We start from the raw sequence: 57,671 nt of genomic DNA, 5'->3' as shown, positions 1-57,671 counted from the left end.
ATCATTTTTTGCAATCCTTGTCGTGTAAGAAGGTATCCTGAAGCTATATTTGAATTAAACTCTCCTTCCTAACTGGAACTCCCCCTTCGAAAACCAGCTAAACCATAGACAGACCATTGGGTTTAATAGGATTCCTTGACTTATTCAATACTTGGGTACAATGAATCTGTGTTACCTTCTGCCACAAGTGATTACGTAGTTAACCAGTTTTTCATTTTCATAGATTATAGATTATACAAAAGAAATATGGTTACTAAAACAGTTGTCATTGAGTGGTGTACACAAATTCGGTAGACACCCACTTTAAAAAGGCAGGTCTGAATCTAGCCATTTTCGCTTCTGATTTGGGCATAAAACCCAATGGCTGCTACAAAGGAGATGGTATGCACGGCAAGCAGGACAGCGTTCCCTGCCCCATCAAACACTGTAATGTTAATAAGAGTGGATAGCTGCATAATAAGGATAATAAACAATAAGAATGTGGAAATTTTCATGCGATCAAGTCCTTTGATTAGTTTTTTATTTTCACAAGTTTAACATAGTTTTTCCTCAATTTTCCTTTTAAATTTTATTTTTACTGAAAATTTTGTCATTTGATTTATATACACACTTCTGTCAGGCTAAGATAGGCAAAGCAAGATCTTGAAAAGAAAGCAAGGTGATTCCATGATTGAAATTAGAACTTCTACACTAACAGATGAAGAATTAAATAGAGGTGTCTTTGCGAAACAGGATATCCCAAAAAATACACTTATTCACCAGGCTCCCGTTATCCCTTATCCAAACCAGGAACATGTGCATATAGAAAAAACGCGGCTGGCTGATTACGCATTTGAGTACGGCGAAAACCATACGGCTTTCGTATTGGGTTATGGGATGATGTTTAACCACTCCTATGAGCCTAACGCGAACTATGTTATTAATTTTGATAACGATACGTTTGACTTTTATGCTTACCGAGACATTAAAGCTGACGAAGAAATTCACATCAATTACAATGGTTCCGTAGATATTCAGGACACGTTATGGTTCGATCAGGACTAACTAACATAAAAGAGGCACCCGGTAGTCCGGGTGCCTCTTTTATTTATGAGGAGTGCCTTAACACCTCAATTTTCATTAAGAAGGAAATCCAAGTATTGTTTTGGTTTCCAAGTATTCTTCGATACCATAGTCGCCCCATTCTCTTCCAATGCCAGATTGCTTGTAACCTCCAAATGGAGCTGAAAAGTCAGCTTCAGTGTCATTGACTTTAATACGTCCTGCCCGAATTCCGGTAGCTGCTTTGCGCAGATTTTCCGGGTTATTGCCTATCACATAACCAGCTAATCCATAAACGGTTTCATTAGCAATTTCAATAGCTTCATCAAGCGAGTCATAGTTAATAACAGTAGTTACAGGTCCAAAAATCTCTTCTTGTGCAATGACCATATCATTTTGAACATCTGTAAACACGGTAGGTCTGGCGTAATATCCTTTCTCAAGCCCTTCCGGCTTTCCGGTGCCACCCGTTAATAAAGATGCTCCTTCATCCATCCCTTTTTCAATATAGGACTGAACGGTGTCCCATTGCTTCTTGGAAATCAATGGACCTATAACATTATCTTCTCTCGGATCACCTATTGAAAATTCAGGTAGAACTTTTAACACCGCTTCTTCGAAAGCTTTCTTCATTTTACTAGGGATAAGAACCCTCGTAGCAGCTGAACAGACCTGACCTGTGTTGGTTGCAATATGATTAACGGCAGCTCTTGCTGCGACGTCTACATCGGCATCTTCCAGCAAGATAAGTGGAGATTTGCCTCCCAGTTCAAGTGCAAAATTCTTTATAGTTTCAGAGGCATTTTCCATAATCTTCTTTCCTACAGCGCCTGATCCAGTAAAGGAAACAAAGTCAATGTCAGGATGGGAGCTGATCCCATTTCCTATTACTTCCCCTGTTCCATTAACTAAGTTAAATACACCTTTTGGTACCCCTGCAGCTTCAAAGATCTCTGTTAAGATAATCGCTGCAAACGGAGTCATTTCCGCCGGCTTCAGAATAACCGGGCTTCCTGCCGCAAAAGCACTGGCAATTTTGGTCGAAGTCTGATTAGTAGGGAAGTTCCAGGGAGTAATTAATCCACTTACTCCTACAGTTTCTTTAACAACAGTATGACCACCGCGGTCTTCCATGAAAGAAAAATTCTTTAATGATTCTGCAGCTTGTGAAAAATGATTGTAACCCATCATATAGTGAACTTTTTCTGAAATTTTTAGAGGTGAACCTAATTCATCCGTTATGGTTTCAACAATATCATCTTTACGTTTTTCATATTCTTCAGCAATTCGCTCCAGCATCTCTACCCGTTCCTCTTTGGAAGTTTGAGAAAATGAAGGAAGTGCTTGTCTTGCTGCAGCTACCGCTTTATCCAGATCTTCCTTTGTACCCATACTAATGGTTCCAATTGCTTCTTCTGTAGCTGGATTTATAACATCGTAAGTTTCAGAACCCGTAGATTCCACCCATTCACCGTTAATGAAATGTTTCAATTGATTACGCATCTATCATTTCTCCTTCTTCATCATTCAATTTATGTTCGACAGTCATACTAAATTCTTTCGTATAGCGTAATGTATCCTTTATTCACCTAAATAAAACATGATGAAGGGGCAAATACCTTCCATTAGTTATAATACGTAATCATATAGAATTTCATATGTAAAGCAACCGGAACAGAAATGAAGAACACCACCACAGAAATATATAAAGCAGCTTGTTATTTAAATATATCTTTATCCTGTTCTTAAATTTCTACATAGAGCTTTGGCATGATATTAAATTTGAATAAACAAACCATAAAATATTGCTTTACTCTAACCAACAAGACCCTGTTTCTATCCTAATATATAAATTGGAGAGTTCAGATGTTTTGAAAAATACACTGCAGGATACATACTTGGTGTGTACAAACAATCCAAATTAAGGAAAGGAAGAAGAAATATGGATTAAAGTTTCAAAACTTGATAAAAGGCTCGGAAGTTCATGAATGAATCATTATCAATTAAACGGAGAATAAGTAATTTCATATCGTAAGCTCTTCGTAAATTCGAGGGTACAATATCCTCCACATTGCTATTTTCCATGGAGTCTCCGTTGGTAACCGGCTTCTGAAGCGGTGTTTCATCAGCGCTGGAAGGCATATAGCTAAAAAATCTGCGTAATGCTTCAATTGCTTCTTCTTCATCCTCAGCAATGTGATCGATCTGACCTGTATAAGCGGCATGCATCTCAGGCCCACCGAGCTCTTCAGGAGACAGCTCTTCTCCATTTGCTATCTCCAGCATACGCGGACCAGCGACAGCCATGCTGGTTCCTCTAACTTGTGTAACAAAATCTGACTTAACAGCCATCCATGTTGGACCTCCGTAACTTTCACCGAGAATAGCTGTCATAATCGGGCTTTCACGACCATGGTCTAAGAGACTGGAAGGAAATAGCTTATCACTGATTCCATCAGACCCCATCCCATCCGGCATTCTTAAGCCCCCGCCCTCACATAAATTAAAGAGAGGAAGCCTCCTCTTTTTTGCATAGGAGTGAAAAAACTCACTTTTTCGAAGATGAACTTCTCCCTCGGTTCCAGATAGTACAGAGACATCCATCGCCTGCACAACTGCCTCTCTTCCATCGACTCGAATAACCCCTCCAATCAGACCATCAGCAGGGGTACGTTCCTCCATTCCAGGAACCGGAGAATGAGCCAGAGCCCCTAATTCTAAAAATGATCCTTGATCTGCAAGCAGATCAATTCTTTCCCTGGCACTATAGGAACCTTGTTTTGCTCTTGTCGTTTCTGAGCTTTCCTTTTTTCTCTCTAAGAGTTTCCGTATTACTTTCCATTGCTGCCTCCTCTTTATCAAATACTGACCAGTAGGTATGTAGAGTTCAAAAAAATAAACCAAGACTACTGACTCAAGTATATATATACTTTTCTGAAAATTCAATATAGTTAAAAGCTGTTTTTATAAAGTTATCTCCCTTCTCTTATACCCTGATCGCCAATTGAGGATAAAATAATATCTCTAGACTTATACCAATTTAAGCCTTAAGAAGATTACACAATTGGGAGCTTAACTGTAAGAGCTACCAGGAGATTTATAAGAGCCAAATAAAAAAGCGCAGAGCTGAATCTGCGCTTTTTAATGACTATGAGCTTTGAACAGCGTCCTCTTCCCTTGTTTTACTGTGGTTCTCTTTTTCCCGGCTCGGATTCTTTATAAAAAAGGAAATAATAAGACCAATGATAGCTGAAATGCCAGCAACTATAAATGAAACATTAACACCATGAACAAGTCCCGCTACACCTTCGTTTGGTCGAGCTGCGGTTGACATTACTGTCACTAAGAGTGCGGTTCCTACTGCACCGGAAACCTGGCGCATTGTATTATTCATTGCGGTACCATGAGCGATTAAGCGTGAAGGGAGCTGATTTAGACCAGCCGTTGTCACAGGCATCATTACCATAGCGACTCCTAACATGCGGACTGCGTTAACCACTGTCAAATACATGAGTGAGGTTTGCGGAGATAAATTTGCAAACATGAAGGTCGTTACTGTTAGTATGAAAAGTCCACTAATAGCAAGCCATCTAGCGCCAAATTTATCGAAAAGCCTCCCGGTAACTGGATTCATAAAACCCATAATTAAGGCTCCTGGCAGCAGAACCAGCCCTGACTCTAATGCACTATAGCCCAACATATCCTGCATTAGGATTGGCAAGACCGTAGCCGCTCCAATCATAGCGATAAATACTACCATCCCAAGTGCTGTCGTGAGCGTAAAGATATTGAATTTAAATACTCTGAATTCAAGTATAGGCTGTTTCAACTTGAATTGTCGAAGTATAAAAGTCGTTAATGCAATGGAACCAACTATCATGGATATGAGGACCTGCTGACTCCCCCATCCATTTGTGCCTGCCACACTAAACCCATATAACAGTCCTCCAAACCCTAAAGAAGAAAGAATAATGGATGATATATCCAGTTTTGGGTAGGACTGTCTAGTTACATTCTTTAATATAAAGTAAGCAAGAATAAAATCAATAATAACAATAGGCAAGATTACAAAGAACAAGCTTCTCCACGGGAATTGCTGGACGAGCCACCCGGATAAAGTAGGTCCAATTGCTGGAGCAAACGAGATCACAAGTCCGAACATCCCCATAGCCGAACCTCGCTTTTCAACTGGAAAAATGAGAAACAAAATGGTTTGCATAAGCGGGATAATAATTCCAGCTCCGGAGGCCTGGATAACCCGGCCCAGCATTAGTATAGAGAAATTGGGAGCTGCTGCACATACAAGTGTTCCAGCCGCAAAAAGACCCATGGCCGTAAGGAATAACTTTCTAGTGGTAAATCGTTCAATTAGAAAAGCCGTGATTGGAATCATAACTCCATTCACAAGCATAAAAATGGATGTCAGCCATTGAGCTGTACTGGCTTCCAGGTTCAAATCCCTCATTATATGAGGTAAAGCCGTTCCCAGTAACGTCTGATTCAATATTGCAGCAAAGGCTCCGGATAGAAGGACAATAATTAATGGGACTTTATTTATATTCTCCGGGCCGTTATCTTGTTGATTAGACATAAATTTTCCTTCTTTCTAATTATTCAGGTTACGAATTTTTAACGAGTCCTTTTTTTAATAAACGGAGTTCGGCTACATATTTATCTAACGCTTCCGTCTCCGTAAATTCATTGGATACACAGTGAACTAAATTATGAAAGGTCACAGCAATAAGTATCTGCATGAGATGATAGAATTCTTCTTCATTAGAAACATCAAGATTTTCCATATCTACGAGCTGATAAATCTCATGAAAACGCTGCTCAATATTCTGCTTCGTTAAATTCTTTGTAAATGCATGTTCAATTTTGTAATTCATGTTCATTAGCACATTTCTGATAAAGTTACTTTTGCCATTTTCATTGGAGAATCGGAAAACCGTCATATATACCTCTGTCATAGCTTGAAATAGATCTCCGTTAAACACCTTCACATTCTCAATAAAATTTTCATGACGCTCTTCTGCATGCTCATTTAATAAATAAAAAAAAGCATCTTCTTTATCATGAAAGTACTGATAAAAACTCCCTCGTGGGATTTCCGCCTTCTTTAAAATGTTAGCGATAGAAGCCTCATATAAAGACACACGTGAAAACTCGTCTCTAGCAGCTTCAACCAGCTTATTTTTCTTATCATCCTTCAAGTTAAAAAAAGTTTGTTTAGGCATTTATATAACTCCTTATTCTATAGAAATGACACCATGTCACATTCAGCACAAAAGCTACTATAAGTGACATGATGTCATATGTCAAGAACAGGACTGTAAGTAGAAGGCTGACTATTGTGTTCAATAAAATTACGAGTAAAAAATGCTAAATGTGCAGATATTAAACATGCTTCAAACTACTTGAGAAAAGGAGGTTACGACATGAAAAAGAAATTGATGTTATTAGCGTTGTCTATCGTTATGTCTACTGGACTTCTGACTGCTTGTGCAATGGACGACGATAATCAGATGAACAACCAGCCTGAGGACGTAAATTACGATCCGATGCGTTATGGAGACAATGAAAATCGTATGAATTACGATCGCATGGATGACCGTATGGATAACGGTCGTATGGACGAGAATCGTATGGACGAGAATCGTATGAACGAGAATCGCGGACCAGACATGGGAGCAGATCCCCGTGATGTAAGGGAGCCAGCCTGGTGAACGGGACACTCCTTTTAATATGGATGAAGAAGAACCAGACGTAGATGAAGAGCCATCTGAAGAAAGACGCGACCAATAAGCTCTGGATCTCATGCATAACATATTGCGAACTCAAAATTTCTCCCTGGATATGAGAAAAGTTCCCACACATAAGTCAAGCCTGCCCTACTCATAATAGGAAAGGCTTGAAAAGCCAAGTGAGGAGAGATATTTGATGAGAAGAAATGTACAATGGTGGCCGCTGCTTGGTTCAATTGGCATTGGCTTTGCTGCATATAGCATGATGAATGGACGTGGATCTAGAGATAGAAAAGGTATGTCAGATTTCACAAACATGGATAATGAGAACTAAACATTATTCTCTTATAAAAAAACAGTCAGCAAATACGCTGACTGTTTTTTGGATTTATCATTCACCTGAAGAGTGCAGGGGATCATAAATACGTAAAGGATTAGTGAATTTTATCCCAAAATTCTCCTGATTAACAACTGCCGGATCTAATATAGCATCACCTTCAGGTTTTATCCCTTTTTCAACCCATTTCACTAAATCAGCAAAAGCTTCTGTCTCCTCTGCTGGAGTAAACTCGCAGTGACCTACCGCTCGTACAGCCCTGCTGACAAGTAAATCTGAGTCACCATTTGCTGCTACTTTTTTGGCATACATCTGCTCCATAGAGAAAGGTACAAATAGATCACCTAAAGTGTGAAGCGTGATTACAGGTTGATGAAGTTCTCCTGATATGCTTGGTATTTTTGATAGTCCATTTATATTTTGAGCTTGAGGATCAGCAGTAATATTAGGAATCTTTTCAGCTAACTCAATCTCCTCCACTGAGAGCTCAGGGTTTGAATCAAGTTGATAAATGGAATCTGTATTATCAATAATATTGCCTGGTGTTCCGTAGGAGAAGTCTGAACGATATAGGGTGTATAAGAAATTCTTCCAGCTTGAAAACGCGAGATTGAACAAGGGACGATCTCCACCTGAAAAATACATTGTAAGATCTCGAAGCATTTCTCCCTCAGCAGTCAGTAAACCTGTATTTAGTCCCAGGGTTTGTTTTATTTTAGGAACGACATGGGTTTGGTAATTATCTACCGCTGGAAATTGGGGTTCAATTCCTGCAAGAACTTGAGAAGCAAGGTTAAAGTCTGAGAAAAAGTCAAATAATTCGTTGTCTCCCATCACTCCGCACATAGGCATAGCTCCATCATACGTATTATGGTATTGCTCAATAAGCACACCTGTAATGTGACCCCCCATAGAATGCCCTACTACGTAGGTCTGCTCTGGTTTTGCAATTTTTCCATTGAAGAATTTCCCAAGAGCATGGGTATCCATTACTCCCTGTTTCACATCATAGCCATTTGTGCTATAGCTGGATGCCCCCCATGCATACCCTTTTTCCAGAAGATACTTTCTTAAATTTTCTGGATTGTCGACAGTTAACTCTTTAACATCAGCATTCCTATAACCATGAGCGTAAAGAACAAGCTCTCCATTCCACCTTTCCGGGACTTCTATTCTGTAACCAGCTCCCTTATGTACACCCCAGTACCTATTTGTTTCTAACCCATTAAGTTCATCAAATGGCAGCTTATCCTTATTTACAAAGTAATTCGTTTTCTTATCAGCAGCCGCCGTGCTCTGTGCAGAAAACCCAAATATAACTATGAAACAAACCAACACGCATGTGATCGTGCGTAAACCCATATTAAGTTTCCTCCCTTTATTGGTTAATTACATAATAAATGTCAGAATTTTCTAACATGAACTCATCTTACCTTATAAATTTTTAAATTTCCATTTTTATTTAAGGACTTCCTTAAAAATAAACAGCTGGTTTGTTTCAGAATCCATCACAAAAAACTCGAAGGGTAGAAATCCTTCGAGTTGTACAGAAATAATAGTTTACAATCCGAAGGTTGTCATGCCTCCGTCTACGAAAATGTTCTGTCCCGTTGTGTAACTTGAACCTCTTGCAGCAAAGTAAAGAACCGATGTCTTCAGTTCCTCTAACTGACCAAGGCGCTTCATAGGAGCCCTGTTTTCAATCATAGATCTGAATTCATCATTCTCCAATTTGTCACGGTTAAAATCTGTTTTGAAGAACCAGGGACTAATAGCATTCACGGTAATGTTACTCCCGGCTAATTCACCAGCCAACTGTTTGGTCAGGTGGATCACGCCTGCTTTACTGGTTCCGTAGACAGAGCTGAAATACAAACTCACATCCCCCGCAACAGATGCCGTATTGATAATCCGGCCATACTCTTGTTTTTTCATATATGGAACGACAGCCTGACTCATAAAGAATACAGATTTCAAATTAGTGTCCATTACTCGATTCCAATCATCTTCATTAAGTGTATCTACAGTTCCCTTAGAGGTCGTGCCGGCATTATTTACTAAGATATCAATATGGCCGTATTCTTTATATATTTGCTCGGTTATAATTTTAATTGCTTCATTATCAGTCACATCGCAGACCATAGAATTAACACTTCCTCCAGTTAGGTCTTTAATTTCCTGTGCTGTTTTTTCTAATTTCTTGCCTGTTCTTCCAAGCAGCACAACATCGGAACCGCTCTCAGCCAGCGTCTCAGCCATTACCCGGCCAATGCCGCTTCCTCCACCTGTTACCACTGCTACTTTTCCTTGATTGGAAAATAAATTAATATAAATCACTCCTCTATGGTGAATTAGTTTATTGTTTCTAAAGGTGTTTCCCCAAGGAGGGTGATGAGTAAACTGTTGGCGCTGCAGTTTATTTATGGTCATAATTTGATTGATACACGTACCATTCCAAAGCCTTTCGTTCAACTTCGCTCACAAGGTCTGACTTACCTTCTATATAAGCATCCATATCGAAAGGAAACTGGATGGCTAAGCGCTGTTTTACATTTCCATACTCTTTCCTCGCTTCTGGATGGGACCGCAGATAATCTCGAAAAGCCAGGTGACGCTTAACATTTTCATCTCCCTGTTCAAATACATGAACGTGATGAGTGCGTTGGTCCCCTCCTTTTTGGAAGAATCTTCGACCTGGGATACCGTATTCTCCCCTCGCCTCGTAATTTATCATTCGCATTTGTTGATTATATTGGTCAACTTGTTCTATATCTTTAACGATCGGCATCACATCTATGACCGGCTTGGCTTTTTGGCCTGGCACAGAAGTGCTGCCGATGTGATAAATTTCTATTACTTCAGATTGAAAGATACTCCATAATTTTTTCTTTTCTTTTTCAAATTTTAGAGGCCACCTTTCATCATATAAGAAAACTTCCACCCTTCTCATTCGCCCATTCCTCCATTGATAGCCATTTTCAACAAACCTACTCATCGTCTGTCTTTCATTATAAAGCATATACTTTTTTCCGTTTCCAGAATACTTCTCCCTAGGATAAATCTCTTGCGTCTTGTCAGCTTTAAGATTTGAACACTTTGAGGTAATTGCAACGTGGAGACATTTATGAAGACACGCCGTACCAGCCATATTTTAATTATTATTTTTTAGCTAAAATCAAACAGGTATCACCTGGGCTCTGCTACGATTTATTAGATTAATGTAAACGTTAACAATTACGACACAAATTACCTTTTCAAAAGCTGTAAAGTGGTGATATAATGTAAGTGTAAGGAAGATAAGAAATAAAACTTAAACAACTTAGGTGGCTCAACCATCGCGAGTTCGTTTCCAAACGAACATCGACTTAGACTGACAGTATAGGGAACACATTTCCTGTGTAAAGGATGAGATCAGCCCTCACTAAGGTCGAGTCACAAACTGCTCAATTTTAGTGGACACCAACCACTACGTTTCACTTGTCAGACCATGACCTTTCAAAACAGTTAGGAGACTTTTTGAAAAGGTAGTCGACTTGTTGAAACAACCTGTTACGATTCGCCTTCTGTTTTAAAGAAGGATCCATTTTCCAAATTGGACTTAACCAAGAGGAATTAGGAAACGAATTCATCTTAGAATCATTCTTCTGAGTATGAGCAAGATAATTAATATGTAGGATCTGGGATGATTCTTACATGGTTGGGTCACCTAAGTTGTTTATTACTTAAGCCTGCTATCCATTATTGGATAACAGGCTTTTTTATTTAATGGTCTGCTAAACTTGAGGGTTAAATTCTGAGAACGTTCTTAATTTAAATTTAGGGACGTTTTCTGAAAGACTCCGTTTCGAAATATTATGCGGAAAAAGGATTCAGGGAAAGACTCGCTTTCGGCGGGCGTTTGCTGAGTCTCCTAGAGCTTAAGCTCTCTCGGCTCTCATCTAAACAACTTTCCCCAGATGAGCCTCCCTCGTTCCTTTCACTCGTTGCAATACAAGGTTCTTTGAAACGGTGGTAATTGGGTATGGAAATGGCGAGACTTGATATTATAAAATCAAGGTTTTCCTGTACCATAAGAAACTTATAAGAAGGTAGATGAGCTCTAATTAAACTTTGAAATTTCTAATGTGATCTGTCATAGTTTCAATTGTCATGAATTTCGATTATATTAAAGAATTATAGGGTAAATTCTATACAGTGAAGTGAAATATGTCTTGAAAGGGTTGATGAAGAAAATGCTATACATATGGGACATCGAGGAAATAATTAAAAATACATTAGAGCAGCATCGCTTAGATATAAACTATGAATCTAACAATAGTCTCTCCGCACCTATGAGTTACAATGTTTCTACAAATACGATCCGCTTTCATTACCTGGAAGTAAATGGTTATATGAGTAAGGTTAAAATAAAAGAAAGTGAAGAAAACCTTGTGAAAATTATGCTATACCATGAAATCGGCTACTACCTTACTTTCAAAAAACATAAACACGATTTGAGGACACTCATGTATGGGGGCGACGAAGAAATTGCAGAGCTAAAATCCATCATAGAAACAAACGCATGGGATTACGGAAGAACTCTCGTCCCTGAAGAACTTGTAGAGTCTTATGATAAAGTGCGTGAATTGGACAAAATGCTTATTAAGGGTCTTTAGTTAGAAGCATACTAATAATAAAAAAAGGTTTTCACAACTATACTTAACTTGTGAAAACCTTTTTTTTATGGAATTCTACATACCATTCATCATCCCGCTTTTTGGAAAAGCTTCTTTTATTGTCTTCTAAATTTAACTGTTCTTTCATTTAATGTACAGAAGGAGGACAAGCCATGTTTTTACTATTGGTCAGGCAAATCATTCTAGGCTTATCAATTGCGGCGCCTATTGGGCCTATAAACCTGGAAATAATCAGAAGAGGGATTTACCAGGGATTCTGGCCCTCCATACTTGTAGGAGCGGGAGGGATGACAGCTGACCTCACACTTATGTTTCTTATGTATCAAGGGTTATCAAAATACTTAATCATAAACTCGGTGCAGGTCATTCTGTTAGTTTTTGGAGCTCTTGTCTTAACTTATACAGGTTTTCAGAGCCTCTTTACAAAAAAAGAATCTGTTACTATTTCCCCTAACCGAGACACAGATTTCGCCCAAGGATGCATTCGACCTTACCTGACCGGTTTATCCCTGGCAGCTTTCAATCCACTAAATATTCTATTTTGGCTGGGAATTTATGGATCCGCTTTAAGTGAAACATTTCAAAAAGACAATCTACTAAAAGCATTCTATATAAGCAGTGCCATTTTTATCGGAATAGCACTGTGGAACTTAAATTTAGCGCTTACCGTTCATTTTAGTAAAGGGATTCTGAAACCACGTATATTGAGAATGATTTCAGTAGGTTCGAGTCTATTCTTACTTGGGTTAGGAATTTATTTTGCATGTAAAGCGGTCATGTCTATCCTTCTTTTTATGACTTAATATAATTCCATGTCCACTTTTCCATTGAAAAGTGGCCTACTCTCGAGCATTTACCTTTTGATTAGATGATTGTTTTCTTTGAAGCAGTGAGGATGCCCAGAACAATACGATAATAGCAATAAGATCAAATACCCTTATTTCTCCATATTCAAGAATTGCATAAATGAACGAAATGATATAAAAAACTCCAAATAAGGCTGGAATATAAGATAATAATTTTTTCATAAAACTTCTCCTTTTAAATTTTCATTCTGAGGTCTTTGTGCTAGTCAGGAGTTGTGTTTTTATTTACAAAACCTTAATTTACAGACTTTTATTTACAAATAACTTCAGACCCAGAGGGGTCAGGAACAATAAGCAAAATAAAAGAAGACACAGCGCATGTACCGCTTTATTGCCTCTTTCTTTCTCTTTAAAAAATCCTTGGGCAGCCAAAATTATGCCTGCAAGCAAAACTGGAATAATTAAAAAGATGATCCCATAGGAAAGCCACGTTATGGAATAGAAAAAGACTGCAGCAACAGTTACAAAGAAATATGTTATGAAACATAAAATGAAAGAAGCTTTAGCAAGTGAAGACACCCCCATACCTCCTATCGTTTCGAAAGCTTAAAATAAAGCAGAGCAGAAATATAATAAACTACTGTCAGAATGAGAACCAGGATAACAGCTTCCAAAATTTTTTCAGTTTTATATTTATTTGCGTAACCTAGAAAATAAAGGACCCACGAAACAATCGGAATTACACCAAGCCAATACATAAACTTTCGATCTTCCATCAAACCGACTCCTACTAATTAATATTTTCTGTTTCTCTTTTCCTCTACGAATAAGTATTTAAACCGTTTCAATGTGTCTTTATTTTTATAAATTATTTGAGCGATGCTACATTTCTGAAGATCATGCTTATATACAGTCCTCTCCTAAAGAATAGACTTCCCCAGCAAGCACAAACTATAAAAAAGGAGGGTTTGCTGCCTAATGAACAAACAGCGTGCACAAGAAATAGCTTCATCCCCTGTAATGGCTCACGTTACGTTTAATAATCAGCCGATTTACATTCAACATGTAGATGAATCAAATGCAACAGCGCGAATTTACCCGATTGACCAGCCGGAAAATGAGTTAGAAGTTTCGCTCAACGAGTTGCGTGAGATGCATTAGACGAATGAAAGCACCCTTCTCACTAATGAAGGGTGCTTTATAGTATTTTACAGGGGGCCGTACTATTCCCATCGATGAGATGAACAGGGAGGGAAATTCTGCGATTTTCCACCGGCCAAGCGTTATTTTGAATCTGCGCAAATAGCAAGTTCACTGCAGTTACTCCCTTATCGCTTACATCTTGCTTAACTGTCGTAAGCTTTGGAATCATGTAGTTAGTAAAGTAAACTCCATCAAATCCAGTTATGGAGAGATCCCTCGGAATGTCGTACCCTTTTTCATCCAGCCGCTTATATAAGCCGAGAGCGGTAATATCTGAAAAACTTATGACAGCCGTGACTTCTGGGAATTTCCCGATTATATCATCTGCTGCGTGATATCCACCCTCAGCTGAAGTATCCGTTTCAATAAGGAGTGATTCATCATAACAGTTAAAAGCTGATAATTCTTTTTTGCAGCCTTGCCACCTGAAATAATTGACCGAATTACGGGTCAGTTTACCTGAAAGAAGGGCTATCTTTCTGTGACCTAAATCAAGAAGATGTTTAGCAGCAGAGGCAGCTCCTTTTTCGTCCTCATTACGCACCTGGTACAAATTCACATCCTCGAAATAACTGTCTATATAAACTGCGGGAATATTGGCTTCCTCAGCCACTTTCACAAATGAAGAATCCTCTTCCGCTCCAACAATAATTACCCCGTCCAGATCCCTTTGAGTAATAAAGGCGGATAACTCTTCAGCCGAATCGATCCCCTTTAAAGCGATGGCAAATTCATAATCACTCGCTTCTGCCTCAACTCCTGAGATCAATTCCCAATAAAAAGGGTTATCCTTGAGCCTTCGTTCGGGCTGTGTTACTGAAACAACCACACCGAACAAATAGGATTTCTTTGTACGCAAATTTTTCGCAGCTATATTACCTTGATACCGGTATTGCTGAATGACCGAGCGAACTCGTTCAGCCGTTTTTTCGGATACTCTTCCTTTACCGTTTATAACGTTAGATACCGTAGCTATCGACACATTAGCTTTTTCTGCAATATACTTTATCGTAACTTGTTTTGGCAGCACGTTTGGAACCCTCCGCATGGAACTAATCGAATATACTGTATTACATAGTAGCATATCTTTTAATAGTTGCGTATAGGTTTTCCAGTGCGCCTTATATAAAAATCCCCCTCCATAAGTTACAGAGGGGGAGATAATTAGTTCTTAACTTTAACTACAACGGTCGTGAGAGGATCCAGCGTAATGCCGTCTTTATCCAATGTAAACCCAGATGGATCTTTAACTTTTTTTGTACCTGCTTCGTCTCTATCCACTACAACCTTTTCTTTTCTAAGATCTTCTTCAAGTGAAAGCGTACGTTTCTCACTATCCGCATTAATGAATACATAATAGGTACCTGTATTATCTGTAGACACATTTTTATAGCCGATCAGAAGGTCAGAGGATTCGATTTCAGGTGCGTCGATTAAGCTTACATTTTCATTTACCAGCTCTTCCGTGCCTAAACGGAAAGCATTGGTGGACTTTCTAAGCTCAATCAAACCTTTCGTATACTCCATTGTTTCTTTATGGATTCCTTCTTCTTGTACTTTATCCCAGTCAAACATGTTAATAGCGTCAGAAGAATCATAGGAATCATGGATAAAGTAAGGATTGTCAAACGGTTCACCATTTTCATCTACCATATAAGTGAACTTTTCCTCTGGAACACCTTCTCCCTTCCATTGCTTCGTTCTTCCGTATTCTTGACCAGCATGAAGGAAAGAGATGCCTTGACTTGTTAAAATCATAGAATTACCAATTCGAATCCTTTTTTGAATTTCCTCCTCATGTTCTGCAGGATCTTTTTTAATGGATTGGGCAATAACATCATGCAGCGGTAAATTATCATGTGCAGCAATATATTGAACGATATCTCCTGGATCATCTTCCGAGACATTTCCAGGCTGGGCTTTAATATTGTTAAAAATCGTAGTTATATCTCTGGCGCCGCCGGTTATGAACCTTGGTTCTCCTTCACTGCCGAATCCAGATTTCAACTCATTTCGAATTTCATCTGAGAAAACCGCGGCTCCGTTTGTCTCATCCATCCAGTCCTGGTCTGCCGGTGTAACTTCATTCTCCGGACTTCCATCTCCTACAAACGTACGCCACCCTTCCCCAAGCATGAGGATATTTGGATTGAGCTGTTTGGCTTCATCATAAGCCTTTTGGACACTTTCTGCATCGAGATCGCCCATTAAGTCGAAGCGGAATCCATCGATCTTGAATTCGTCCACCCAGTATTTTATGGAATCGACCATAAGTTTTCTGGACATCGCGTGTGTCGTACCTACTTTTCCACCGCCGTAACCGATCTTAGCGTTTCCTTCTTCATCCATGAAATGATAATAATCAGGAACCAGATCCTCCAGAATGCTTACCTTGGCCGTATGGTTATAAACCACGTCCAGCACGACCCCCATTTTATGTTTATGAATTTCTTTTACCAATTGTTTAAATTCTGCAATACGGGCTTCAGGGTCTTTAGGACGTTCAGAATACATCCCCGTCAGTGAGAAGTAGCTGTGGGGATCATAGCCCCAGTTATAGTTATTGTCTTTTGAGGAATACTCGCGCTCCCGTTCATCAGCTTCAAATTCATCGCCAAAATAATATTTCATTACAGGAAGAAGCTGAACGTGCGTTACGCCTAATTCTTTCAAGTAATCTAACTTTTCCCCAAAAGCTTCAAACGTACCAAATTGGCTATCCAGTTCAGATGCCAGATCCGGGTCGGAAGTAATGTCTCTTACGTGCGCTTCCCAGATAACAGCATCTTCTCGTTTTTCAAAGTCTTTAATTTTAGCGTAATGAAGTTTCGGACCAATGGATGAAGGATCTACAATAGCCGCTTTACCCACTGTGTCTTCATCATCATCTCTTGAGGCAGCCATGGATTTGGCATAAGGGTCAAGAGCCGTCTTGGTTTCACAGAATGCTTTCACTTCGTACTGGTAATAATATCCAGTCAGATCTTGAATGCCTGTATGCTTTTCATTAAGGGTTACTTCGAATACCCCTTTTTCACCTTTATTCATAGGTATTGATTCTTTAACAACCTCGTTCTGGTCCCTTTTATTGTAAAGTGTCACAGATACTTCTTCAGCTACAGGAGACCACACTTTAAGTTGAGCAGATCCATCTTTATAGAGAGTTGCTCCAAGATCGTTGCCCTCATAGGAAAATTCCTTATCAATCAACTTCCACGATGCCTTCGCTTCAGTATCCTGACCTTTGAATTCAACCGTGTACGCTTTTGTTACTTCCAACACTTCTTTTGTAGTTAACTGAGCCGTTTGACCATCCACATTAACTTCTTCAATCGTTAATGTTGCGCCATTGTGCTTGATTGAAAAGTCTCCCCTGGTCCATTCGGCCGGTACTTTGCTTAACTCAACTTGAATTTGATGCTCTTCTACAATTTCTGCGTAAGTTAGATCCGTAGTAACCTCCGGTTGTTCTGAATATACATCAGCATCGCCTTCGACAAGCCAGAATTCTTTTTCACCAGAGCTTGGAAAACTTCTGTCTCCAGGCGTGTCCTTATTGTCGCCCTTATGTACGATGAAGTTGAGTCCATTCTCGATATTTTCTACAGGGATATCAGCATAAACTCCCCATTCAGAATTTTCATCAAAGAGCACGGGGTTACCCCAATCTACGGTATAGTTGATTGCAGGGTTCTGATCGTCTTGGTTCCACAAGTGAAGACCCCAGCCTTCATACTCCTCATCCATACGTTTATAGTGAATTCTTATATGATTTTCAGGTACAAGTGCTTCGCTCTTATCTTCTCCACCAGCTAAAGATGGCGTAGGAAAAAAACTCATAAATAAAAACATAATTAAACAAAACCCTCCAACAATGAAACTTTGCAATTTACTCAAATTTACCCCTCCTTGAATTTTGAAAACCTCTAAATTATGATCTACTTACTGGTTAAACGTTTAATCATAAGGATAAAAAAATAAAATAAAACGCTTTCATTAAAAACGTAACATATTTTTAAGGATTTTAAAGTGTCTAAGGTAATATTTTGAAAAAGCGGAATATTTACCTAATCAAATTTTCTCAATTTAGTTAGAGGTATAATAATCTTGCGCTCTTTTAGACATAACTGTAAAATATGATAATTCAATGAATTTTTTTCCGATTAGGATGCATGTAAAAGCCTTCTGATGTTAATTTAATTGTGCAATTACATGCCAAGGTATTATAGGAGGCATCTTAAATGAATGAAGAAGATCTAAAAACTAAAATTGAAGAAACAAGAAAGTCTATGTATGAAGCTTACACTCAAGGAGAGGATTATAACAAAGTTCTGAAGATCTCTCAGCAGCTTGATGGTTTACTAAATAGAATGGTAAAGCTCAAGAATAATTGTAAGTTTGTGTTAATTCTGCTCCCTATCCTTATCTAAACTAACCTAGCTGTAAAATATCCTGCATCTTGCAAATATACAGTTAAAAACCTTAAATGATTTTATAACCAGCTTAGTTGCAAATGTAACCGGTGCATCTCAGATGGAATCCGTCGCTTATTCGCTTAATTTAGACGCGAGTATTTCAGCTTCCCTGCACGTTATTCAACAATCACTTTAAATATTTCTATGCTGATATCGTTATTGATTAAAAAAGAAATAAATCACCCATAATCTACGCAAGTAAAAAAATGGAGGATCAGATCTTCCATTTTTTTATTAAAGAATTATTAAGGATCTGTTTTATTTCCTTTTCTCCGAGATACTCGTTCGCAGATTCCATACGTTCGTGTTTATCAACAGAATCCCCATCATAGCGTTCATCTTCAAAAGGCTTCTCGGACTTCAAGCCCTCTTCACCATCCACTCCACCTTTTGAATGGGGAACGTAAGGATTATTAGATTTAGCCTCTCGTTTTACCATATCCATCACCTCTTTAAGTAGTTTGAGGCTTCAGGTTGTTTTTATCCTGTGAAGTAACATTTTGCGTACTTTTTTCTGAATGTGAAAAGCAGAATGGAGGGAAAATTCCCCCTCCATTCTGCTAAACTAACCAGTTTATACTATTCCTCTGTTTCTTGTTCACCTTCGCTCTTTCTCTCTGGCTTGTCTTCTTCCATCGTTGCTGAAGCTTCCTCAAATTGCTTTGATGCTTCAGAAGAGAAGTTTGTTACATTGCCTCTTGAAACATAGCTCTCAAGCATAGCTTTTAAGTCCATTCCTGTGGTCTCCTTTAAAGACTCCTGGATACCCAGCATAGTTGAGGTTACACTATTTGCCACTTTCGCTGAGCCGCCGTTGGAATTAGAGCCACCCATGTCGATTACTTTCATGTCTTGAATTTGGGAGAGTGGAGCTGATACTTTCTCAGCATATTCAGGTAATACGTTAATCAGCATTTCTACAATAGCTGCTTCTCCATAGTGTTCCATAGCTTTAGCCATACGCTCTTTAGACTCTGCTTGTGCAATTCCCCGCTGACGAATAACTTCCGCTTCGGATTCCCCTTTAATTCTCTCTGTATCTGCTTCTGCTTCTGCTCGTTTTGTAACTTCATAAGCTTCCGCGTCTGCAATGGAACGGCGTCGTTTATTTTCTTCCTCTTCCAGCTCCACGGCTCGCTGTTTCTCTATGTATTGAACCTTCAGTTCTTCTTCTTTAATCTGCTGAGCAAGCTTTTGATGTTCAAGCTCACCCGCTTGATTTGCGTTTTCTTTCGCACGGTTGGTATCTTTCTGGAATTCTGCTTCCTTAATGTCCTTTTCTTTAGTGGATTCGGCTACAGCCGTAAGTCTACGGTTTTCTTCGTCTTGAGCTTCCTGATCATTTTTCGCCTGATAAATGCGAGTTTCTTTAGTTGCATCCGATTCAGCCATGTTCGCTTTCTTCTGAACTTCAGCAATATGCGGTCGACCGAGAGCATCAATATATCCATTTTCCTGGTCAACGTCTTCCACATCGTTTAAGGCGAATGAAGTGATTTCAAAGCCCATTCCTTTTAAATCAGCTTCAGCTATTTTTTTAACTTGCGTATTCACTTCTTTAAAGTCGTTATAGATCTTTTCAATAGGAAGAGAAGCTATAATAGAGCGCAGATGGCCATTTAACACATCTTTCAATTCTGATTCACGCTCATTTTGTTTCTTTCCTAAGAATTTTTCAGCGAAGTTAGCCATAATTTCCAGTTCACTGCCTATGCTGATTACAGCCGTACTAGCTACTCTCACCGGAATTCCTTCTTTGGTATAAGCTTTTTCTGAATTCACTTGCAGCTGAAAAGAAGTTAAGTCAATCGGTGTTGCCGTTTGAAACATTCTCAAGCGATATCCACCGCCGCGAATGATTTTAACAGATCGTCCATTCTCATCTTCGAACACATTTTTTTCCTGCTGCGGATCTCCCAGTTTTGGTCCTGTCACAATTAAGGCTTCGTTCGAGCTTGCCGTTTTGTAACGCAGGCGAAAAATGATAAAGGCGGTAATTCCCCCTATTAGTACGACGATTCCTAAGACGATTAGGATGATTGCGAGCAAAGTATTTTCCAGCAAATTTACAACCCCTTTTTCTTTTTTTACTTATTTCCACTATTAAAAATAAGCTCACCATTTCGTAACGAATTCATACCTGCTAAAGTTTCACAATTTAATATATTTATTTAAAATTTTATTTCACAAGAAACGAACGGCTCGTTTGCATCTTACCTTTGGGGCAGTCAACATTATATGACCATTCCTGTAAAATCATATGTCCCGCTTAGGTTTCAAACTTGTGGGAAACTAAACCAGCCCCTGCAGAGGGAAGTTTTCCTACAGCTCTGCGGAAAGCATTTTTGATTTTAATCAATAAGTCTCCTCATCCCTTTCTATCATGATCGTCCATATTAAAATATGCATAACAAAAAGATAGCGCTCAATATAACTCATTCTGGTTACAAATAGTATTTTTCACTTGCTATCACTTTCAGCCATTTCAATTCGGATTTGGATTTTTCGATCGACTTATATTCTCACGTCTGATTAAGTATGATTCAAGATGAATAACTATTTTCCAGAGATTGGTCTTAAATTCGCTAAAAAATAACTTATATTAATATAAGTTTTAATGATATAATTCCCTTATTATGGGTAAGAATTTCCATTACCTAATCCTGAGGAGAATTAGATGCAGAGAGAATTTAAATATATCGGCGAAAAGATCGTCGCTCACAAACATCAATTAGCAATGACATACAGCAGTCATATACCTACTATTTCCCACTCAAACCTAGAGGAGCACGGGATGGATGAAAAGAATTATATGAGTCTGCGAGAAGAACTTGTCGAATTTTCCGGGGAGATATTATTTAAGGAAAAAGATATGGTCTACGAAAAAGTACAAAACTGGGCCTCAAAGGTCTCCTCTCTTACAATTGAATATGGGATCTCCTTAACTGACTCTCTGCGTATTATCTCTGCCTTTCAGCCAATTATATGGGATTTTTTCCAGGAGGAACTAGAACTGGAGAAGATATCTCCAAATACCGTAATTGAGACTACCAAAAAAATAGATCGGCTGGTGGACTTAGTCATTAGGGTATTTGGTGAAGTACACGAAAACCATAACCGTCAGCTGGCTGCTACTGCCTATAGTGCTATGGAAGAATTATCAGTGCCCGTAGTACCTATTGCCAGAGGCCTAGTAGTTATCCCTCTTGTTGGAGAGATCGATACGAATAGAGCGGAACTTATTAAAGAAGTTACATTAACTGAAACCAGTGGAACTGAAATTGAGCAGGTCATTTTTGACATATCAGGGGTTCCCATTTTAGATACCATGGTAAGCAATGAACTCTTTACTATTATTCAATCGTTAAAACTATTAGACATAGAGACTAGTATAACAGGGATCCGCCCTTCCATTGCACAAACTATAACTTCTTTAGGAATCGACTTCAGCGACATCCATACGTGTGCCACCCTCCAGCAAGCTCTTGCAAGATTTGGATTGAAACGAGTAAACACCCCTTAGAGCGCATGCCTTTGTGCCAATGGGGTGTTTACATTTAGGTTTTATATATTTGAAGCATTTCTTCAGAAAAATCGATAAAAGGATTGCGATTTCCCTGGATTGAATAAATAGCTTGATTTCTATGATGCTCATAAACGTCTGGAGGTTCACTCTGGTGCCAGTGGAGCAATAGCTCTTTATCTATCCTGTTTCTGTATTCTGGTTCAATTGCTTCTGGATATCTTAATAAGAAATATAACATGGACCTTGCAACCGTGCCCTTTGCATTCTCTGGTTCAAAGCATTCATTTTCGGCTTTCCCGCATTGATTTTCAATCCGGTTTACCGCTGCCCCCCTCATTGGATAGTCTGCAAAATCGTAATAAGGATAGTTGCTTCTAATTGAATTACAAAGAGGTTCACATGTAAACAGATGGTGAAGGTCACCTCGCATGGGTTCTTTTTCGTTGAACCAGGATTGGGGAACAGCATGTTCGCAGTTATATTTCAATCGACTTGAGGATTTGATCATGCTCTCATCACCTGTATAGTCCGCTTTCATTTTCAAATAAGTTTCGAAATCTTCCTGAATAACATCTTCTGGTTCTCTTGCTTCACCTGAGTAAATGCTCCTCAGCTTTCCATCGGGTCTTAAATCGACCCAGGGATACACATATTCACTGGGATCATAGCGAACTTTTTTCATATGAGTTGTTTGGACTAGTTCAACTAACGCTTGTAGATGTGCTTCTTGGAAATTGATATTCTTATAGTAGAATTGTATGGATTGCTTAGCTTTTTCTTGATCATAGTATATTTTATGATCTTTTAAGATATCTTCGACGGTCGTTTTCGTTTGTGACAGACGCTCTTCCAATTGTTTTAAATCTTCACGGTCAATTGGCCGTTGCTCTTCAATTTCCGGATCCATTGAAATTCCTCCTATACCCTGTTAGCGCTCTCTCTACCTTTTTAAGCAGTGGGTGTGTATTGCTAATCTGCTTATCACCTTTTAAAAGAACCTCTCCCCCATCTTTCTGGAGTTTCTTCTGCAGTTGTAACTCATCCGTAGTTTACATAATATAATTACAATTGATAAAAAAGAAGAAAAGTTTATGCTTTTTTCTATGAACTAGGAGTTAATCATCTCCTCCATCTCCCCCAGATCCCTGCCCATCATAATATCTCGCAGTTTTTTCGTATGCTTTGTCGTATAATCTTTCCTTTTTCGTTCTTCTCTGTTTATTCAGCTCATCCCCATAAAATCGATTACTGTTATCACGAAGCATACCATACAGTAAAGGCAAAGCGAGTATAGAAATAAATATTATTAAAAACCAAAACCCGCTGATCATTTTAAAAATCTCCTCCTTTTTTCTTAAACTCTTTTGAACTATTTTCTCATAATTTAACAATTGGATAAATTATTTAATCTCAAGGCAAATTCTCATATTATATGAAACTATAGTTTACTTACCCGCAAATCAATAGCAAGATAATCAGACAAATTAAAAAAGAAGTCCCTATGGACCTCTTTTTTATGAGCGTTTACTTGTGAATAAAAGGTAAATAAAATAAGGAGCTCCGATCGTAGCAGTGAACACACCGGCCGGCACTTCCAAGGGTAAGAATACGGTTCGACCGATTAAGTCTGCCCCCATAACAAGAATAGCACCAATTAAAGCAGATATGGGAATTAACGCACCGTAGAAGGAACCTACCAGCCGTCTGGAAATATGTGGTGCCATTAAGCCTACAAAGCCAATCCCTCCAGCAAATGCTACAGCAATCCCTGTGAGTGCGGTAGCTAAAATGAGGAAGATAAGCCGGTCTCTATTCAAGTTGGCCCCAATACCCGCAGCCGTTTCATCTCCAAGTTCATGGGCGTTGATTCTTCGAGCCACCACCAGTGAAAGAAACAATAAGACAATAACCACGGGTACAATAACCTTTACCTCTGCCCAATTAGAACCATACACACTTCCAGTAAGCCAAATGTTTGCCTGGGAAGCACGAAAGATCGGACCTACGATCATAAGAGTAGTAATAATGGCCTGTGTAAGAGCTGATATGCCGACACCAATAATGATTAATCTCATTGGAGAGATTCCGTTCTTATAAGCCAGAATGTAAAGCATAATTCCAACAATAGCAGCACCTGCAAATGAAGCAAGGGGCATCCAGCTTATACTGACAGTTAAAGCATTATCATCGTTACTAAAAACCGCGAGAAAAGCAACAACTCCAACACCTGCACCGCCTGTAAGACCGATGAAGTCTGGAGAAGCAAGTGGATTTCGAATCATCCCCTGTAAAATCGCTCCGCTTACAGCCAGTGCCATTCCTACAAATAAAGCATTCAAAATCCGTGGCATTCGGAAGGAATTCACAATCATCTGATTTGAACCTTCTCCCTGACCAACAAAAACCTTTAATACATCAACAGGGTGAACAAAAAGTTCTCCCAGTGAAGCTGAAAATAGAAAAACGATTAATAAAACAACTGTTAAAACACCTAAGATCGTTAACGTTTTGGAGTCATATCGGTTTCTTGTGTTACGAATGGTCGTTTCTTTACTCATGAACTTTCTCCCCCTTTACGAGCTATATAGAAGAAGAAAGGTGTGCCTATTACCGCCGTCATGACTCCTACCGGTACTTCTTCCGGCATAATAATATAACGAGCACTAATATCAGCTAGTAAAAGTAACACAGCACCAAGAATACCCGAATAGGGCACGACCCAGCGATGGTCCTGACCAACTATCCATCTTGCGAAGTGCGGAACTACAATTCCTACAAAACCGATAGGACCTGCAACTGCTACGGCCCCGCCAGCCAAAAGTATAATAATGATGCCTGTTACAGCTTTGATCCAAACCGTTCGCTGACCTAAGCCATGGGCTACATCTTCTCCCATAAGAAGGATATTAATATGCCGGGCAATAAATAAAGCACCCAGCCAAGCAGCAGCTAAATAAGGAAGTACTGGAATCAAGTGTTCCAGATCTCTACCCTGGACAGATCCAGCGAGCCAGAATAAGACTTCATCAAGTGCTTTTTCATTTAACACCAGCATTCCTTGAGTGAATGAAGAAAAAAGTGCTGCAATGGCAGCTCCGGCAAGTGTCAGCCGCATAGGTGTTAGTCCCTCTCTACCTATAGAGCCAATGGCATAAACGGTAATTGCCGCGAGCGCAGCTCCAGCAAACGAAATCCACGTTAACCCTCCTAAAGGAACAGCAGGTAAATAAGCAATAGCAAGAACCACTAAAAAAGAGGCCCCAGCATTAACCCCGAATATTCCTGGCGAAGCTAGAGCATTTCTCGTTAAAGCCTGCATTAACACTCCGGCCATGGCCAAAGAAGCTCCTACGCAGGCGGCTATAATAGCTCTCGGAAATCTTACGTCTGTAATTATAATGTGTGTATTGGATTGATCAAAATGAAAAAAAGCCTCGTAAACATCAGAGAAATTCACATCGGTGTATCCTAAAATCACGCTGGCTAAGGTAGACAGGAGGAGTATAAGCACCCCTATTAATATCCCTATCCCCTTCCAGAGAGTTGAATGCAGAACCATAAAACCTTATCCTTTCAAACTTAAACTTCCCAAATCCTAGTAATAAGTCTATTTGTAGAACTAATAAGTGTCAACGAATTTGAGAATCATTTTCAATTTAACTACAAAAATATGACAGAATCTATTGACTTCTCCCTCATTTTTATATAATCTCTTAATGTGAATGATAATCATATTCAATTAGGGAGTTGCTAACATGTTAAAAAAGTACATAGCGCCATTAACTTTATTGATGGTCCTTTCTTTGGTTTTAGCTGCCTGCGGAAATTCTTCATCTGAAGAAGATACATCGCAAGACAGTGAAGATAACTCAAGTGGTTCTGAATCTGGAAATTTCGAGCCATACACAATTGAACATGCGATGGGAGAAACAACTGTAGAAGAAAAGCCTGAGCGTGTCGTCATCCTTACAAATGAGGGTACAGAAGCACTTCTAGCCATGGGGGTTAAACCAGTAGGTGCGGTTAAATCCTGGACAGGCGATCCATGGTACAACCACATCAGTGACCAAATGGAAGGTGTAGAAGTTGTGGGAGACGAATCCAATGTAAATATCGAAAAAATTCTTGAACTAGAACCTGACTTGATCATCGGTAACAAAATGCGTCAGGAAGATATTTATGAAAAGTTAAACCAGATTGCTCCTACCATCTTCTCTGAAACACTACGTGGTGAGTGGCAAAGTAATTTCATGACATATGCTGAAGCTTTAAATATGAAAGATAAAGGTCAAGAACTGATCGACGAATATGATCAACGGCTAACAGACTTTGCTGATCAAGCTGGAGATAAGCTTAATCAAAAAGTTTCGGTAATCCGGTTCATGCCTGACCACGTACGAATCTATCATAAAGATTCCTTCTCTGGCGTCATTCTGGAGCAAATCGGTTTCGAACGACCTGAATCCCAGGATGTGAATGATTTTATGGAAAAAGCGACTAAAGAAAGAATTCCAGCCATGGATGGAGACGTCCTCTTCTACTTCACCTATGAAACTGGAGATGGAGCAGCAAGCAATCTGCAAGAAGAATGGTTAAATGATCCGCTCTTCCAAAATCTTGATGTTGTGAAATCCGGAGACGTTCATGAAGTAAGTGATGCAATCTGGAACACTGCTGGCGGATATATTGCAGCTAATGAAATGGTCGATGATTTGGAGAAATACTTTTTAGAAAATGGTGAGTAAGTTTAAAAGGAATGTCCGGAAGCTCCGGACATTCCTTTTTTTTGGCTCTGTTAAATTTTGTTGTTAATTATATTTCCCTAAATTATTGGGGCGTATTGCGGAAGACTCAAATTCGAGATACCTTGGGGCCGTTACGTTAGTTTGTGGAGGGCTGGTGGGGAAATAACTCGCTTTCCTATGGGGGAACGGTGAGCTTCCTCGCTCGTTTCACTCCCTGGCGGGATCTCACCTAGTTCCTTCTCCCATGGGAGTCTAGTCATTTCCCCACCAACCCAGTCAAGGGAGAATAACGACCCTTCGAGAAGAGAGAATGCTTCCTTCTTAACTGGACTGAAATGCTTTATAACAGGATTTCTACATCTTTACAGATGAAAATTGTCACATAATCCGATTATTATTTCTCATCAAGCAAACAGTATGTCATGTGGTTTCGAGACTCAGATTTGGCCAAGTTCGGAGGGGACGATGAAGACTCCTAGGTTAGAAGCGGAAGCACCTGGGTCAGCGGCGTATGGACTGGACTGAGCTGGCGGAGATAAAGGAAACACGAAGAGCGTAGCAGCGATTCGATGTTGACTTATCGTACAGAAGCGAGGGAAGTCTCACTAGACGCTAGGTGCTGGAGCTGGATAGATCTCCTTATCGTTTATGTCCAGATTTTCGAGTAAGACTAAAAAAAGTGTAAGAATGGGATGAATATGATCGGTGAGATCCCGCAGGGCTGTTAAGCCCGTGGAAGCTCACCACAGAAGAGGAGTTTCGACTAAGAACGCCACGTCCTGTGGCAACGTCGAACGACCCTGCGTAGTGCAGGGCCGGAAAGCGAAATCGTCCGCCGAAGGACTCTCCTCATAACCAATATCTCAAAATCAAGTCTTAAACAAACGGGAGCTCATCTATTAAATCAACATGGTGACTTAACAGATCCCCTCTTTATTTTAGTGGCCTGTTAATTAAAAAAACACAACCCCTCCTATCCTCTGGTTTGTGATGTTCAAGATAACATTGTAAAATCCAAGATAGGATAAAAGTTCAGTAGAAAGTAGGTTTGTTTATGAGTCGATTCGTTAGTTTATTGATCGTGTCCTTAATAATCGCAGGATGTACGAATCAAGATACAGCTCAAAATTCCAACCAGGAGAATAACGCTTCATTTGTAAACATAACTGAAAAGGAATTAGATGATGTGGTATTTACGTACATGGGCGAGGACTACCAGGCCAAATACTACATTGAATGCCTGAGTCAGACTGAGTGTGAAGATTTTCAGCAACAAGAAATTAAAGTAACTGACAGTCTTGATCAGTTAAAAGAAACAATCAAACCAGGGGTGATCAACGCGAAATTAGGAGATAATGTGCAAATTGAGTTTCCAGAAAATCTTTCTAAACCTGACTTTCTCTCTTATCAAAAAATTCAAGGCGGTACTGCTATTGATGAACAAGTAACCAATCAGTCCATAAAAATAAAAGGTGAAAAGGGTAAGAATATGACTTACATCATCAATGCCTCCTGGGGAAGTTCAACCGTAACTACAGCTTCGGTCAAATTTGTTTTTCTTGTACCTCCAGAAGCCTAGTAAAAGCGGAAATTCCAGACCTTCTGGAATTTCCGCTTCTTCTTTATTTAGAACTATGCACTCCAAAGTTTTTCATGCACCTCTGCCTGCACACCGGCATGGAAACGAGCTCTAACGAGACTCCCCACTACATAAGCAATCAGGGAAAGAAACACAGGAAGAGCGACCGTATGCATTCCAAATGCATTTGGCATTAATGTGTGAAAGAGTATATAACTCCCTGCTCCTGTAATTATAGAAGCCATTGCTCCACTCGCGTTTCCTTTTTTCCAATAGAGCCCCATAATTACCGGCCAAATAAAAGCAGCTTCCAAACCACCAAATGAAAAGAGATTCAACCATATTAACAGCTCTGGCGGATTGACAGCCATAGCGAAAACAAGAATACCAATCACGGCTGTAACACCTACACTAAAGCGTTTAATGGTGTGTTCATCTGCCCCCGGCCTCACGTAATTTAAATAAACGTCTTTAACAACCGCAGAACTAACCAGCAGCAGCAGGGAATCAACCGTAGACATGATAGCTGCCATAGGTGCAGCCAGCACGATTCCTGCAAGCCAATTCGGCAGAACTTCCATTGCAATCCTGGGCATGACTGTATCACCAATTTCTATTCCAGGAAGCACCGAGCGAGCAAATACGCCTGTAAGGTGCATACCCAGCATGATGAAACCTACTACAATGGTACCTATGATTAAAGCTTTATGCATCCCTCTGGAATTTTTGTAAGACATCGCTCTTACAGCTACCTGCGGGAGACCGACCACCCCTACACCGACAAGTATCCAGAAAGAAGATACGTAAAGTGGAGTAAGAGATTGGTCGGACCCAAATGGAGAAATAAGAGCAGGGTTCTCTGCAGCTAAATCAGATATGATGTTATCTATGCCGCCACCCGCAATAATCGTTCCTATTAAAATGACCAACGTACCCAGGAACATGATAACACCCTGAATCGTATCCGTAATCGCAACGGCACGAAAACCGCCAATAATGACATAAACCAATACCGATACGGCAAATATAAACAAAGCAGCTGTATAAGATAGACCCGTGAGTGATTCGATCAGTCTGGCTCCTCCAACCCATTGGGCAGCCATAGCAGAGAATAAGAAGATTATGATGCTTACGGCTGATAGAATGACCACCCATTTACTTTGATATCTTTCTTTTAAGAAATCAATCAAAGTAACCGCTCTAATTTTCCTCGCCATAATTGCAAACTTCTTCCCAAGTACAGAGAGAACAAAGTAACCAGTTGCAAGTTGGGACATCGAGAGAAGAACCCACCCAAGCCCCATCGTATAAGCAACACCAGGACCTCCCACAAAGCTACTTGCACTTCCATATGTAGCGGTCATTGTCATCGCAAGGATAAATCCCCCCAGTTGTCTACTGCCAAGGAAATATTCCTGGAGAAAGTTTGAGGTGGACTTGAGATGCTTTGAGGCATAGAAGCCTACAAAGAATATGACTATTAAAAAAAATATAAGTGGAATAATTACCTCCCCGTTCATTCCTCCTCCTCCTCTTCAAACGACACTTCCTTAAATAGATACTTAACAGCGAGCACCACTAATAGAATTACTAGAATAGTAGAAGCAATGCAGCTGTAGAAAAACCATGCCGGCATTCCCCAAATGTAACTATATTCTTCTACAGGTTTTGAACCAAGGCCGTAGGCAAACCCAAACCAAAGAGCAAAATTTATTATGACCAGGACCACTCCAATAAGTGCTTCTCTATTAGCCACACGATACCTTGGGTCCTCCCCAAATTGTTTGTCTTTTTTCATAAATGTACTCCTTATTTAGTAGTTTTCAGTAGAATTTATTACTTTTACCATAACACCTTTTTAAATGTTGATCACTTTAATGAAGTTAAGACCTAGTTGCTTCATTTTATAGGAGTGGGCCGGGTGGATTCAAGAACAGAAACTCATAATTTAAGTAACAATATACCTTCGTATAAAAAAGTACACGTTACGATGATCGACTGATTTCAGTGGGATCACAAAAAGAGCATCAAAGCAACAATTTTGACAATTCTCCCTATGTTTTTTAATCTAAGCTTATGGCAATTAGTAGGTATAGCAACTATTCCTTTGGAGGTGTACCAAAGTGAGGCTTAAACCATGAAGTTATCTTTTGAAGATTATATTAGCATTAAAATTCACCGTACGGATTTAAAACTGACGAGTTACATTAAATCAATGCTTGAACCTTACAACCTGGCCCCTGAGCAGAATTTAATTATGATGCTACTCTGGGAGGAAGATGGATTAAATCAGAAGCAACTCGCCATGAAGTTAAATAAAGACAAAACTAACATCGCTCGTATGGCTTCCAACCTGGAAAAAAAGGGGTTTGTCACTAGGAGCTATTCATGTGAAGACCGCCGTTCACTGGAGCTTTACCTTACAGAAACCGGCAGCGAATTACGCGAAGAGGTACTACCGGTAACCGAAGAATTTAATAAAATTGCCACTGGAAATCTGACGGGTGAAGAGAAAGAGCAATTAGCTCAGCTGCTTAACAAGATAGAGAGGAATTTTAATGAAGATCACCCCTGATTGCTTATAGTTGGAATGAAAAATTTAACAGCAATAGCATTTCAATGAGGAAGGATGATAGAATTGGATAATAAACACTTTAAAAGAGATGTGAAAGATTCCTGGTACGTGAAATATAATGAAATGGACTTTCCGGCTATTCAAAAAGGCTGGGTTCTCCCTGTAGATCGCTGGGCAGAATTTGATCCATTCATCCTTATGGCGGAAGATTGGTTCAAGAAAGGAACCTTTCCTGACCATCCGCACCGAGGTTTTCAAACGGTCACCTATGTGGTGGATGGCCGCCTGGAGCATATCGACAATGGTGGCGGACGTGATATTCTAGAGCCAGGTGATGTTCAATATATGAATGCAGGCTGGGCTGCTCGTCATGCTGAGGACGGAGTGGAAGACGATATTGCCCATACCCTTCAGCTTTGGTTAAACCTTCCAAAAGATAAAAGAGATACGGATACCATCTACCAGAATGTGTACTCTGAAAATGCCCCTGTTGTTCCGTTTAATGGGGGTTCCTTAAAGGTCTTCTCCGGAAACATTGCAGGAGTTGAAGGTCCATTAAAGTCTATTGTGCCTTTTACATTAAGTGAGATTAATCTGGCTGAAGGTGCTGAATTTTCCCATTATATACCTGAAAACCATAACGCTTTCTTATATGTACTAGCTGGTAGTATAACTGTGGGTACAAGCAGCACTCAATTAAATAAGCATGGTGTTGCAACACTTACCTATAAAGATGATGGAAACGAGCACCAGTCAAGTGAGTTGAAAATCAAATCGAACAAACGTCAAACCAAAGTTCTTATCTACTCTGGTGAACCAATCAAAGAGACTATTGTTCCTTATGGTCCGTTTGTTATGAATACGATGGGCGAGATCAAGCAGGCTTATCTTGATTTCAATCAAGGAAAGTTCGGTCCCCCTGCTGAATAAGGCTATGGTAAACTTTGCTGTAGTTTATTTATATCTAGCTTATTAAACTAAAGGGCCGGATACTTGAAGATCGATTTCGAGATAAATGGGCTCCGTTACGAAATGAGGAGGTGGCTGGTGGGGAAATAACTCGTCTTGTTCTCGAGACATAAGCCTAGCATCAACGGACGGAAAGACCACCGCCCTTTTGATGCTAGGCTTATGCTGGTCGTGTCTTTCGGGGCGATTCCACATTTGAACACTTTCCTATGGGGGAACGGTGAGCTTCCTCGCTCGTTTCACTCCCTGCGGGATCTCACCTAGCTCCTTCTCCCGTTCTTACACTCATGATCGATGGAGTCATAAGCAAATGCCTAAACGGCGTGGAGTGCTATCCAGCTCCAGCACCTAGCGGCTAGTGAGACTTCCCTCACTTCTGTACGATAAGGCAACATCGAATCGCTTTGCTCTTCGTGTTTTCTTTATCTCCGCCAGCTCAGTCCAGTCCATACGCCGCTGACCAAGGTGCTTCCGCTTTCAACCTGGGAGTCTCGCCATTTCCCCACCAACCCAGCCACGGGAGAATAACGGACCCTTCCAAAAGAGATTGCTCTCCTTCTAAATAGGACCTAAATGATTCTATGACAAGCTTTTCCACATCGTGCTAGCATGAAAATAAATGCTTTATCCTATGCTTTTTTCCCCAAGCAAACGGTGTGTTAAGTGGTTTCGAGTTGCTGTTTCGGCTAGGTCCGGAGGGGACGATGGAGACTCCTGTGGGATAACCATGATCGGTGAGACCCCGGAAGTCGAAGACTGAGGAGGCTCAGCACAGAAAAGGAGGTTCGACTAAGAACGCCACGTCCTGTGGCAACGTCGAACGACCCTGCGTCGTGCAGGGCCGGAAAGCGAAATCGTCCCCCGGAGGACCTTTCGCTCAACAAATATCTCGAAGTCAAGTCTTCCACAAACGAGAGCTTTACTTTAAGATCATCACTTTTAACAAAGCAAATGATTAAATGAAAGGAGGTTTATTATGGCTTTTGTAATAACCAGCCCTTGCGAATCAGAAAAAGCAGGTGAATGTGTTACCGTTTGCCCTGTAGATTGCATTGCAGAAGGTCCAGATCAATTCTATATTAACCCGGACATCTGTATTGACTGCGGAGCATGTGTGGCTGCCTGCCCTGTGGACGCTATTGTCGAAGAGTATGAAATGACTCCTGATGAGGAGCCTTATCTTGATAAAGCAGAAAAATTCTTTGGTAATATATAGAAGAAAAGCGCCAGATCCTCACTCGGGTCTGGCGCTTTTGATATATAGAGAACGATATGGTTTAGTACAGTTTTTGAAGCGCTTCTTTATCGAAAGGCAGAAGATCATTTTCTTTGCCTTCACGCACTTTCCTTACCCATTCAGGGTCCATTAGTAAAGACCGGCCAATGGCTACCAGGTCAAACTCTTCCTGATCAACTTTTTCCACGAGACCATCAAGACTGGTAGTGTTAGCACCAGAAAAACTCGTAAACTCTCCATCAAGCCCCACGGAGCCGACAGAAATAACAGGCTTATCGGTTAATTTCTTCGTCCATCCTGCTAGGTTTAAATCAGAACCTTCAAATTCCGCTTCCCAGAATCTGCGGGTGGAACAGTGGAAGATATCCACGCCGGCTTCCACAAGAGGATTTAGAAAACGCTCTAATTCCTCCGGTGTTTCCGCAAGTTTAGCTTTGAAATCATTCATTTTCCATTGAGAAAAACGGAAAATGATTGGAAAATCAGGACCGACTTCCCTTCTGCATGCTTTAACCACTTCTACAGCAAACTGAGTTCGGCCTACAAGGTCACCGCCATAACGATCCGTGCGGCGATTAGTATTCGCCCAGAAGAATTGATCAATTAAATAGCCATGGGCTCCATGAATTTCTATCCCGTCAAAGCCAAGGCGTTTAGCATCTGCTGCACCTTGAGCGTAAGCTTCTACTAATTCAAGGATTTCCTGCTCTGTCAGAGGTTCAGTTATTGGTTCACCATCAAGACTCAAGCCCGAGGGTCCTACCGGCATAGCTTCCTCGTTAGGAAGGTCTCCTTTACCTCTTGTCATCCCCACATGCCATAGCTGGGGTGCAATTTTTCCGCCTGCCTCATGGACCTGTTTTACAACATTGCTCCAGCCTTTCAGTGCTTCTTCTCCGTGAAAAAGAGGGATACTGGCTCCTGAAACAGATGCAGGGTGATCAATGCCAGTTCCTTCTGTGACAATCAGCCCCACACCATTTTCAGCACGACGGCGGTAGTAAGCAGCTACGTTTTCATCCGGAATGTTTCCTGGTGAATACCCCCTCGTCATCGGCGCCATAACCGTACGATTTTCTAATTTTAGATTTTTGCTATTGAACGTCTGAAATAGTGGTTCTGTTGATTTATTGGTAGTTGTCATTTCTAAGCCCTCCTCTTTCATTCTTGCAAGGAGTATTATTGCAAATACATGCAGGGAAAGAAAGAAATCTGTTTATACCTGTCCCGTCCTGCTTAAACTTGACTCAATGAAGACATAAAATATGCTGAACCCTTAAAGGTTCAGCATTACTATTATTGCACGGGATGTATCCGTTTCATATTAGTAGACACTCGTGATCGTAGAGATAGGAATAACGAATATCAATAAATAGAAAATATTCGGCTGATAGCGGAAAGCTAAATGTTCGAATCATATCCTTAGTTTCAATATCCGAATAAATTTCTGAGAGAATGCCTTTATTCCATGTTTGCATTTGCATTACGTTTTCTAAGAAATATGGTCGGAATGCCCAGTTGGATCCGCGCTTATCAGGATCGATCTGCCACATATTTTCGTGCTTATTGAAGTTTGAGGAAACCTGTTGGCCGTCACTGTTGCATATAAACATACGAAAGCTTTCCTCATTAAATTCAGAGGTCGCGAACTGGATAAATGCGTCAACTTTCTTTTGCCCTTCCCATTTAGGTAGCAACTCTTTTATTTTCTTTTCCCACAATAGGATATACTTGAGCCTTTGCTCGACGAGCGATTTTTCACGTTTAATATAATGCGTTATTTTACTGCTCACGTTTAACGAAAGGGTCTCTGTATCAATTAGTGTAAATTCAGGTCTGGCGAGATAGTGGCCTTGATAGTATCTCCCTCCATGTTTCCACGCGAAATAAAGCTGGGATTCATCTTCAATGTTTTCAAAAAGTAAAGCAGCTCCTATCCGTCTTCCAAGCATGGATAAAGAGTACATAATATCCTGAAATCCATCGGAATTATGCTGTCTAATTATAGCTGTATTAATCTTTAGTATATGTGGTTCCAGCTGGCGGATGCGATCAATATTTGAGCTTCTGGCACCTACATTGTCAACTGCAATCTGGATGCCATATGTTTTATAATAAAGCAGTAAATTGCTTAATACTTCAAATTCCTCATCAAAGTCATGTTCTGTAACTTCAAGTACTACTCGATCCATGGAAAACCCTTGACTTTGAAACTTAAGCAGCGTCTCTAATAGGTCCTCTCCATTATTCACCATTAATTGTTTCCCGTTACGGTTAATAAATAATAACCCGTCTTGATTAGATTCAATCATCTGAGAAAGGGCTAAATTTAACAAGTGCTGGTCAACTTCTACTTTAAATTCTTCAGGCACATCGTCATCGTGGAAAAAAGAGCCTAAACTTATCCATTCGTGTCCGTTAAAACACCTTCCCAACACTTCATAGCCGATCACATCATGTCTTATCGCACTGATTACGGGGTGGTACACAGGCTTAATTTGATCCAGATTCCCTACTATATCTAATGGATCCATAGTTCCCCCTCCTGCATGCCGTTCTCTATTTCTTGGTAATTCGATGTATTCTGTCTCTCTTTTCATGATAAAACCCCATCTGAATAAATATTAAATCCGTTTATATAATTTCGCTTCTCTTGTTATTTTCTACTTTTACGAAGGAAATTCCTGCTTAGCACTGATTTAACAGCTCTTCTTCTTAATATTATTATAGGAAACTATCGTTTTTGCAATAGTGTGAAACACTTAAAAAACCTACTCAAGACTTTGACAGAGGAAAATATATGCTGTAAATTAATCTATAGACGAACAATTATTTAATATGAATTATAAATATTCGTTTTCAGGAGTGAAAATTATGGAAAATGCGTTTGATTATGAAGATATTCAACTTGTCCCAGCTAAATGTGTAGTAAGCAGCCGGTCAGATTGCGATCCAACCGTTATGCTGGGTGGTCGACAATTTAAGTTACCGGTAGTACCAGCTAATATGCAGACTATTATTGACGAGAAAATCGCTCTGAGCCTGGCTGAAAATGGGTATTTTTATATTATGCATCGTTTTGAGCCCGAGGCCAGATATACATTTATCAAAGACATGATGGAACGAGAATTATTCACTTCCATTAGTGTCGGGGTAAAATCTGAGGAGTATGAATTTATTGAGCAGCTGGCAGCTGAAAAACTGATACCAGATTATATAACCATTGATATTGCGCACGGGCACTCAAATGCTGTTATAGAAATGATCCAGCATATTAAACATCATCTCCCCGAGAGCTTTGTAATTGCCGGAAACGTGGGAACACCGGAAGCGGTAAGAGAACTTGAACATGCAGGGGCAGACGCAACTAAAGTTGGGATCGGACCTGGAAAGGTATGTATTACTAAAATAAAAACCGGATTTGGTACAGGCGGTTGGCAGCTGGCAGCCCTGCGCTGGTGTGCCAAAGCGGCCAGTAAACCAATTATTGCGGATGGAGGAATTCGGACCCATGGTGATATAGCAAAATCCATTCGTTTTGGTGCAACCATGGTAATGATAGGTTCATTATTTGCGGGCCATGAAGAATCTCCTGGAGAAACATTTGAAAAAGATGGTAAACGCTTTAAGGAATACTTTGGCTCTGCTTCTGAATATCAAAAAGGCGAGAAGAAAAATGTTGAAGGTAAGAAGATGTATGTAGAGCATAAAGGCAGCCTGAGGGACACTCTGGAGGAAATGGAACAGGATCTTCAATCTTCCATCTCCTATGCAGGTGGAAACAAACTGGAGTCATTAAGAACTGTAGATTATGTGATCGTTAAAAACTCCATTTTTAATGGCGATCGTGCTTATTAAAGATGCTAAAAAAGGAATGAGCTGCTACGGGCTCATTCCTTTTTTCATGTGGCTGTATATACTTCGTGTGAGGGAAGCTCCAATAAGGACAACTTTCCTCCGTAAACCGCTCCAGTATCAATATCTACTTGGTCCTCATAGTAGGCAATGTGCCTCACAGGAGTATGACCGTGAATAACGGTTTTACCAAGGCCGATTCTAGCCGTTTGACGGGTCCAGAGCATCGTTTGCTCTTCTTGTTCCTGAAGAGGAATATGGGGCATTAAGCCAGCATGTACAAAAATATATTCTTCAGTTTCATAATAAAGCCTCAGGTTATTCTCCATCCATGCCTGATGCACCCGAAGTTCCTCCATGTCCCCATTGTAAGACTTAAAGGTTGTGGAAGCTCCGTTCAAATCCCATAGCTTTTTTGCTTCTTTTTCATATTTAGAACGAATGAATAAATCATCGTGATTCCCTTTAATGGCAATAGCTCCATCATTCTCAACAAGATCAATGACCTTTGCAACTACATCCCTTGAGCAAGGACCTCTGTCTACGTAATCGCCAAGCAAAATTAACTGATCCTCTTGAGGATTATAAGAAGCTTCCTGCAAGACATCCTCAAATTTTTCAATATCTCCATGTATATCAGAAACTACAAGATAACGCATGGATGAATTCCTCCTTTAGACCTGCCGCTAAATTGCAGTCACTATTCAGAATCTAATTGAACAGTTACAGGTTTTACTAATTGTATATTTCTTTTTTTCGAACTTATAAAACCTTTCTATGACAATTGTAACCTATTTGTAATAGAACCCACTAAAAAGCAGACCTTTCCGATTATGGAAGGATCTGCTTTTTTAGCTCTATTAAACCTCCAAGTTGGTTCTGTACTTCAGCACCCGATTTCGTAAGGCCGGTTTCGTTTATTCCGTGTGAAAAAATAGGTCAGTCGTTCCCTGAACCCCCCTTTTCCCAAGGAATTTGAGGCATAATCCGTTACGGCATCTTGTAAACCTTTTAGGAAATTAACAAAAACGTTTAACAAAGTCTTGCTATAAACAAATTAATTTTTTATGTGGGAAGCATAGTCCAGAATTTCCTGACAAATTTCATTCCAGTCATAATAGTAATGGTGTACTTCTCTTGGATCCACAAACATTCTTTCTACCGACTCATATTCCCCTCTGAACACATATAGGTTTTCGATTTCCATCCGGTAAAAAACCTGATAACCTACTTTTGGATAAAGACTATAATCATTCCATTTGGGAGTATTACAATGATCCACAACGATATGACCTAAGTGCTTACATTCCCCAGAGACATACCCCTCTTCCATCACTTCACGCTTAAAACACTCCAGAGGGGTTTCCTCAGGCTCCAAATGCCCTCCCGGAAAGTCCCAGCCTCTATAGTTGAGATTCACTAACAGTAATTGATCTCCTTTAAAACAGAGACCATGGACGCTTGTGATTAAATTCCTGGCAGGAAGCTGCTTGGCATATCTCCAGGTCAAATTCACTCTCGATGCTCCCCAATTAACATGAATGGTTGTCAATAGACCTCCTCCTCGTTAAGGTTTAACTGCTCTGTTTATCTAGTTTAATATAATTATAGATTAAAGTTATTTAAAAAGTCTGACTAAATTTGGCGCCTCTTCATATTAATCCTAAAAAATATTTCTACGAAGACAGGAATGCACGTAGAATAACTTCGAATTTTAACAAGGATAGGTGTTCAAGTCCCTCTTTGGCAGGAAGCACCGCTGGGTATTAATATATAAAAAAAAGCCACACAAAAACCCCATTAGAGGTTTTACCATCTCCATGGGGTTTTAGCTGATAGAGAATGAGGACCGTTGATGAATAGCTCGCTTTGCCACCCTCAACCGCTTCCTCGATAAGTTTTGTAACTAGTCTTAAGGATAAGAGGCCATTCAACGCAAAATTTTACGGAGGCTAAATTGTAAAAGTGTTAGGAATCATAAGACTTTGTACCCTCTGATACGCCTTAACTATAACCATTAGTGAAGTGATCCATTTAATCTGCTCTTAATAACTTAGCATTTATCGCTACTACAACGGTGCTAAAACTCATTAAGATAGCTCCCACAGCTGGGCTTAGAACAATTCCAATTGGGGCAAGAACACCTGCCGCAAGTGGAATGGCGAAAATATTATAGCCCGCAGCCCACCATAGATTCTGCACCATTTTTTTATAAGTGTTTGCTGAAAGCTTGAGAATGGATAAGATATCCTTTGGATTACTTTTAACCAGCACAATGTCCGCTGTTTCCACAGCTACATCTGTACCACTTCCTATAGCAATTCCTACATCGGCAGTAGCTAAAGCAGGCGCGTCATTGATTCCATCTCCTGTCATGGCGACCTTTCTTCCTTCAGACTGAATTTTTTTCACTTGATCGGATTTATGATCCGGCATGACTTCCGCATACACTTCGTCTATGCCGATCTGCTTAGCCACCCAGTCTGCTACTTTTTGGTTATCGCCTGTAAGCATAACGGAGCGAATGTTATTTTTCTTTAATTCAGCTACGGTTTCTTTTGCAGACTCACGCACCATATCGGCAAGGGCAATCATCCCTGCATAGTTTTGATCAATTAGAACAAATACTACGGTCTTACCTTCTTCCGATAGTTCATTAAATGTATTCGTATCGTAAGAATACCCCTCGTCCTGGACGTAGCCTGGACTGACCACTTTTACAAGTTTATTGTCAACTTTTCCTTGAAGGCCTTTTCCAGTCATGGACTCAAAATCTTCAACTTTACTTAAAGAAACACTTTCTTCTTTAGCTTTATCTAAAATACCACGAGCTAGAGGGTGTTCGGAATTTTGTTCAACACTTGCCGCCCAAAACAGCAATTGATTCATTTCATAGTTTTCCTGAGGCACAATATCCGTAACTCCGAACTCTCCTTTAGTCAGTGTCCCTGTTTTATCAAAGATTACGGCATCTATATTCCTCGCATTTTCAAATTGAGTACGATTTCTAATCAGCAGTCCTTGTTTGGCTGACAAGGAGGTGGAAACTGCTACAACTAGAGGAGCAGCAAGTCCCAGAGCATGAGGGCAAGTTATTACCATTACGGTAACCATTCGCTCGACAGCTGTATCAAAGGCAAATCCTAGAGCCATCCATATAATAAACGTCGTGATCCCTGATACAAGTGCCAAATAAAACAACCATTTAGCAGCCCTATTTGCGAAATCCTGCGCCCTGGACTTAGAGTTTTGAGCTTCTTGAACTAGTGTAATAACCTGGGATAAATAAGTGTCATCTCCAGTTTTCTGGACTTGAATGGTCAAGCTGCCTTCCTTATTTATGGAGCCTCCTATAACTTCATGATCCTTCTCTTTTTCTACAGGCACAGATTCGCCGGTCAGCATTGATTCGTCTATCGCTGATTTACCCTCAGTAATTATACCGTCTACCGGTATTTTCTCTCCCGGTTTAACAAGTACCAGATCCCGAGCACCAAGTTCACTGAGAGGCACATCTTCCGTTTTACCGTCTGAGTTGAGTCGATGAGCTTCGTTTGGCATAAGTTTCACTAACTCTTGAAGCGCATTTGAGGCGCCCATTACGGATTTCATTTCAATCCAATGGCCTAGCAGCATGATATCGATCAAAGTGGCCAGTTCCCAGAAAAAGTTCCGGCCTGACCAACCAAAGATAACAAGTGAGCTGTACCCATACGCAACGACAATAGCTAAACCTATAAGAGTCATCATTCCTGGATTTTTATTTTTAAGTTCGTCAATGGAGCCTGTAAGAAATGGCCAGCCACCATAAAAGAAGACGAAAGTAGCTAATCCAAACAATACATATTGATCATAAGGAAATGAAAACTCCAATCCAATAAAATCTTGAATCATGGGTGACAAAATAAGAATAGGTATAGTAAATAATAAGGATATATAAAACCTGCGTTTAAAATCCTCAATCATACTTCCATGATCGTGACCTTCGTGGTCATCATGGTTTCCATGTTCTTGATGCTCTTTTTCCTCGGAACCCTCTGAATGATTATGATGATGATCCATAGCTTATTCCTCCTCTAATAAAATCGCTTTAATTATACTGTTACCGCGTATAGGTATTTATAAACTTAATATAAATGACAGTTGTAAAAAAATAATCACAAGCTCTTTTTAATAAAGAGCTTGTGATTATTAGCATGTACCATTTTAATTAAGCAATGCTTTTACAAGCATCGGCACACTTGAAGCACGCCTCTGCGCACTTCTGGCAATGATCATGTTCATGTTTCTTGCATTCGTTTCCACATGCTTCACACATTTGGGCGCATACACTCGCTAGCTCTTTAGCAAAAGGAGTATTTCTTACTAACGCTTGCTCAAGGAACCCGCACATATCTGCACATTCACGATCAAGACGGATACAGTCCACCATATGAGCTACATTATCTTCTTTTAAACAAGCATCATAGCAGTGATTACATGCTTCCATACATTCGTGCAACGATTCAATTACGGACTGGTACTGTTCATGAGACATAAAATATACATCCTCCTTTAGAATTGATTACATAAATTCAATTACCCTATACCCGTATCCCGTTAAACTGTTTTTTTACATTAAAAATCCATATTTGTAAAAAACACATAAAAAAACCCGCCCGCAGGCGAGTTTAAGAATACTTTTTACTATTATAATTTTACTCTTTTTAAGCGAAGAGCGTTACTCACGACACTGACCGAACTGAAAGCCATTGCCGCACCGGCTACCCAGGGGGCGAGTAATCCGATAGCAGCAACCGGAATGCCAGCTGAGTTATAAGCTAGCGCCCAGAACATATTTTGTTTAATATTCGCCATGGTTTTCCGGCTCAGCTTAATCGCTTTGCTCAAGTTTTCAAGATCGCCGCCAATTAGAGTGAGATCAGCTGTTTCGATGGCTACATCTGAACCTGTACCGATGGCTATCCCAATATCCGCCGTAGCAAGAGAGGGAGCATCATTGATTCCATCTCCGACCATAGCCACTTTTTCTCCTTTTTCCTGAAGTTCTTTTACCTTCTCAGCTTTTTCTTCAGGAAGAACTTCGGGATATACTCCGTCTATTTCTACTTGGGAAGCTATGGCTTTAGCTGTTCTCTCGTTATCGCCAGTTACTATATAGATGCTCAGCCCCAAATCTTTAAGGTCCTGAATGGCTTGCTTCGAGGTTTCTTTAATGGTGTCTGCTACAGCCACATAACCTGCAAGCTTTCCTTCTACAGCAATAAGCATCGCCGTTTTTCCTTCAGTCTCATGTTGTGAAAGAATATCTTCAAGCTCTGTGTAATCAATTGTTTCCCGTTTCATTAATTTTCTTGTACCGACGTAGACCTCTTTTCCATCCACTATAGCTTTGATTCCATACCCCGGGATGGCTTCAAATTCATCTGCCTCGTGGGGATTCACGCCGTTCTCTTCCGCGAAGTTTACAATAGCTTCGGCGAGTGGATGTTCAGATACTTTTTCGGCTGCTGCTAGATAACCAAGGACATTTTTTCGATTGTTCCCAACCGTATCGAAGTTCGTGACTTCTGGCTTGCCTTTTGTAACCGTACCTGTTTTATCAAGCAGAATCGTCGTCAGTCCCTGCGTGCCTTCCAAGTATTCTCCTCCTTTAAAGAGGATTCCCTGCTCAGCTCCTTTCCCGGTACCTACCATGATCGATGTAGGCGTAGCTAGACCGAGCGCACACGGGCATGCAATTACCAGAACAGCAATGGCAGCTTCAAGTGCAGGAGGAAGCTCCCCAGGAGAAACGAATACGAACCAAGCAACAAATGTAAGCACCGCAATACCCACTACGATCGGGACAAAAATGCCGGAAATAACATCCGCTGTCCTTTGAATAGGGGCTTTAGAACCCTGTGCTTCTTCTACTATTTTCACAATGCCTGCCAGGGCTGTATCTTTACCTACTTTTTCAGCCTTCATTTGGATCGTGCCATTTTTATTAATGGTGGAACCAATAACTGCTTCATTTTTATACTTCTCTACAGGCAAAGATTCACCAGTAATCATCGATTCATCAACAGAGGTTGTACCTTTCACTATTGTACCGTCTACCGGTATTTTTTCACCTGGTTTAACAATCAGGACATCTCCCACTTGTAGTTGCTCCACAGGAACTTTCTCTTCCCTTCCATTTCGCAACACAGTAGCTTCCTTGGCTTGCAGATTCAGTAGTTTGGTCAGCGCCTGCGTAGTCCTTCCTTTAGCGAGAGACTCAAACAATTTACCCACCAGAATCAATGTGATCAGAACGGCACTGGTTTCAAAATATAATTCAGGCATAACATCTGGATTCAACTGCCATCTGATGCCTTCCACCACACTATAAAAATAAGCAGCCGACGTACCTAAAGCTACCAGTACATCCATATTAGCACTTTTATTTTTCAAAGCTCGATAAGCTCCGACGTAGAAAGGGGCTCCGATATAAAATTGTACAGGTGTAGCTAAAACAAACTGAAACCATGGATTCATCAGCAGCTCTGGCACAGGAATGCCTAAGTCCCATGGCAAATGACCGATCATCGTATAAAGAAGCAGTAAAGACAGGATGATAGACAAGAAGAGCTGTCGTTTTTTCTTTTTGATTTCTTCCTCTTTATAATCTTTCTGCTCTTCACGATCCTTTTTAATTACGGCTTCGTACCCTAGATCTTTGACTTTTTCTATAATTTGATCAGTAGAAATTAAACCTGGTTGATATTCAATCACTCCGGCTTCCGTTGTTAAATTCACGGAAGCTTCTTCAATTCCGTTCATACGGCTTAGTCCTTTTTGAATACGGGTGGAACATGCCGCACAGGTCATTCCGTGGATATCAAGCTCTACTTTTTCTGACTGCACCCCATAGCCAAGCTTTTCAATTCTTTCTTTAATATCTTGAGGCTCTGCCTGATCATCGTCATAAGTGATGGTGGCATTCTCCATCGTTAAGTTTACACTTGCCTCTACTCCATCCATTTTATTGAGTACTTTCTCAATACGAGCAGAACAAGCAGAACAAGTCATTCCCGTGATACCTAAATTCATTTCTCTCCGTTCACTCAAACTAATATCCTCCTTATTTGGAGAACTGCTGGACAACCTTCATCAATTCGTCAATGGCTTCTTCGCCTTCCCCTTTTCTAATAGCACTAGCTACACAATGATGCGTATGACGCTCCATTAATGAATAGCCTACTCGGTTTAAAGCTTTGTTAATAGCTGAGATTTGAATAAGGGTGTCCACACAGTACCGATCTTCTTCCACCATTTTTTGTACACCGCGAACTTGACCTTCTATTCGTTTTAAACGATTAATGACGGCTTGTTTTTCTTCATTGGTCCTTGGTTTAACCGGCTTTTTCCCACTATTTTCTGGTAAGGTATTGTCTTCCATTATTTCTCGCTCCTTCATAATCAATATACCCCTTATAGGTATTTTAAGTCAATAAATTAACTTCATGTATAAGAGGATGGTTTCTTGTGATTTATTTCTCAAATAGTAAATTCAAATTAGTTCCTTATATTTGTTAAAGGAATTGTAGTTTCCCTATTCCCATGATAGTCGTTACGGTAAGTTTCGACAAATATTGAAGGTTTTATTTTTCATCTTTTTCCTTTATTCCATGAAAAAAAGACCACCCAGTAAAAACTGAATGGTCGATAAGTTTATATTATTGTTGTTGATCCATTTTTTCCCATTCTTTCTTAGAGTCGGTTTCAAGTTCCTCCCAGGTCATTTTGTCACTTAAATATTTTTGAACATTACCCCCGAGATAATCTCCCCATGTGCCCGGGTATCCAAGAAATACCCAGCCTGTCGTTTTTTCTTCTGATGCATACTGATAGATCTCTTTGGAAATTGGATCAGCGATTTTTGAAGTATCGAATTCTTTATAAGCAGGGATAAATTTAAAGTCTTGCAGAACAGATTCTTTGCCTGTTTCAGAAGTGTACATCCAGTCAATAAAATCCTTGGATGCCTGAATAATTTCATCGTTACTGTTTTTATTTACAGCCCAGTAGTTAGGGATTCCTACAGGCAATTTACCTTCTTGTCCTTCTACCGGAATAGGGATAATACCCATATTATTTTCAGCGAATTCTGGAGCGAGTTGGTGAACAGAAGGGTAAATCCAGTTCCCTTGCTGAATCATGGCTACTTCCTCAAGCGCAAAGTATTTCTCTACTTGCTGAGAATAATCTAGATTCAATGTTGGTTGAATTGAGTAATCCACCTGTAAGTCGATCATTCTTTTAAATTCTTTTCCTTTTGTAAACCCTACAGATTCCGCCTCATAAGTTTCTATTACAGATTGATTAAACTCAGGCGCTAAGTAAACATTTGATAAGTGGTTGCCCGGGACCCATTTTTCCTTTCCCGGAAAGGCGAACACTTCCTGTATGCCCAGTTGATCTTTTTGACTATCGAGTGTTTTCACTTCCTTTTCTAAATCTTCGTAGGATTTGATTGCTTTTGCATCTATACCCGCTTCTTTAAATACTTTCTTATTGTAAATGAAACCATAACCTTCCTGATTAAATGGAAGACCATGAACTTCTCCGTTCTTGGTGACTGGTTCCAGTGAACCCTTAAGAGCAAGTTCGCTTGCTTTTGTATCCGATAAATCGGCTAAATACTGTTCATAATTATCCGCTTCGGTCGGTCCAGCAATACTGAATATTTCTGGTTCTTCCCCAGATGCAAATTGCGTTTTAAGCGCACTGGCATAATCAGATCCTCCACCTACACTGTTAATCTTAATATTAATATTTGGATGCTCTTCTTCGTATTCTGCAGCTAAGCTTTCAAACTGGTCATTAAATTCTACTTTTCCTTGAAAAATTTCAATGGTCATCTTATCCTCTGAATTATCCGAGCTACCACTTGACGAGAACGAACACCCCGCAAGCAACGTACCTGACAATACAATTGGAGCTAGTAACTTAAAAGCTTTCATACTCTTCATCCTTTCTTCATATGATATCGGTTTCACATAAACTTAAAAAAATTTCTTCATTCTTTGCCGCTTCGCTTACTAGTAATTTAATCGTGCGCTTTAAACGATAGACTCTGTTTAAGTTTATCATTGATTTTACCTAAAAGGCTAACTACCCAATAGGGCCGGTTACTGTAAGAGTCAGTTTCGAGATATCTTGGGTCCGTTACGAGTTGTGGAGGTGGCTGGTGGGGAAATAACTCGCTTTCCTATGGGGGAACGGTAAGCTTCCTCGCTCGTTTCACTCCCTGCGGGATCTCACCTAGTTCCTTCTCCCATGGGAGTCTCATCATTTCCCCACCAATCCAGCCAGGAAGAATAACGGACCATGCCAGAAGAGAGGATCCTCTCCTTCATAACTGGTCATAAATGCTTCTTTCACATGCAATTTTCACATTGTGCATAAAAATTGCCTCATTACCCCATGCTCTTTTTTCTCATCAAGCAGAAGATGTCTTAGTTCGTTTCGAGTTGCTGATATGGCAAGGTCCGGAGGGGAACGGGGAGACTCTTGTGGGATAAACATGATCGGTGAGACCCCGGAAAGCGAGTCGTTCCCCGCAGGACCTAATTCTCTCACTAGATATCTCGAAACTGAGTCTTAAAGAAACGGGAGCTTTCCCTTAAAACCAATAAAGAAGTTTAAAAGAGCCAAAAGATAAACGTGATATCGATTTCATATGATTCAAAAAATATTAATTCTTGAAGAAATGCTAATCAAGAATTAATTTTTATTATAAGGCATTATGAAATCGTTTTCAATAAAATTTTAAAATATTCATAAAATTAAGTAGATTCCCTTTCTATTAGTTGAATGGGTAGTTGGATTTCTTCTGACATACTTTCTTTAGTATTCATCATCTGAATTAGTAGTTCTACAGATTTGACCCCCATTTCATCAATAGGCTGTCTAATCGTAGTCAACTTAGGTTCTACAATTTCGGCGATAGGCTGATCATCAAAACCAATTACGGCTAAATCATCGGGGATTTTTAACCCATTTTCTTTTGCTTCGATAATTATTCCTGCCGCTACTTCATCACTGCCCGAGAAAATTGCTGTAGGTTTATCTTTCATGGATAGTATTTCCTTCACTACTCTTTTCCCATCTTCAATGGAATGCCTCTGAATAAAAATCCAGCTGGGGTTAGGGTTCAAGTGGTGTTTATCCATAGCCTTCTGATAGCCGGTATTACGATCAAGGTCACGACCGTACCCGGCAAACAGTCCACCTGTACAATAAGCAATTTTTTGATGTCCTTTGTTTATCAAATGCTCGGTCCCCATGAATGCGCCCTTCCTCTGGTCCAATCTCACTTTAGATACAGAAGAATGATTTACGTATTCATTGCAAAGGAGAATGGGGCCATATTGCATGTAAGGTTCTATTGTCTCCCAGTCATTTTCAATTGATGTCATTATGATCCCGTCAACCTGTCTGGTTTTTAACAAGTTAAGAAAATATAATTCCTTGTCTTTAAGATCATTACTTTGAAATATAATCACTTGATAATTGTTTTTAAAGGCTTCTTGCTCAATAGAGTTTACTAAATAGGAAAAGAATGGGTTCACAATACGGGGAACAATTACGCCTAAGGTATTCGTTGCCTGGCCTCTTAATCTTCTCGCGGAGGGGTTTGGATAGTACCCGAGTTCTTTCATGGCTTTTAATACTTTTTCACGTTTTTCACTCGATATATAAGGATGATTATTAATTACACGTGAAACCGTTGATTTGGAAAGACCCGTAATCCTTGCTACATCTGAAATAGTCGGCATTCCATTACTCCCCTCTGTCGGTTTAATTATGAAATCAGTTTCATAATTATTTTACCCTTTGTGAAGTGAAAAATTCAATATAAATTTGTAATGTTAATTCTTATTACAATTCTTCTTATCTATATAAAAGGCCGGGCACTTAGCCCGGCCTTCCAATTTATTTAACAATTAATACGGGAATGTCCGATTCTTTTGCTACTTTTTCACTAACACTCCCGATGACGAATTTCTTGATGCCGCTATGACCGCGACTCCCGATTACAATTAAATCCGCTTCCTGGCTTGAAGCAAAATTACATAGTTGACTGACTGGGTCGCCTTCCAGCCATTCATATTGGATGGGAACCTGTTCTTTTTCAAGTTTTCTTTTAACTTCAAGAAAAATGGGGTGGTTTCCAGCGTAGGCTCTTGGTTCACTTTGTATGACTTCTTTCTCGCTGATCCGCTCCTCAGAGCCCCCTACGTAGGCGCCTCCTTCTTCAAGTGTCATATCATTACGCATCGTCATGTTAAAACCTGTATTATTTTTGTATTTATCCTTTTCCTTTTCTACAAATACTACTGATATCTGAAATTGCTGGGTTCTACTTAATTCTACGGCATGATTCAGAGCTTTATCGCTTCCTTCAGAACCGTCAAATGCAACGACTACTTTTTTGTACATTAGGTTTCATCCTTTCCATTATTGAATAAAGGAATATCCAGCATCACCCATATCCTGATAGGCTTATTTATTATATACCCGCTATTGGCTGTAATAATTTTATTATTAGATAACAATTGTTTAACAGTTTATGTAAAACTGATGCTGCTAATAATAGTACTCCCCCTCATAACAATGTGCTAATAAGATGGAATAGACTATTACACGTAATTAATTCATAGATTTTACTCATTAACTAGAAATTGAGCAAAAATTATAACATTGAGCGGAAGGTTGTAAGATGTACCTGCATCTATTATGATAGAAATAGCGAACTTTTTTAAAGAGGAGCGTATTTATGAAACCATCGATTTATGGTTTAACGTTTGATCAACTAACTGACTGGGTCACAGAGCATGGTGAGAAAAAATTCCGTTCTAAACAAATTTGGAACTGGCTTTATCAAAAGCGCATAACGGATTTTTCTCAAATGAAGAATGTGAACCAATCTTGTATTGATCTTCTTCAGGAACATTTTACAATTGAAACGTTAACCGAGGAAATAAAACAAGAATCACAAGACGGAACAGTCAAGTTTCTATTCAAATTACATGATGGAAATATCATTGAAACTGTTCTAATGAGGTTTAACTACGGATTGTCGGTATGCGTTACAACCCAGGTTGGGTGCAACATCGGCTGTTCCTTCTGCGCGAGTGGCGTACTGAAAAAAAACCGTGACTTATCAGGCGGAGAGATTGTCGAGCAAATTATGCAGGTGCAGCAGCACCTTGATAAACAAGCAAAAGATGAACGTGTCAGCCACATTGTTGTAATGGGAATAGGCGAACCATTCGATAATTATGATAACTTGATCGACTTCCTTAAGGTTGTCAACGATCAAAAAGGTCTATCCATCGGTGCTCGACACATCACTGTTTCCACGAGTGGAATCGCACCGAAGATGTATGAATTTGCCGACGAAGGCATTCAGATCAACTTAGCGCTTTCCATTCATGCGCCGAACAACAAATTACGGACAGAAATTATGAAAATTAACCGTGCTTATCCGCTGGAAAAGCTCATGCCGGCCATTGACTATTATCTCGAAAAAACGAACCGACGTATAACCTTTGAGTATATTTTGCTTAAGGACGTCAATGATCATAAGAAAGAAGCTGAAGAACTCGCTGATCTTCTGCAAAATAAAAAGCATCTCTCTTATGTAAACTTGATTCCTTACAACCCTGTAGCGGATAACCCTTATGAACGAAGTGAGAAAGAATCCATCCTCACTTTCTATCAAACATTGATGGACCGCGGAATCAAATGTGGAGTCCGTACCGAGCATGGTACAGATATTGATGCAGCATGCGGTCAGCTTAGAAGTAAACAAATTGAAAAAGAAAAAGCTCGCAAACAGAAAAAATTGCAAACCAATTAAAAGCATGAGGCTCCGGCCTCATGCTTTTTTCAGTACGGAACTCTGACGTATGTTCACACTTGGTTGCAAATCGTCTAAACGTCAATATGTCCCCAAAGAGTTCAGAATACCCCTGCCCAGCTGTTTAAAACCTTTCCTCTTAGCTCCCTCACTCTCCCTTCCATCTAAAAGAACTTTCGCTTTCCATAATTACATTGGGATGTTTCCTTAATTCACCTGCTAATGCAAAAAGTGCTTCGTCTTTCTGTTTAGCTTCGATCATGCAGTCAATTTGTCCGGTTGATCCGTTAGTGTTTTTGACAAAATCGAGAAACAGTTTCAAATCTACAAAATCCGCGTGACTTTTATACTCTTCATGGCTTTTTGGACTGGAAATATGCATTTTAACGGATAATGGTGAACGGGACCAGGTATTTAAAATACGTTCCCAGTGGTCTTCCCACCGCTCTTTGTCTTGATTGGCAAGGTGATGATGGATATCAAAAACGAGAGGAATATTTAACTTCTCACAAACATATAAGCAATCTTCGAGTGTGTAGGAAGTATCATCATTTTCAATCATAATCATCTTCTGAATACCCTTTGGGACGAGAGCCCAATTATCTATGAAGCGTTCCAGCGATTTAACTTTATCCTGGTACCGGCCCCCCAGGTGAATCACACATCGATGAGCTGGGTCGATGCCCATATGGTGTAGCAGGAAATAGTGATACTTTAATACCTTCATAGATGTTTTGAAAATTTCTTTATCGATTGAATTAATGACCACGAAATGATCGGGATGAAAATCAAGCCTCATTCCATATGTTTCAGCAAAATCACCTAGTTCTTTCAAATCCTCTTTAATGGCTGCCAGGTAATCCCACTTTTCTAATGCTTCGTGAGTGGCAAGCGGTACCAGGCGCGAGCTTAACCTGAAGAAGTCGATATCATGAGCTTTATTATGCTTTAAGAGTCTTATACAATTCTGTATATTGGATTGAGCAATCCGTTCAAGTTTTCTAACAGCCGCTTCCTGATCTCGAACCGCTGAAAAACGTTTATACGTCATGGTTTGAGAGGGGGAAGCATTTTGAAGGTTTACGCTCATGGCCACATAGCCCAGTCTGAATAATGTCATCTGTCACTACCCCGTTCATTTTTAACTTAGTTTCTGCGAATTGGGCAATGGTTATGTAAGGTTGTCTTGAATGAGTACAGAAGTATCTTTATGGACAAGTAAAATACAACCACAAGTTAAGATCTTAAATATTTCTATGCCGAGAATTTAGTTGTATTTCTGTACTTTCAGGCTAATCCATTAAAATAGGTATTATAATAAGTACAGCCACAACGATAAACCGATAAATATTATTATAAATATTGAAGTAAAAATTCCCTTCTCTTTCTTGCTAAATCCCATTTTCTTTTCTAGATCGTTTATATAAATATTCATTAACAAAAACCCAAAAAAGGTGAATGCAAACCCTGCTGAATCGTTAATTACAGACATAACCCTCATAGCACCTAAGGCCACAAGAATCATTCCCAGATGCCCAAGTGCCATAAAAAAATATTGATTTTTCTTTTCAAACTTCATACGTTCTCCCCCTTTGCTTACCAATTGACCCCTCCTTTACTATTGATTTTTCATATTCTTATTCTTTTCTTCCAGTAACTCAATGATTCTTTCATTTTGTTGAATCATTTGCTCGTTTTGTTTTCTGAACTTATGAAAATCGAATAAAAATATTAACAAAATAGCCAAAACCAGAAATCCCATATTCCCTTCCCCCTTTTTTTAGTAACGTGAATATCTTGCAAAAACAACGGGATTTTTTTATGCCATCGGGAACTTATAAAATAATAAACTGCAAAATTATCAAACCTTAATTAACCTTTTTCCTACTGATATGTAACATTTTCGTCACCATTTCATCCCTATATTTAATGAAGTGTATGCTTTATTTAGATATACTAGATATGACTCATGTTTTGAGGTGGTGAATAATATTGGAATTAAATAAAGATTTTAATTATGTCCCATGGGTGATTGGTCTTTCTATCGCGATCAACCTCATTGTGTTAGCTTTATTGTTTGTTCCTGAAATAGAAAGCGGGACAGGCTTTAATATTAAACTGCTTCCCCTTTTGAATGCGATATTAAATTCGTTTACGTTTGTCTTTTTACTGGCTGCACTGTTTATGATCGTTCGTAAAAATGTAAAGTGGCATAAGCGTTTTATATTTGCAGCATTTACAACTACAGCTCTGTTTCTGGTTTCTTACCTAACGTACCACTCTATGTCTTCCTCCACATCCTATGGTGGTGAAGGGGTTTTACAGTACATTTACTACTTCATCCTTATTTCTCACATTTTACTGGCAATTGTCATCGTTCCGCTGGCCTTGATCACGCTGTTCCGAGGTCTCGCTATGAAAGTAGACAAGCACCGTAAAATTGCACGATGGACGATGCCAATTTGGCTGTATGTGAGTTTAACAGGAGTTATTGTATATTTGATGATTTCTCCATATTACTAATCATAACGAAAAAGCCCGCTTATGGAATTCCATTTTCATAAGCGGGCTTTTTACGCACTTCAAACGAATTTAAGGCGTGAAATAAAAAAAACTTCCCCTCGCGAGGAAAAGCTTTAAATGATATCTATATACTCGCTGCTTGTGCTTCTCTTGGGCGTTTTAATCGTCAAAATGCCGTTATTGAATTGTGCGTTTGTTTCTTTTTCAGAAATGGTGAAAGGCAGAGTAACCGTCCTTTCCATCATCTGCCGGGTCTGCTGTTTCTGATACTGATGATTATGGTCGGTTATAAATTCGGTCATTTCTGTATGTTTAACGGCAATGCGTATGTGGTTCCCTATAACCTCTACTTCAATCTGGCTGCGGTCAGCTTCAGGAAGCTGCGCTTGAATAATAACCTCACCATTGATTTCCTGCATGGCAACCGGAAAGGTATTCTCATGTAAAAACTGCCCCAGCTGTTTGATGGACTGGCTAAAATACGAGTCCATAGATCGAACAACTTTTTGGAAGGCATCGTTGAATAGTTTTGGAAATTGGTCATTCTGTTGCCCCATAACACTCATTCCTCCTCCTGCTTTCCCTAACAATTTATGTGGTAAGAGGCAAAGTGTCCTGGGCAGATTCACTAATTTCAGTTAACGAATTTATAAGTCGAGATTAATAATCGGAGAATGCCATTCAAACCAACGACCGTGTCCATCGATCCGGCCAATCGTATGGCTTTGTTCCTTCTGATTAATAATCGCATCTAAGTGGAGCTTACGATCACTTAAATTATTATAGATATGAAATACGTTCCTTCTTCTCCCAATACGCTGAATTTTATTAAGTAACTCATTTTTCACAGAAGGAGTAAGCTGATTAGCTACGTGTGTATGAAATATACACAAAGCTTCACTCTCAGGTATATTGTCAGCTAGAGATTCCAGCAATTCGACAGCGTTCCCCTCTACGAGCTGAGGAGGTTTTTTGGAGTATTGTATGGAAGCTTTCTCAAAAAGCCATCTACGCTCCTTATGTTCTGGCCAGATTAGTGCTTTTAACCAAAGATATTCATCTTCGTTGGTTAAGTCAGACACGTTTAGATCCACTCCGATCCGAGTGCCTGCAGGGGGTGAGTTTTTCAATAAAAATGGAGTATTGCCAGCTTTTACTTCGGAAGACAACAGAAGAGGTGAATTTCTATTTCCATATATCTCCTCTCCTCCATAGGTATACGAATATTCATCCCATAACAGTTGTAATCCGGCACTTGATCCAAGTTCAATCATTGCTAAAGGTTTTTTCGTTAAACGATGAACTTCGCAAAAAACTGGATAAAGATATGCACATCTCCTTACTTCATTTGTCTGAACCAATTTCCTCTGCAGTAGTGATTCAATTTCCTTCGAGTGCACCCTGCAAAAATTTTTGAAATAGGGAAAAGATTTTTCAGGGTCCCTAGGCTTAGATACCATACTGCTGTAAAACTGCTTTAGTTTATGAGTAGAATTACCTTGAAGTAATAAATAATGTACAGCTCCTAAAAGTAAATTAGGCACAGGCTGCCCTTCTTTTGCTTGTTCAGAGAGTTTCAGAATACCTTCATCTTCAGCAATATTATTAGCTAATACTTCATATAACCGGCTCGACCCCCTGCATTCCTCTTGCGCAAATGCACGAAAAATACTTGGTAACTCGCTATGCACAGCTCTTCTCCCCCTTTCGTATGTAAAGAAAAACGCAATCCAAAATCTGAATTGCGTTTTAAGTTTAGTCATCTCTCAATCCGAATCAGTTGATCTGGAAACATAAGGATAAATGGGCTCTTGCAAATGGAATTCGTATGTTTTTCCATCCACGATTCCCACTACTTGATCACTATCGTATAATTCCAATAAGAATTGCGCCATTTCCTTGGCCGTATGGTATTGAGGGATATTCCCTTCATATTTCAGCTCATCATTATCAAATGAGCGATTTAAAAATTCCGTCTCAGTAGCTGCCGGAGCCAGTACCTTTGCCTGCATGGCGGCTCCTTTTCCAAATAACTCCTGGGCCAGCCCTTCAGTAAAGGCACTTACAAAAAACTTCGTTGCACAATAGGTGACTGCGTCAGCAACAATTGTATATCCGCCTCCTGACGAAACGTTAATGAGCTGTGTCCCATGTGTGTTTTCATAGTCCCTTACAAATAAAGAGGAGAGAATGGTTAATGCTTCATTATTTAATCGAAGCATTTTCTCTATTTTAGAAATATCGTGTTCAGCAATAGGATCGAAATTACCAAACCCTGCATTGTTTACCCATGTTTCTAGTTCAAAGGATTTTAAGTCTTCATACAATTGATAAACATTCTCTGATACTGCTAAATCGGCTTGCTTTACAATCACATTTACTTCAGGCTGATTTTTCTCAATCTCTGCTTTTAAATCTTCCAGCTTCTCTTTTCTTCGGGCGACTACAATTAAATTTTTCCCACGCGCAGCAAAGGCAAGAGCTGCTTCATACCCTATACCTGAACTGGCCCCGGTGATCACAGTATATTTCAAAATACATCCTCCCAACGAAATTCCAAAATTTTTATCCTTCTCTTATCATAACTCTTACCTTTTACCTGAAAGCAAATGTTAAGACTTATTGTTACACCCACTTAGTTACACAAGATCTGTTAATCTTCCGGCTATAGAGGAAAATTGCCTACACTACTATGAAGATGGTTTTCTTGCAGAACAGGGTACCATGGTCGGAGTCATACTCCAGGGATTCGCTTTGGTTTGGGGGTGATACATAGGCAGCACTTAAAGCAAGCAATACTAAGCCGCATCTTTCTACCGACAGCGTTTAGTTAATTACTCTGAGATTTTCACTAAATCATTCTTTCAAGCCCGAAGCTCCTTTATTATCGTTAAGCTGCTCTGATTCATCACTTTTCCTGTTAAATTCACACAATCATGTTTGCGGTTTCCATTTAGGTGGAAAATATTTGGACAAATACATTTACATTGTTAAAAGGTGGTTAGTCTCTTATGAATAAAAACTTAAGTAAAGGCTGGATATTTTTCTTTGGGGCCTTAGGCGGCTTGCTGTACGGGTATGACACAGGGGTGATCTCCGGTGCCCTTTTATTCATTAATCAGGATATTCCGCTATCCAATTTTCTTGAGGGAGTAGTAGTGAGTTCCCTGCTCGTTGGTGCTATTGTGGGCGCAGGAATGAGTGGTTATGTATCAGACCGCTTTGGGAGAAGGCGCGTAGTATTTGTAATCGCACTCATCTACTTAATAGGCTCGCTTGTTTTAGCTTTATCGCCTAACGCAGCGATCCTGATTGCCGGGCGCGTCATTCTTGGTTTAGCTGTCGGCGGCTCAACGGCTATCGTTCCTGTTTACTTATCCGAAATGGCACCTACTCAACAGCGCGGCTCACTTGCCTCTTTGAACCAATTGATGATTACAATTGGGATTGTGCTTGCTTACTTAATCAATTATGCTTTCACCCCTATTGAAGGGTGGCGCTGGATGCTGGGGCTTGCTGCAGTACCCGCTATCGTCCTAATGGTCGGAGTTCTGTTTATGCCTGAGAGTCCCAGATGGCTCATCAAACATAATCGTGAAAAAGAGGCTCGTAAAATTATGGCTCTTACCCGTCAACAGAGCGAGATTGATGACGAAATTAAACAAATGAAAAAGGTTGAAGAAGTTGAAGAAAGTACCTGGGATGTACTGAAATCAAAATGGGTTCGTCCCATGCTTCTAGTTGGTAGTGGTATTGCTGTCTTTCAACAATTTATCGGGATCAACGCTGTCATTTATTATGCCCCCACTATTTTTACTAAAGCTGGGTTAGGGGATGCAGCATCCATTTTAGGTACACTGGGAATTGGTATTGTTAACGTACTTATGACGCTGGTAGCTATTGCGACTATAGATAAATTAGGCCGGAAAAAACTGCTGCTAATCGGAAATGTGGGTATGACCCTAAGCCTCGCTGTTCTTGCAACTATACTATTTACGGCTGAGCTGACAACCGCGATAGCCTGGCTGACTGTTGTATTCTTAGGAATGTTTATTATGTTTTTCTCAGCAACCTGGGGACCCGTGGTATGGGTAATGCTGCCTGAGTTATTCCCTCTTAAAGCAAGGGGAGCAGCCACAGGCTTCACAACTCTATTACTCTCATTAGCCAACCTCATTGTCTCCCTTTTCTTCCCTGTTCTGCTTGGAGCTTTGGGAACAGCATGGGTGTTTGTCATTTTTGCAGGAATCGGAGTACTTGCTTTCCTATTTGTCATGAAATTCGTACCTGAAACAAAAGGACGCAGTCTGGAAGACATTGAAAGAGACTTAAGAGGTCAAGCTTCATAAATATATGACTAAAAAGAGCACTATTAAAGGATAGTGCTCTTTTTATGTGAAGTTTGTTAAACGCTTTTTTATGATTTTGACGTTGCCACAGGACGTGACGAGCTTAGTCGATCCTCCTATTATCATAAGCTTCCTCGGTCGTTATCACTACCTGTAAGATCTCCCCTAGCTCCTTCTCCCTGGGAGTCCCGTGATTTCTACACCAACCGAGCCACAGGTTAAAAACGGAACCTTTTAGAAGATAGCGAGCTCCTCCTTCATTTGCTATAAATGCTTGTATGGTGCGAGTGTCTGACCGATGCAGCCGGGCAATTCGTTTGTCCAATCACCATCTTCCTCACAATCTTTCGATACTGATCTTACATAATCGGGAGTTTATTTGAAAACAAAAATTTTATTTACAATAGCATTGTTTATAAGAAACTAGTTCAAATTATCTTGATGACTGTTAATAAGTTACAATAGAGCTATCAACTACCAATTTGATTTTTTCAGATAGAGAGGAATGGATATATGCCAAGGGGATTACAACTAATCGGGGAATTGATCTTACAAAATAAAAATACAATCGCAAAAGAGATCCATGAGGAGCGTATGGCCCAAGTGCCGATGACAAGTGCTCAGAGAGCAGAATTTCAACGGATCGAACAACATGTAATCGATACTCGAGTCAGTTTTATACACATATTTGGCGAGACCTTAGCAGCACAATTGGACCAACACACATCTATCATTGAACTACCCCCACTTACTCGCTGACACTCCTTGAAGTTGGGGGATTCCTAAGAGCACGAACCTAACGGTTCGTTCAAATGATTAGGCTAGCCCCGTCGCACCGACGGTTGGAAGGATTCTTTGAACCTCCTTCAATATATTGGAGCTCGCATTTAGGTCGCGGTCGTGGTGGCAGCCGCAGTCTGGGCAATCCCACGTTCGAACAGCGAGATTCTTTACCTCACTGTTTTGGTATCCGCACTTGGAACACAGCTGTGAACTCGCAAAAACTTTCGATACGGGTACCAACTGCTTCCCGTACCACTTTGCTTTGTATTCGAGCATAGACGTGAACATCGACCAGCTCACATCACTAATCGATTTGGATAGTTTTCGGTTTTTGAGCATATTGGAAATTTGGA

56 protein-coding genes are annotated in these 57,671 nt (G+C 39.9%); 18 read left to right on the top strand and 38 right to left on the bottom strand.

Features of this window, described 5'->3' with window-relative positions; translation table 11 throughout:
• Positions 1–323: 323 nt before the first annotated feature.
• Positions 324–494: a hypothetical protein gene (locus ACTWPM_RS06525; protein ID WP_443132264.1), complete on the bottom strand. Its 171-nt coding sequence runs from the start codon at positions 492–494 to the stop codon at positions 324–326.
• Between the two features lie 172 nt (positions 495–666).
• Between ACTWPM_RS06525 and ACTWPM_RS06520 the strand changes: the two genes are divergently transcribed.
• Positions 667–1,044: an SET domain-containing protein gene (locus tag ACTWPM_RS06520; RefSeq protein ID WP_443132263.1), complete on the top strand. Its 378-nt coding sequence runs from the start codon at positions 667–669 to the stop codon at positions 1,042–1,044.
• A gap of 75 nt (positions 1,045–1,119) precedes the next feature.
• Here the strand turns inward: ACTWPM_RS06520 and ACTWPM_RS06515 are convergent, their stop codons facing one another.
• The 4 genes from ACTWPM_RS06515 to ACTWPM_RS06500 all read right to left on the bottom strand — a co-directional run bounded on the left by ACTWPM_RS06515 (position 1,120) and on the right by ACTWPM_RS06500 (position 6,278).
• Positions 1,120–2,544 carry an aldehyde dehydrogenase family protein gene (locus ACTWPM_RS06515; protein WP_443132262.1) on the bottom strand — a complete coding sequence of 475 codons (1,425 nt, stop codon included), beginning with the start codon at positions 2,542–2,544 and terminating at the stop codon, positions 1,120–1,122.
• 444 nt (positions 2,545–2,988) lie between these two features.
• Positions 2,989–3,945 carry a carboxyl transferase domain-containing protein gene (locus ACTWPM_RS06510; RefSeq protein ID WP_443132261.1) on the bottom strand — a complete coding sequence of 319 codons (957 nt, stop codon included), beginning with the start codon at positions 3,943–3,945 and terminating at the stop codon, positions 2,989–2,991.
• Positions 3,946–4,189: 244 nt separating this feature from the next.
• Entirely contained in the window at positions 4,190–5,632 is a 1,443-nt protein-coding gene (locus ACTWPM_RS06505; protein ID WP_443132260.1) for an MDR family MFS transporter, read from the bottom strand.
• Positions 5,633–5,660: 28 nt separating this feature from the next.
• Positions 5,661–6,278 carry a TetR/AcrR family transcriptional regulator gene (locus ACTWPM_RS06500; protein ID WP_443132259.1) on the bottom strand — a complete coding sequence of 206 codons (618 nt, stop codon included), beginning with the start codon at positions 6,276–6,278 and terminating at the stop codon, positions 5,661–5,663.
• Between the two features lie 201 nt (positions 6,279–6,479).
• On the opposite strand from ACTWPM_RS06500, the gene ACTWPM_RS06495 reads away from it, so the two are divergent.
• Together ACTWPM_RS06495 and ACTWPM_RS06490 are read left to right on the top strand one after the other, a co-directional pair.
• Complete coding sequence (locus ACTWPM_RS06495) at positions 6,480–6,767, top strand: hypothetical protein (protein ID WP_443132258.1); 288 nt, start codon at positions 6,480–6,482, stop codon at positions 6,765–6,767.
• 214 nt (positions 6,768–6,981) lie between these two features.
• Positions 6,982–7,119, top strand: coding sequence for a hypothetical protein (locus ACTWPM_RS06490; protein WP_443132257.1), 138 nt, complete (start codon positions 6,982–6,984; stop codon positions 7,117–7,119).
• 57 nt (positions 7,120–7,176) lie between these two features.
• On the opposite strand, the gene ACTWPM_RS06485 is transcribed toward ACTWPM_RS06490, so the two are convergent.
• The 3 genes from ACTWPM_RS06485 to ACTWPM_RS06475 all read right to left on the bottom strand — a co-directional run bounded on the left by ACTWPM_RS06485 (position 7,177) and on the right by ACTWPM_RS06475 (position 10,072).
• The gene (locus ACTWPM_RS06485) at positions 7,177–8,484 is read right to left on the bottom strand and encodes a hypothetical protein (protein WP_443132256.1); all 1,308 of its coding nucleotides are present in this window, start codon (positions 8,482–8,484) and stop codon (positions 7,177–7,179) included.
• A 198-nt stretch (positions 8,485–8,682) separates the two neighbouring features.
• Complete coding sequence (locus tag ACTWPM_RS06480) at positions 8,683–9,459, bottom strand: SDR family NAD(P)-dependent oxidoreductase (protein ID WP_443132255.1); 777 nt, start codon at positions 9,457–9,459, stop codon at positions 8,683–8,685.
• Between the two features lie 79 nt (positions 9,460–9,538).
• The gene (locus ACTWPM_RS06475) at positions 9,539–10,072 is read right to left on the bottom strand and encodes a GrpB family protein (RefSeq protein ID WP_443132254.1); all 534 of its coding nucleotides are present in this window, start codon (positions 10,070–10,072) and stop codon (positions 9,539–9,541) included.
• 1,282 nt (positions 10,073–11,354) lie between these two features.
• Between ACTWPM_RS06475 and ACTWPM_RS06470 the strand changes: the two genes are divergently transcribed.
• Both ACTWPM_RS06470 and ACTWPM_RS06465 read left to right on the top strand, forming a co-directional pair.
• The gene (locus ACTWPM_RS06470) at positions 11,355–11,777 is read left to right on the top strand and encodes a hypothetical protein (RefSeq protein WP_443132253.1); all 423 of its coding nucleotides are present in this window, start codon (positions 11,355–11,357) and stop codon (positions 11,775–11,777) included.
• 173 nt (positions 11,778–11,950) lie between these two features.
• Complete coding sequence (locus ACTWPM_RS06465) at positions 11,951–12,601, top strand: LysE family transporter (RefSeq protein ID WP_443132252.1); 651 nt, start codon at positions 11,951–11,953, stop codon at positions 12,599–12,601.
• Positions 12,602–12,637: 36 nt separating this feature from the next.
• On the opposite strand, the gene ACTWPM_RS06460 is transcribed toward ACTWPM_RS06465, so the two are convergent.
• On the bottom strand, positions 12,638–12,826 hold the full coding sequence (locus tag ACTWPM_RS06460) for a hypothetical protein (RefSeq protein WP_443132251.1): 189 nt from the start codon (positions 12,824–12,826) through the stop codon (positions 12,638–12,640).
• 368 nt (positions 12,827–13,194) lie between these two features.
• Complete coding sequence (locus ACTWPM_RS06455; RefSeq protein ID WP_443132250.1) at positions 13,195–13,380, bottom strand: hypothetical protein; 186 nt, start codon at positions 13,378–13,380, stop codon at positions 13,195–13,197.
• Between the two features lie 202 nt (positions 13,381–13,582).
• Here ACTWPM_RS06455 and ACTWPM_RS06450 point away from each other — a divergent pair, with 202 nt between their 5' ends.
• Positions 13,583–13,765 carry a small acid-soluble spore protein H gene (locus ACTWPM_RS06450; protein WP_443132249.1) on the top strand — a complete coding sequence of 61 codons (183 nt, stop codon included), beginning with the start codon at positions 13,583–13,585 and terminating at the stop codon, positions 13,763–13,765.
• A gap of 37 nt (positions 13,766–13,802) precedes the next feature.
• Here the strand turns inward: ACTWPM_RS06450 and ACTWPM_RS06445 are convergent, their stop codons facing one another.
• Together ACTWPM_RS06445 and ACTWPM_RS06440 are read right to left on the bottom strand one after the other, a co-directional pair.
• Entirely contained in the window at positions 13,803–14,837 is a 1,035-nt protein-coding gene (locus ACTWPM_RS06445) for a LacI family DNA-binding transcriptional regulator (RefSeq protein WP_443132248.1), read from the bottom strand.
• A 134-nt stretch (positions 14,838–14,971) separates the two neighbouring features.
• The gene (locus ACTWPM_RS06440; protein ID WP_443132247.1) at positions 14,972–17,704 is read right to left on the bottom strand and encodes a pullulanase; all 2,733 of its coding nucleotides are present in this window, start codon (positions 17,702–17,704) and stop codon (positions 14,972–14,974) included.
• A gap of 344 nt (positions 17,705–18,048) precedes the next feature.
• Between ACTWPM_RS06440 and ACTWPM_RS06435 the strand changes: the two genes are divergently transcribed.
• Positions 18,049–18,237, top strand: coding sequence for a Spo0E family sporulation regulatory protein-aspartic acid phosphatase (locus ACTWPM_RS06435; RefSeq protein WP_443132246.1), 189 nt, complete (start codon positions 18,049–18,051; stop codon positions 18,235–18,237).
• 259 nt (positions 18,238–18,496) lie between these two features.
• Here the strand turns inward: ACTWPM_RS06435 and ACTWPM_RS06430 are convergent, their stop codons facing one another.
• Together ACTWPM_RS06430 and ACTWPM_RS06425 are read right to left on the bottom strand one after the other, a co-directional pair.
• Positions 18,497–18,721 carry a hypothetical protein gene (locus tag ACTWPM_RS06430; RefSeq protein WP_443132245.1) on the bottom strand — a complete coding sequence of 75 codons (225 nt, stop codon included), beginning with the start codon at positions 18,719–18,721 and terminating at the stop codon, positions 18,497–18,499.
• A gap of 140 nt (positions 18,722–18,861) precedes the next feature.
• A complete protein-coding gene (locus ACTWPM_RS06425; protein ID WP_443132244.1) occupies positions 18,862–20,346 on the bottom strand; it encodes a flotillin family protein in 1,485 nt (494 codons plus the stop codon).
• Positions 20,347–20,959: 613 nt separating this feature from the next.
• Here ACTWPM_RS06425 and ACTWPM_RS06420 point away from each other — a divergent pair.
• Positions 20,960–21,805 (top strand): STAS domain-containing protein, encoded by an 846-nt coding sequence (locus tag ACTWPM_RS06420; protein ID WP_443132243.1) that lies wholly within the window; start codon positions 20,960–20,962, stop codon positions 21,803–21,805.
• A 34-nt stretch (positions 21,806–21,839) separates the two neighbouring features.
• Here the strand turns inward: ACTWPM_RS06420 and ACTWPM_RS06415 are convergent, their stop codons facing one another.
• From ACTWPM_RS06415 to ACTWPM_RS06400, 4 genes are all read right to left on the bottom strand, one after another.
• Positions 21,840–22,715 (bottom strand): endonuclease I family protein, encoded by an 876-nt coding sequence (locus ACTWPM_RS06415; protein ID WP_443132242.1) that lies wholly within the window; start codon positions 22,713–22,715, stop codon positions 21,840–21,842.
• Positions 22,716–22,923: 208 nt separating this feature from the next.
• Entirely contained in the window at positions 22,924–23,139 is a 216-nt protein-coding gene (locus tag ACTWPM_RS06410; protein WP_443132241.1) for a hypothetical protein, read from the bottom strand.
• A gap of 183 nt (positions 23,140–23,322) precedes the next feature.
• Positions 23,323–24,366 (bottom strand): FecCD family ABC transporter permease, encoded by a 1,044-nt coding sequence (locus ACTWPM_RS06405; RefSeq protein WP_443132240.1) that lies wholly within the window; start codon positions 24,364–24,366, stop codon positions 23,323–23,325.
• Positions 24,363–25,367 (bottom strand): FecCD family ABC transporter permease, encoded by a 1,005-nt coding sequence (locus ACTWPM_RS06400; RefSeq protein WP_443132239.1) that lies wholly within the window; start codon positions 25,365–25,367, stop codon positions 24,363–24,365. Before ACTWPM_RS06400 ends, ACTWPM_RS06405 begins: the two co-directional genes overlap by 4 nt.
• Before the next feature lie 196 nt (positions 25,368–25,563).
• Between ACTWPM_RS06400 and ACTWPM_RS06395 the strand changes: the two genes are divergently transcribed.
• Positions 25,564–26,553, top strand: coding sequence for an ABC transporter substrate-binding protein (locus ACTWPM_RS06395; RefSeq protein ID WP_443132238.1), 990 nt, complete (start codon positions 25,564–25,566; stop codon positions 26,551–26,553).
• A gap of 1,054 nt (positions 26,554–27,607) precedes the next feature.
• The gene (locus ACTWPM_RS06390) at positions 27,608–28,132 is read left to right on the top strand and encodes a hypothetical protein (protein WP_443132237.1); all 525 of its coding nucleotides are present in this window, start codon (positions 27,608–27,610) and stop codon (positions 28,130–28,132) included.
• A 53-nt stretch (positions 28,133–28,185) separates the two neighbouring features.
• Here ACTWPM_RS06390 and panF read toward each other — a convergent pair whose 3' ends face one another.
• Positions 28,186–29,652: a sodium/pantothenate symporter gene (panF, locus tag ACTWPM_RS06385; RefSeq protein ID WP_443132236.1), complete on the bottom strand. Its 1,467-nt coding sequence runs from the start codon at positions 29,650–29,652 to the stop codon at positions 28,186–28,188.
• A complete protein-coding gene (locus ACTWPM_RS06380; protein WP_443132235.1) occupies positions 29,649–29,930 on the bottom strand; it encodes a YhdT family protein in 282 nt (93 codons plus the stop codon). The genes panF and ACTWPM_RS06380 overlap by 4 nt, the downstream gene beginning before the upstream one ends.
• A 339-nt stretch (positions 29,931–30,269) precedes the next feature.
• Between ACTWPM_RS06380 and ACTWPM_RS06375 the strand changes: the two genes are divergently transcribed.
• The 3 genes from ACTWPM_RS06375 to ACTWPM_RS06365 all read left to right on the top strand — a co-directional run bounded on the left by ACTWPM_RS06375 (position 30,270) and on the right by ACTWPM_RS06365 (position 32,892).
• Complete coding sequence (locus ACTWPM_RS06375) at positions 30,270–30,707, top strand: MarR family winged helix-turn-helix transcriptional regulator (protein ID WP_443132234.1); 438 nt, start codon at positions 30,270–30,272, stop codon at positions 30,705–30,707.
• A gap of 63 nt (positions 30,708–30,770) precedes the next feature.
• The gene (locus ACTWPM_RS06370) at positions 30,771–31,637 is read left to right on the top strand and encodes a pirin family protein (protein ID WP_443132233.1); all 867 of its coding nucleotides are present in this window, start codon (positions 30,771–30,773) and stop codon (positions 31,635–31,637) included.
• 1,015 nt (positions 31,638–32,652) lie between these two features.
• Positions 32,653–32,892: an indolepyruvate ferredoxin oxidoreductase subunit alpha gene (locus ACTWPM_RS06365; RefSeq protein WP_224892313.1), complete on the top strand. Its 240-nt coding sequence runs from the start codon at positions 32,653–32,655 to the stop codon at positions 32,890–32,892.
• Between the two features lie 61 nt (positions 32,893–32,953).
• Here the strand turns inward: ACTWPM_RS06365 and ACTWPM_RS06360 are convergent, their stop codons facing one another.
• Together ACTWPM_RS06360 and ACTWPM_RS06355 are read right to left on the bottom strand one after the other, a co-directional pair.
• Complete coding sequence (locus tag ACTWPM_RS06360) at positions 32,954–34,057, bottom strand: NADH:flavin oxidoreductase (protein ID WP_443132232.1); 1,104 nt, start codon at positions 34,055–34,057, stop codon at positions 32,954–32,956.
• Positions 34,058–34,232: 175 nt separating this feature from the next.
• Positions 34,233–35,447, bottom strand: a complete 1,215-nt coding sequence (locus ACTWPM_RS06355; protein WP_443132231.1) for an EAL-associated domain-containing protein — start codon at positions 35,445–35,447, stop codon at positions 34,233–34,235.
• Between the two features lie 340 nt (positions 35,448–35,787).
• Between ACTWPM_RS06355 and guaC the strand changes: the two genes are divergently transcribed.
• Positions 35,788–36,771: a GMP reductase gene (guaC, locus tag ACTWPM_RS06350; protein WP_443132230.1), complete on the top strand. Its 984-nt coding sequence runs from the start codon at positions 35,788–35,790 to the stop codon at positions 36,769–36,771.
• A gap of 44 nt (positions 36,772–36,815) precedes the next feature.
• On the opposite strand, the gene ACTWPM_RS06345 is transcribed toward guaC, so the two are convergent.
• The 9 genes from ACTWPM_RS06345 to ACTWPM_RS06305 form a co-directional block, all read right to left on the bottom strand.
• Entirely contained in the window at positions 36,816–37,427 is a 612-nt protein-coding gene (locus ACTWPM_RS06345) for a metallophosphoesterase family protein (protein ID WP_443132229.1), read from the bottom strand.
• A 398-nt stretch (positions 37,428–37,825) separates the two neighbouring features.
• Entirely contained in the window at positions 37,826–38,320 is a 495-nt protein-coding gene (locus ACTWPM_RS06340; protein WP_443132228.1) for an NUDIX hydrolase, read from the bottom strand.
• Between the two features lie 482 nt (positions 38,321–38,802).
• Positions 38,803–40,830, bottom strand: a complete 2,028-nt coding sequence (locus ACTWPM_RS06335; RefSeq protein WP_443132227.1) for a heavy metal translocating P-type ATPase — start codon at positions 40,828–40,830, stop codon at positions 38,803–38,805.
• 148 nt (positions 40,831–40,978) lie between these two features.
• A complete protein-coding gene (locus tag ACTWPM_RS06330; protein WP_443132226.1) occupies positions 40,979–41,305 on the bottom strand; it encodes a four-helix bundle copper-binding protein in 327 nt (108 codons plus the stop codon).
• Between the two features lie 152 nt (positions 41,306–41,457).
• Positions 41,458–43,863 carry a heavy metal translocating P-type ATPase gene (locus tag ACTWPM_RS06325; protein ID WP_443132225.1) on the bottom strand — a complete coding sequence of 802 codons (2,406 nt, stop codon included), beginning with the start codon at positions 43,861–43,863 and terminating at the stop codon, positions 41,458–41,460.
• A gap of 13 nt (positions 43,864–43,876) precedes the next feature.
• Positions 43,877–44,194 (bottom strand): metal-sensing transcriptional repressor, encoded by a 318-nt coding sequence (locus tag ACTWPM_RS06320; protein ID WP_443132224.1) that lies wholly within the window; start codon positions 44,192–44,194, stop codon positions 43,877–43,879.
• 277 nt (positions 44,195–44,471) lie between these two features.
• Positions 44,472–45,767: an ABC transporter substrate-binding protein gene (locus tag ACTWPM_RS06315; RefSeq protein ID WP_443132223.1), complete on the bottom strand. Its 1,296-nt coding sequence runs from the start codon at positions 45,765–45,767 to the stop codon at positions 44,472–44,474.
• Positions 45,768–46,583: 816 nt separating this feature from the next.
• Positions 46,584–47,576: a LacI family DNA-binding transcriptional regulator gene (locus ACTWPM_RS06310; RefSeq protein WP_443132222.1), complete on the bottom strand. Its 993-nt coding sequence runs from the start codon at positions 47,574–47,576 to the stop codon at positions 46,584–46,586.
• 157 nt (positions 47,577–47,733) lie between these two features.
• On the bottom strand, positions 47,734–48,240 hold the full coding sequence (locus ACTWPM_RS06305; protein WP_443132221.1) for a universal stress protein: 507 nt from the start codon (positions 48,238–48,240) through the stop codon (positions 47,734–47,736).
• A gap of 337 nt (positions 48,241–48,577) precedes the next feature.
• Here ACTWPM_RS06305 and rlmN point away from each other — a divergent pair, with 337 nt between their 5' ends.
• On the top strand, positions 48,578–49,663 hold the full coding sequence (rlmN, locus tag ACTWPM_RS06300; protein WP_443132220.1) for a 23S rRNA (adenine(2503)-C(2))-methyltransferase RlmN: 1,086 nt from the start codon (positions 48,578–48,580) through the stop codon (positions 49,661–49,663).
• A gap of 148 nt (positions 49,664–49,811) precedes the next feature.
• Here the strand turns inward: rlmN and uvsE are convergent, their stop codons facing one another.
• The 3 genes from uvsE to ACTWPM_RS06285 all read right to left on the bottom strand — a co-directional run bounded on the left by uvsE (position 49,812) and on the right by ACTWPM_RS06285 (position 51,425).
• Positions 49,812–50,783: a UV DNA damage repair endonuclease UvsE gene (gene uvsE, locus ACTWPM_RS06295; protein WP_443132219.1), complete on the bottom strand. Its 972-nt coding sequence runs from the start codon at positions 50,781–50,783 to the stop codon at positions 49,812–49,814.
• Between the two features lie 192 nt (positions 50,784–50,975).
• Complete coding sequence (locus ACTWPM_RS06290) at positions 50,976–51,242, bottom strand: hypothetical protein (protein ID WP_443132218.1); 267 nt, start codon at positions 51,240–51,242, stop codon at positions 50,976–50,978.
• A gap of 39 nt (positions 51,243–51,281) precedes the next feature.
• The gene (locus tag ACTWPM_RS06285; protein WP_443132217.1) at positions 51,282–51,425 is read right to left on the bottom strand and encodes a hypothetical protein; all 144 of its coding nucleotides are present in this window, start codon (positions 51,423–51,425) and stop codon (positions 51,282–51,284) included.
• A gap of 227 nt (positions 51,426–51,652) precedes the next feature.
• Here ACTWPM_RS06285 and ACTWPM_RS06280 point away from each other — a divergent pair, with 227 nt between their 5' ends.
• Positions 51,653–52,186 (top strand): DUF420 domain-containing protein, encoded by a 534-nt coding sequence (locus tag ACTWPM_RS06280; protein ID WP_443132345.1) that lies wholly within the window; start codon positions 51,653–51,655, stop codon positions 52,184–52,186.
• 113 nt (positions 52,187–52,299) lie between these two features.
• Here ACTWPM_RS06280 and ACTWPM_RS06275 read toward each other — a convergent pair whose 3' ends face one another.
• From ACTWPM_RS06275 to ACTWPM_RS06265, 3 genes are all read right to left on the bottom strand, one after another.
• The gene (locus ACTWPM_RS06275) at positions 52,300–52,743 is read right to left on the bottom strand and encodes an Hsp20/alpha crystallin family protein (protein WP_443132216.1); all 444 of its coding nucleotides are present in this window, start codon (positions 52,741–52,743) and stop codon (positions 52,300–52,302) included.
• Positions 52,744–52,833: 90 nt separating this feature from the next.
• Positions 52,834–53,877: a DUF2332 domain-containing protein gene (locus ACTWPM_RS06270; protein ID WP_443132215.1), complete on the bottom strand. Its 1,044-nt coding sequence runs from the start codon at positions 53,875–53,877 to the stop codon at positions 52,834–52,836.
• Positions 53,878–53,952: 75 nt separating this feature from the next.
• The gene (locus ACTWPM_RS06265) at positions 53,953–54,720 is read right to left on the bottom strand and encodes an SDR family NAD(P)-dependent oxidoreductase (RefSeq protein WP_443132214.1); all 768 of its coding nucleotides are present in this window, start codon (positions 54,718–54,720) and stop codon (positions 53,953–53,955) included.
• Between the two features lie 477 nt (positions 54,721–55,197).
• Between ACTWPM_RS06265 and ACTWPM_RS06260 the strand changes: the two genes are divergently transcribed.
• Positions 55,198–56,535: a sugar porter family MFS transporter gene (locus ACTWPM_RS06260; protein ID WP_443132213.1), complete on the top strand. Its 1,338-nt coding sequence runs from the start codon at positions 55,198–55,200 to the stop codon at positions 56,533–56,535.
• 513 nt (positions 56,536–57,048) lie between these two features.
• Positions 57,049–57,294, top strand: coding sequence for a hypothetical protein (locus ACTWPM_RS06255; RefSeq protein ID WP_443132212.1), 246 nt, complete (start codon positions 57,049–57,051; stop codon positions 57,292–57,294).
• Between the two features lie 57 nt (positions 57,295–57,351).
• On the opposite strand, the gene ACTWPM_RS06250 is transcribed toward ACTWPM_RS06255, so the two are convergent.
• Positions 57,352–57,671: RNA-guided endonuclease TnpB family protein (locus ACTWPM_RS06250; RefSeq protein ID WP_443132211.1), on the bottom strand; the 320-nt coding region annotated here is incomplete at its 5' end.

Source organism: Halobacillus sp. K22, assembly GCF_052246795.1.
GTDB lineage: Bacteria > Bacillota > Bacilli > Bacillales > Halobacillaceae > Halobacillus.
This window is presented reverse-complemented; position numbering and strand designations above follow the sequence as displayed.

Excerpts from the sequence above, each read along its gene's own strand:
- ACTWPM_RS06400 (WP_443132239.1), bottom strand. The coding sequence starts at position 25,367 with ATGGTTCTGCATTCAACTCTCTGGAAGGGGATAGGGATATTAATAGGG.
- ACTWPM_RS06415 (WP_443132242.1), bottom strand. The coding sequence starts at position 22,715 with ATGGATCCGGAAATTGAAGAGCAACGGCCAATTGACCGTGAAGATTTA.
- ACTWPM_RS06365 (WP_224892313.1), top strand. The coding sequence starts at position 32,653 with ATGGCTTTTGTAATAACCAGCCCTTGCGAATCAGAAAAAGCAGGTGAA.
- ACTWPM_RS06260 (WP_443132213.1), top strand. The coding sequence starts at position 55,198 with ATGAATAAAAACTTAAGTAAAGGCTGGATATTTTTCTTTGGGGCCTTA.
- rlmN (WP_443132220.1), top strand. The coding sequence starts at position 48,578 with ATGAAACCATCGATTTATGGTTTAACGTTTGATCAACTAACTGACTGG.
- ACTWPM_RS06435 (WP_443132246.1), top strand. The coding sequence starts at position 18,049 with ATGAATGAAGAAGATCTAAAAACTAAAATTGAAGAAACAAGAAAGTCT.
- ACTWPM_RS06475 (WP_443132254.1), bottom strand. The coding sequence starts at position 10,072 with ATGAGAAGGGTGGAAGTTTTCTTATATGATGAAAGGTGGCCTCTAAAA.
- ACTWPM_RS06290 (WP_443132218.1), bottom strand. The coding sequence starts at position 51,242 with ATGAAGTTTGAAAAGAAAAATCAATATTTTTTTATGGCACTTGGGCAT.
- ACTWPM_RS06390 (WP_443132237.1), top strand. The coding sequence starts at position 27,608 with ATGAGTCGATTCGTTAGTTTATTGATCGTGTCCTTAATAATCGCAGGA.
- ACTWPM_RS06310 (WP_443132222.1), bottom strand. The coding sequence starts at position 47,576 with ATGCCGACTATTTCAGATGTAGCAAGGATTACGGGTCTTTCCAAATCA.
- ACTWPM_RS06345 (WP_443132229.1), bottom strand. The coding sequence starts at position 37,427 with ATGCGTTATCTTGTAGTTTCTGATATACATGGAGATATTGAAAAATTT.
- ACTWPM_RS06375 (WP_443132234.1), top strand. The coding sequence starts at position 30,270 with ATGAAGTTATCTTTTGAAGATTATATTAGCATTAAAATTCACCGTACG.
- ACTWPM_RS06430 (WP_443132245.1), bottom strand. The coding sequence starts at position 18,721 with ATGGTAAAACGAGAGGCTAAATCTAATAATCCTTACGTTCCCCATTCA.
- ACTWPM_RS06460 (WP_443132251.1), bottom strand. The coding sequence starts at position 12,826 with ATGAAAAAATTATTATCTTATATTCCAGCCTTATTTGGAGTTTTTTAT.
- ACTWPM_RS06305 (WP_443132221.1), bottom strand. The coding sequence starts at position 48,240 with ATGTACAAAAAAGTAGTCGTTGCATTTGACGGTTCTGAAGGAAGCGAT.
- ACTWPM_RS06420 (WP_443132243.1), top strand. The coding sequence starts at position 20,960 with ATGCAGAGAGAATTTAAATATATCGGCGAAAAGATCGTCGCTCACAAA.
- ACTWPM_RS06495 (WP_443132258.1), top strand. The coding sequence starts at position 6,480 with ATGAAAAAGAAATTGATGTTATTAGCGTTGTCTATCGTTATGTCTACT.
- ACTWPM_RS06335 (WP_443132227.1), bottom strand. The coding sequence starts at position 40,830 with ATGGATCATCATCATAATCATTCAGAGGGTTCCGAGGAAAAAGAGCAT.
- uvsE (WP_443132219.1), bottom strand. The coding sequence starts at position 50,783 with ATGACATTATTCAGACTGGGCTATGTGGCCATGAGCGTAAACCTTCAA.
- ACTWPM_RS06450 (WP_443132249.1), top strand. The coding sequence starts at position 13,583 with ATGAACAAACAGCGTGCACAAGAAATAGCTTCATCCCCTGTAATGGCT.
- ACTWPM_RS06285 (WP_443132217.1), bottom strand. The coding sequence starts at position 51,425 with ATGGGATTTCTGGTTTTGGCTATTTTGTTAATATTTTTATTCGATTTT.
- ACTWPM_RS06405 (WP_443132240.1), bottom strand. The coding sequence starts at position 24,366 with ATGAGTAAAGAAACGACCATTCGTAACACAAGAAACCGATATGACTCC.
- ACTWPM_RS06505 (WP_443132260.1), bottom strand. The coding sequence starts at position 5,632 with ATGTCTAATCAACAAGATAACGGCCCGGAGAATATAAATAAAGTCCCA.
- ACTWPM_RS06490 (WP_443132257.1), top strand. The coding sequence starts at position 6,982 with ATGAGAAGAAATGTACAATGGTGGCCGCTGCTTGGTTCAATTGGCATT.
- guaC (WP_443132230.1), top strand. The coding sequence starts at position 35,788 with ATGGAAAATGCGTTTGATTATGAAGATATTCAACTTGTCCCAGCTAAA.
- ACTWPM_RS06525 (WP_443132264.1), bottom strand. The coding sequence starts at position 494 with ATGAAAATTTCCACATTCTTATTGTTTATTATCCTTATTATGCAGCTA.
- ACTWPM_RS06320 (WP_443132224.1), bottom strand. The coding sequence starts at position 44,194 with ATGGAAGACAATACCTTACCAGAAAATAGTGGGAAAAAGCCGGTTAAA.
- ACTWPM_RS06360 (WP_443132232.1), bottom strand. The coding sequence starts at position 34,057 with ATGACAACTACCAATAAATCAACAGAACCACTATTTCAGACGTTCAAT.
- ACTWPM_RS06330 (WP_443132226.1), bottom strand. The coding sequence starts at position 41,305 with ATGTCTCATGAACAGTACCAGTCCGTAATTGAATCGTTGCACGAATGT.
- ACTWPM_RS06315 (WP_443132223.1), bottom strand. The coding sequence starts at position 45,767 with ATGAAGAGTATGAAAGCTTTTAAGTTACTAGCTCCAATTGTATTGTCA.
- ACTWPM_RS06380 (WP_443132235.1), bottom strand. The coding sequence starts at position 29,930 with ATGAAAAAAGACAAACAATTTGGGGAGGACCCAAGGTATCGTGTGGCT.
- ACTWPM_RS06275 (WP_443132216.1), bottom strand. The coding sequence starts at position 52,743 with ATGGGGCAACAGAATGACCAATTTCCAAAACTATTCAACGATGCCTTC.
- ACTWPM_RS06485 (WP_443132256.1), bottom strand. The coding sequence starts at position 8,484 with ATGGGTTTACGCACGATCACATGCGTGTTGGTTTGTTTCATAGTTATA.
- ACTWPM_RS06410 (WP_443132241.1), bottom strand. The coding sequence starts at position 23,139 with ATGATCAGCGGGTTTTGGTTTTTAATAATATTTATTTCTATACTCGCT.
- panF (WP_443132236.1), bottom strand. The coding sequence starts at position 29,652 with ATGAACGGGGAGGTAATTATTCCACTTATATTTTTTTTAATAGTCATA.
- ACTWPM_RS06520 (WP_443132263.1), top strand. The coding sequence starts at position 667 with ATGATTGAAATTAGAACTTCTACACTAACAGATGAAGAATTAAATAGA.
- ACTWPM_RS06255 (WP_443132212.1), top strand. The coding sequence starts at position 57,049 with ATGCCAAGGGGATTACAACTAATCGGGGAATTGATCTTACAAAATAAA.
- ACTWPM_RS06355 (WP_443132231.1), bottom strand. The coding sequence starts at position 35,447 with ATGGATCCATTAGATATAGTAGGGAATCTGGATCAAATTAAGCCTGTG.
- ACTWPM_RS06515 (WP_443132262.1), bottom strand. The coding sequence starts at position 2,544 with ATGCGTAATCAATTGAAACATTTCATTAACGGTGAATGGGTGGAATCT.
- ACTWPM_RS06465 (WP_443132252.1), top strand. The coding sequence starts at position 11,951 with ATGTTTTTACTATTGGTCAGGCAAATCATTCTAGGCTTATCAATTGCG.
- ACTWPM_RS06470 (WP_443132253.1), top strand. The coding sequence starts at position 11,355 with ATGCTATACATATGGGACATCGAGGAAATAATTAAAAATACATTAGAG.
- ACTWPM_RS06395 (WP_443132238.1), top strand. The coding sequence starts at position 25,564 with ATGTTAAAAAAGTACATAGCGCCATTAACTTTATTGATGGTCCTTTCT.
- ACTWPM_RS06455 (WP_443132250.1), bottom strand. The coding sequence starts at position 13,380 with ATGGAAGATCGAAAGTTTATGTATTGGCTTGGTGTAATTCCGATTGTT.
- ACTWPM_RS06500 (WP_443132259.1), bottom strand. The coding sequence starts at position 6,278 with ATGCCTAAACAAACTTTTTTTAACTTGAAGGATGATAAGAAAAATAAG.